Below are 57671 nucleotides of genomic sequence, written 5' to 3' on the forward strand. Positions count from 1 at the left end.
TTTGACAGCAGCAAATAAAGCAATAAACAAACCCGCATCATGGCAACTCTTCAATACAGATTCAATTATCGGTAATTTTGCAAGTTTACTGTCTGTGACTAACAATGGCGATTTCATTCCCAAAGTATGACAGGCATCAACAAGTTCACGAACCCGCCCTGTCCCCACCTTTATTGAGGTGGGATAGTTCCAATTAGCCGTTAATGATAATGTGCTCATCAGTAAATTCCTTTCTAATCGGTCATTCTTACATGAAAAGATTTGGGTCTGGTCAATACATCATACCCTATAGAAGAGAGCGTACAGCCACGCCCAGAGTTTTTAATGCCAGTCCAAGCTAAGGCAGGATCGAGATAATCACAACGATTAATAAAAAATGTTCCTGTGTCAAGTTGCTCACCAATAGAGATCCCTTGATCTATATTTTTGGTAAAAACAGCTGCAGTTAATCCATAGTTACTGTCATTCATTAATGCAATCGCTTCGTCATCGCTGTCAACGGACATAATGCCAACCACTGGCCCAAATGTTTCTTCAGTCATCACCCGCATTTTGTGGTTTACCCCCGTTAAAATCTGGGGAGCCATGTAGGCAGACCCTGGTTGATCCATGACAAAATCTCGACTATCGATATGTGCTATAGCACCCTGCGCCAAGGCCTCTTGAATCTGTATACGAACAAATTCAGCAGAAGATGGGCGAACAAGCGGTCCTAAAGTTGTTTCTGGTTCATCAGGACGTCCGAGTCTATATTGTTTAACAAATGCGACTGCTTTATTGATAAAATGATCATAAACATTCTTATGTACGTAAATACGTTCGATTCCACAACAGGATTGGCCTGAATTAAAGAAGGCTCCATCCATAAGCGAATCAACCGAGTTATCAATATCTGCATCAAAGCGAACATAAGCAGGATCTTTTCCTCCAAGCTCTAATCCTATATTCAAAAAACGTCCAGCCGTTACTCGTTCAATCACCTCTCCACCAGCAACAGAACCTGTAAAAGCAACATGATTTATTGCTGAGTGACCTAAGATTTCTTCCGTATCAGAATGCGTCAGATGTAAATACTGGAAAACTCCTTGTGGAAGATTTGCTTCCCTAAATGCTTGGGCGAACCGTTCGGCGACAAGTGGTGTTTGCGCAGAATGTTTCAGCAAAACTACATTTCCAGCCATGAGGGCTGGGATAATCGCATTCACTGCGGTTAGATAAGGATAATTCCAGGGAGAAATGACTAAAGTGACTCCTAATGGCTCACGTTTTATGTAACGAATAAAACCCGGTTTTTCAGGTAGTCTGAGCGGAGCAAGTGCTGCACTTGCGGCAGTAATCATATAACGAGCCCGTTCTTCAAGGCCGTTAATTTCTCCAGCGGCATAACGAATTGGTCTTCCCATTTGCCAGCAAATTTCGCTGGCAATCTCATCCTTATTAGCAACCAAAGCATCGACTGCAGCAGTGCAATAGTTCGCCCGCTCAGTTAAAGTGGTCGAAGCCCACTGTTTTTTTGCAGCTACTGCCCTATCCAATGCATCTTGAATCTCAAGGTTATTGGCAAAAGCACGCTCCACATAAAGCGAATTATCTATAGGCGAATAAGTCTTCAATGTATCGTTCATATCTATGAAAATCCAGGCTAAATAATTTCAAAATAACGATCCAGTTCCCAATCTGTAATATGACGGCGAAATTCTCGTTCTTCCCATTCGCGAGAAGTCGCAAAATGCTCAACAAATGGATCACCGAATAAAGAGCGAGCTGCATTTGACTCCTTAATACGACTAGCTGCTTCCCACAGTGTACGCGGCAATGCAAGCTCTGCCTCATGAGGTTGTGCGTAGGAATTGCCTTTGATTTCGGGGTATGGCTCCAGTTTATGTTCAATTCCATAAAGGCCAGAGCCTAAAGCTGCTGCCAAAGCCAAATAAGGATTTGAATCAGCAGATCCCAAACGATATTCAACGCGCTGCGATTTATCACTTCCCGGGATAACACGTAGGGCCGTGGTACGGTTTTCTACCCCCCATGTCGCATCAGTTGGAGCCCAGAACCCTGGAATCAGGCGAGAGAAACTGTTCACGGTGGGTGAGACCATTGCCAAAAACTCAGGCATGAGTTTCTGTTGACCTGCCACGAAATGCCGCTGAATTTCACTCATATTATGCTGCATTGAAGGGTCATAAAAGGCATTTTTCATATCATTTTTATAGCGTAAGGAAAGATGAATATGTCCACTTTGTCCAGGATAATGCGGTGACCATTTGGCCATAAACGTTGCCATCATATTATTGCGCTGTGCTAAGATTTTCATGAACGTTTTAAATAACGCAGCCTTATCTCCCGCTTCTATCGCTTTATCTACAGCGATTGCTGCTTCAATTACCCCAGGGCCTGTTTCTGCATGCAACCCTTCAATAGGAAAATCCATAACCTCACTCATATTGAGGATCTGATGATATAAATCCGCATGAACCGTATTGCGGATCATTGAATAACCAAAAAAATCAGGCGTCATAGGTTTTAAATCACGAAAACCTTTAGTACGGATACTGTCAGGAGTCTCGTCAAACATAAAGAACTCATATTCCAGTGCAGCATAAACATCAAATCCCATTGAATCAGCTTTTTGAACAATTCGACGAAGTAAAGCTCTAGGACATAATGCTTCCGCTTCTCCAGCAAATTCAGCCATAAATAACAGTTGATTCTCTTCGAAAACAAGATCACGACACGTTTCTGGGAGGATACGCACTAAAGTATCAGGGTAACCGGTATGCCAACCTGTATATTTTCCATTATCATACAGTTTATTTTTGGAGTCCCATCCCAAGATCACATCACAAAAAGAAAAACCATTCTCCAGAGCCGAGAAGAATTTATTACGGCTCATATATTTTCCAAGCATCACACCATCCACATCAAATAAACCAACCTTGATATGGGTCAGGTTACGCTCCTCGATAATTTGCTTTGCTGCCTCAACAGTCTTAACATCTTTTGGAGTTAACATAGCATTTCCTTTGCCTATTCGTTATCGGTCAATAGATTTCTTTCAAAACATGATGCGCTTAGCGGGGAGACGGGGCACAAAACCGCAGTGTGCGCGTCATTAAGGATTCTAGCACCACATCAACAAAGCTACTATCCACAGCAGTAGAGTTTGGAAAGAAGTTCATTGATAATATCCCAGATTCCATTCTTTAAATCCAGGGTTATTTATTTAAGTAAAAGGGACAAATCCTTTAAAATTAATTGCATAACTATTTGTCTATATGCTAAGGTTTTTTCATGATATACAAGACACATTACTCTAAAATAAAAATTACATCATGCCTGACTACTTTCTTGATGATCTTCCTCAGTCACTCCAGCATTTTCTTCAAAAAAATGATTTGAATTATCGTCAATCTCTTACTTCTATTCCTTTGTTTGATCCGCAAAAGACAAGTGCATGGACCTATGAACAAAGGAAAACTTTTGCGTCCATTTTTTATCATTTAAGAGGACATTTTATTAATTTTGTATGGTTCATTGCTAATTTTACTAGTAATGAATTAACAAAAAAAATAATTCTTGAAAATATTCATGAAGAATTGGGGATAGGAAGTCGATTTTCTCATGAAATGCTCTTTGAACGTTTCGCTAAAGAATGTGATGTGGATATTCATGATGAAATCATTAATGAAACACACTATGTTCCTTTTGCAAAAAATTTCAATAAAACTCACCTACAATGGCTGTCAGAACATGATGAAGAAGAAAGAGTAGCTGCTTTTGCTGCTTACGAGCGTCTTGATAATCTGGATTATACTTATTTGCTTCAAATGGGGGACTCAATCCGTTTATCAAAACACGCAAAAACTTTTTTTAAGGTCCATGCTTACGTAACCCATTTTAATTCCACGCTTGAATTAATTCAGCCTATCTGGGAAAAAAACCCAGATAAAATAGTTCGAGCCTTTCATTTTATCTATACTCACCAACAGCAAATGTGGCGCAATTTATCCCACCACTTATACGCCTTAGCAATCGATCCAGCATAAAACATCTATTTGAAACTGCTTGATTTAATCAATTTTAGGGAATTTCACAATAAAATGAGCAAACTCATTCAATTTACCCTTGCAAAAAATATCGCCTCCTGCATCTTGCATGAGTAATTTACAATAAGCCAATCCCAATCCTGTACCATCTTTGCGATCAGAAAAAAAACTTTCAAAAACTTTTTCAAAATTTTTAGAATACAATCCTCTGGCAGTATCTCTAACATGCAGATAATTAAAGTTGTCTTTCCCAGAGCCAATTTCTAACCAAATTGAAATGATTCCTTTTCCCATTTCCTCGATATATTCAAGACTGTTTTTTAATAAGTTCCAGAGTAAATTCTTAAATGCCAATTCCTCTAACCAAATTGAAAAATTGTTTTCATTACTTACCTGTATAAGCGACTTCTGGGTTTCTTTTAAGGGATAGTCATCCAGAGAACGTTCAATTAAATTTTGGATTGAATAAATAGCAAAATTTCTCGTGTTAAATTTATTATGTTTGATATTGCTCAATTGCATGCTAATCAGACGATTACTTGTTTCTATTCCACGAGTAATTTTATTTAAGCTTTCTTGTAAATCTTTTCGTATCTCAGAGTTTTTAATTTTTTTCAGAATAATTTCCTGTAGCTCAGCCTGCAAATAAATACTTGCTAAAGGTGTACGCAGATCATGAGCGATGCTACTTGCTAACATCCGCATTCCAGAAAGTCGTCCCGCATTAATAATTTCTCTATCTCGAGCAAACAAAGCACCAATCATTATTGCAGCAATAAAAGTAGCAGATAAACTAAACAGGGAGATATTTCCAGGAATATATTCAATCATTTGATGCGATGAAAAATAAGACAACAAAGCCAAGCCACATCCCAAAAAAGTCAGTACTAATGTACCCCGAACACTAGTTACCAATAAAAGGAAAAAAATAGCTGAAACACAATTCATTAACCATAAAGTAGAGCAATGATTAATTAGTGTTAAATAGCAAAAAAAATAAGGCAAACAAAATAATAAGACTGCATACCAGAAGATAGGCAAAAATTTTAACAATGCTTGTGGCCAAAACCGATTTACAGCCAAACTGGCACAGAGCACAGCAGCAACAAGTCTTAAGAAAAACTCCTCACTCATTTGAAAACTCTCCAGTTTCCAAAATACTCCAAAGAGCGGGTAATTAATCATCATCACTATCCCAAACAGCGTAATCTGATGACTTGCATCCTCCGTTTGCTTTACCAAGTATTGGTAAATAATAAATAATCCATCTTTTAGCAACTTCATTGTAACTAAACTCATCAATTTTTAACCGATTAAGAATATCACATCTAAATCATTTTTGATGAATATAAATTGCATCTACTCTAGCTCATGTGATTTTGCTAGAATTGCCGCAATTTCAACCTCAAGAAAATACATCATGACCACTTCCCATACACCGATGATGCAACAGTATCTACGCATTAAATCAGAATACCCTGATATGCTTCTGCTCTATCGTATGGGTGATTTTTACGAATTATTTTTTGATGATGCCAAACGTGCAGCGCAATTATTGGATCTTACTTTGACCCATCGCGGCCAATCTGCTGACAAACCGATTCCCATGGCAGGCGTTCCTTATCATGCGGTGGAAAACTATCTGGCTCGATTAATCAAAAAAGGCGAATCAGTGGCTATTTGTGAACAAATAGGAGACCCCGCAACAAGCAAAGGGCCTGTGGAACGCCAGGTTACTCGCATTATCACTCCAGGAACAGTGACTGATGAAGCGCTTTTGGATGCAAAAAAAGATAATTTATTGCTGGCTATTCACTGCCAAAAACAAAAAATTGGCATTGCTTGGGTTGAACTGAGCAGCGGACATTTTCATTTATTGGAATTAACAGAAGCAAATCAGCTTAGTGCGGAACTTATGAGACTACAGCCCGCTGAATTACTCTTACAAGAAGAATCTTCTTTGGAAGAATACTGCGCGAATTTTCCAATCAAACTGAGACCTGGTTGGGAGTTTTGTTTTGACGGTGCAAAAAAACGTTTATGTGATCAATTTTCGGTCTCCGACCTTTCTGCATTTGGTGAGCACGATCATCCTACTGCTTTGATTGCAGCCGGTGCGTTATTGAGCTACTTACAGACGACACAAAAACAAGCTCTTCCTCATTTAACCACAATAACCCTTGAGCATACCCATGATTACTTGCAATTGGATGCCTCAACGCAGAAGCACTTAGAAATATTTGAAAACATGAACGGTAACCATGAAAACAGCCTATTATCTCTGCTCGATAAAACGGCTTGCTCCATGGGCAGTCGCTTACTTAAACGTTGGCTGGGAAGACCACTCAAACAACATAACCAAATCATAGCGCGACAGCATGCCATAAAGGAAATTATCCATCTCCAATACAATGCATCCATCCATGAACTACTGAGACAAGTATGTGATGTAGAACGAATTGTGTCGCGCATTGCTCTAAAATCAGCACGGCCACGCGATTTAGTTGCTTTAAGTCATACTTTAGCATTACTTCCTGAGCTGAATGTCGTACTTACTCAAAACAAAAGCGAACTTTTAGTGAATTTAAAAAAGCACATTCAGCCATTACCTGCACTGCAGCAGCTGCTTGCATCAGCAATTATAGAAAATCCCCCTGTGTTGATTCGTGATGGTGGCGTCATAGCTCCTGGTTTTGATGAAGAGCTCGATGAGTTCAGACTACTTAGTACGCGAGCCAATGATAAACTCATGCACTTGGAACAAGAAGAAAAACAAAAAACTGGACTGTCTACTCTAAAATTCGGTTTCAATAACGTACAAGGTTATTATATTGAACTTTCTAAAACTCAGGCAGAAAAAGCGCCTCCGCATTACCACAGAAAGCAAACTTTAAAAAATGTAGAACGTTATATCACACCAGAATTGAAACAATTTGAAGAGAGAGTATTATCAGCCCAAGTAAAAGCCTTGGCGCGTGAAAAATGGCTCTATGAAAATTTACTGGTAGAAATTCAGCAAAATATAAATGAATTGACACAATTAGCACAAGCTTTGGCGAAATTAGACGTGTTAACGACTCTTGCGGAGCGAGCTCAAAGTTTTAATTGGTGCTGCCCAAACTTAGTACCTGACTCACAAATTTCCATTGAGGCAGGCCGCCATCCTGTAATTGAACATTTGCTGCAGGAACGCTTTATCGCCAATGACTTACAGCTCAAACCATCGCAAAATATCTTGCTCATTACAGGCCCCAACATGGGTGGTAAATCGACGTATATGCGTCAAACTGCGTTAATTGTCCTTCTAGCTCATATTGGCAGCTTTGTTCCTGCTAAATCGGTAACCTTAGGACCTATTGATAGAATTTTTACTCGTATTGGTGCGAGTGACGATCTAGCTTCTGGACGTTCAACCTTTATGGTAGAAATGACTGAAACAGCACAAATTCTAAGACAGGCAACCCACGAAAGTTTGGTTTTAATTGATGAAATCGGACGCGGTACCAGCACCTATGATGGCATGGCTCTGGCCTATGCGAGCTGTTCTTATCTCGCAACGACCATTAAGGCGTATACTTTGTTTTCTACGCACTATTTTGAATTAACTCATCTTCCAAAACAATGGTCGTGTATTCGGAATGTTCATTTACAAGCATCATTAGATACCGGCCGCATCATCTTTTTATATCGGGTAGAACCAGGACATGCAAATCGAAGTTATGGATTGGAAGTAGCAGAGCTTGCGGGTATACCCGCTGAGGTTTTAAAAATTGCTCATACTCATTTAAATCATATACAAACCACTCCACCAGATTCCCAAATACAATCAGAAGCTCAAGTGCATACCCAATCACCTGTTTTGCATGAACTAGCGAAACTTGATCCGGATAGGCTGACTGCTAGAGAAGCACTTGATTTAATTTATCGATTCAAAAGTATGGTAACAAATTAATGTCTTGATTCAATTGAAACTCTTTGCTGCAGGGGGTACGGAAAATACCATGCGCACCCTCTTCTCCTATGCACACTCAATTAAAAATGACAAGAATGATATCAATGATAACTCTATTTACTGTTCTCTTACCCTAGCCCTTCTACTCGATTAAGTGTATATTCTCAAAATGTTTTCTGATGCATGTGGGGGCATTTTTGGTGGAAAAAGTACTGAGACTATCATGAAAAAACTAATCTATCTGATACTTCTCATTACCTGTTTTGCGCTATTCGCTCAAAATAATGCCCCAGTACCCATTACCATTTATGGAGTTTCTGGAAAAGTCGAGGCCAACGTTGAAAAACGGTTGAGTGAATTACAAAAATTAAAACCTCTTACACAATTCAGCCAGGAAGAATTACAAGACCAAATTATTCAGGCAGTCCAGCCATTCGGCTATTTTAAAGCCGAAGTCACCTTACGCAGACCTAATGCGCGGCAGTTGACAGTCATAATCCATGCTGGTCCACAAATCATGATTTCACAACTTCAAATCGAACTCACAGGTGAAGGATCACACAACCCTATCCTACGTGATGCAATAAAAAATGTACCATTAATGCAAGGTACTCCTCTCTTCACAGAACACTATGAGCGGACCAAATTAAAACTTCTCGATTCGGCAGAAAGTCAAGGCTACATGCGTGCTGGATTTAAGAAAAGTGAAATTTTAATTGATGAAGAAAACTACACAGCAGCAATTACACTGATTCTTGATACAGGGCCTCTTTATTATTTTGGACAAATACAATTTAATCCTACATATCTTGATCCTAAGTTACTGCATCGTTTTGTACCTTTCCAACCAGGACAAATCTACTCCGGGGATAAAATACTCCAGTTAAATAATGATTTATCAAATAGCGGTTACTTTAGCTCTGTACTTGTTAAACCACGGGTTACTGAAAACCCAACTGTTCCAGTGCAAATCGATACTGACCCAACATCCAAATACTCTTACACTCTTGGTGCAGGATACGGAACAGATACAGGAGTTCGTGGCCGAGCTGCATTGCATGTTGTTCCAGTCAATCGCCAAGGACATAAATTCAACCTTACAGCTCAAGGATCGTTTGTTCAAAATGCATTACAAGCCCAATATATTGTTCCCGGTAACAATCCTGTCAATGATCAATACACTCTTACGGGAAATTTTTCGAATTTAAATTACACCGCAGGGTATAGTAATTCATATCTTATCTCCCTGGCCCAACAACATCGAGTAACCAATTATCAGCGGATACTCTCTATAAATACACTTTATGAAGGATTTCATTATTCGCTTCAGGAAAATACAAAGCAATTTCTACTTTATCCCAAAGCAAGTTTAACGTTTAGCAAGACCCAAGATTTACTCTTTTCACCATCGGGGTATAACATTACGGTTAATGGCCTTGCTGCAAGCAAAACCCTTCTGTCTACTATTAATTTTGCTCAAGCTTCATTGGATGTAAAAGCTGCGATAAGAATAGAACCGCTACGTTTGCGCCTTTACGGACATGCAATCCAAGGTATTACTGCAATCAATAATATTAATCAGCAACCCATATCACTTGCATTACTTTTGGGAGGGATGGATAATTTAAAGGCATTTGGATTTAATTCAATAGGCCCGGGCAGAATCCTTAGTTATGCTGGTCTTGAAATTCAAAAAGAAACAAAAAAAAATTGGTATCTGATTGCATTTTATGACGCAGGAGCTGTTTACAACCCAGCCCCTTTAACGGCCTATTATGATGCAGGTGGTGGTTTAATGTGGGTTTCCCCTATAGGTCCAATCAAAGTAGGATTGGCTCAGACAATTAATAGTCGATGGCAACGTGACGGAAATAACCCTCGTTTGGTGATCAGCATGGGGCCCGATCTATGAGGCGAATTCTCCTAAAAACACTGCGCGTGATAGTTAAAACACTTTATATAGGTTCTTTGTTCCTTATTTTACTTGCTGGAATAGTCTTATTTTTATTGGATACAAAATCGGGACTACATACTCTTGTCCAATTCAGCCGTCTCTACCTTCCTGGCACTCTAAAAATTGAGCAAGTTGAAGGAAGCCTACTAAATAACTTTTCTCTGAATGGGGTTGAATACCAAAATAAATCTCTTAGAGTAAAAATTAAACAATTGAAAGTACAATGGAAACCTCATTCTTTGCGAGAAAGCCAATTAGTGACCGCTAAATGGGAAGGCCTGCAATGGAATACAGAAAAAGATAAAATCATAGACAGTGAAAAAGGGACACTCACCGCAGCCGGTATTTTACCAAATATACAAATCAATATACACTCGAAAATAACCGCTGCACCCAAAGATCAGTGGCTAATGGATGCAAAAATTCGCGGAACTTTGCCTTGGAAGTGGACTTTTAATGCCAATTTAACCCAGCCTCAGAATACTTCTGATCAGCATGCTCGTTTGTATACTAATTTATCTACCCATGGCGAGATTACTTCCAAAAATCGAGGTAATTTATTGCTGACCATAGGCCCTGGCGTTTATCATCCCCCAAATAATGCCCCTCTTCCAAGTGTTCAATTCAAAGGCGGGTCTTTAAAGATCATCCTTTCACCAAAACAGCTTAAAGGCTCCGGTATTTTGGCAATTGATGAAAATAAAAATTTAAAACTGCAATTTAATCTGCCCAAATTTACTCTAGATTCAGGCTTAAAGAACGACCAAAAAATAAACAGCGAATTATCATTGGAATTAAGTTCTCTCAGTTTTTTGCAAAAAATTAGTCCTGAAATTGACAAGCTCAAAGGACACTTTATTGCTTCATTAAAAGTAAAGGGTACTTTGCATAAAAGAAAAATAGAAAGTCATTTAATACTTAGTAAAGTAAGTCTTTCTTTACCCAAACTAGGCCTTAATATTGATGGTCTCGAAATGAATGTTCTTGGCACTGAACACTCTTGGGAAGCAACAGGTTCAGCAGCATCAGCGGGTCATCATTTATCACTTACCGGAAAAGGGAGCTTAAATTCTGAATTTATAGGGGACTTCAGTCTTGAGGGCAATGATTTTCCGTTGGTTCAAACCAGTGAATATAAGATTCACATCTCCCCCAAGCTCAATCTACATGTAACACCAAGTCTGCAAACCCTTTCTGGTACTATTTTGATTCCTTATGCTGAAATTAAACCCCGCTCATTCAACAACAGCATCTCTTTACCGGATGATGTAGTTTATAAACGTAAGGAAAAAGCATCTCCTTCATTTACTTTGATCAACAATATGGATATTAATCTTGAAATGGGAAAAGAGGTGGCAGTCAATCTAAAAGGATTAAAGGGGTATTTAGATGGAACACTGAATATCAAACAGCAACAAAGTTCAATTGATGCATATGGCGAATTATCAATTAAAGAGGGTACTTATAAAGCCTATGGACAAAACTTAGCGATACAACAGGGACAATTAATCTTTGGCGGTGCCATGAGTAATCCTGGAATTAACCTTCGTGCAGCAAAAAAAACCAGGAAGACCCCAACAACTGTTGCTACTTCAAGCCAACTTTTGGACTTTAATAGCACGAACCTACAAAATATGAATTATGGAGAAACACTGGTTTTAGGCGTAGAAGTCACAGGTCGGTTGGCTCGCCCTAAAATTCAATTATTTTCAGTGCCTGCAACTTTTTCTCAAGCAGATATCCTTTCCCTGCTTGTCCTTGGTCGCCCGGCAAACCAAGCAGACAAGGCAGGAGGTCAATTGCTTCTTGCGGCTCTCTCTTCTATGAATCTAGGAAGTGACACCAACAGTCTCCGACTTTTAGAGCAACTCAAACAAACTGCAGGTATTGATTTTAATATACAAACCAACACTAACTACAATCAAATAACCAACACCACTAGGGATACTACTTCTTTTATGGTAGGAAAATCTCTTTCAAAACGTCTTTATTTAAGCTATAGCATTGGCTTGTCTCAAACAGACACAAATATGCTAACGCTCAGATATTTACTCAACAAGTTTTTTAGTATTCAAGTAAGTAACAGTGATACGAGTAGTGCTATTGATTTTTTGTACACCTCAAATAAAAAACTCAAAAAGGAAAGCGTTCAAGACAGCCAAGGTAAAAGATAAAGCCCATCTGGTTTGAGGTAGTTATAGAATCTTCGAATTAAAATTCTGCCTTCACTCAAACTACGGGAGTTGTGTTAAAATATCGCAGATTACGATTTAAGCTAGCCCCCCCCTCTGGCCGTACAGTATAAATGACATAACAGGATTATTTTAATGACCGATTACAACATACCATTGAGATTAACTCGCTTAAGAAGTAGTGCCATGTCTCGTGCTCTAGTTAAAGAAACACGCTTACATCCGCAACAATTCATTGCCCCTTTATTTATAAGTGAATTACTGAATGAGCCACAAGAAATAAGTGCAATGCCCGGTCAATTTCAATTAAGTCTCGATTGTATCCCGAATGAAATTGAACTACTTACTTCCTTGGGTATTCCTGCAGTGCTTTTATTTGGTATCCCCAAATATAAAGATGCTTATGGTAGCGAATCATTTAATCATGAAGGAATTATTCAAAAAGCTATAAAAGCAATTCGTGCTGTGAATAAGGACATCCTAATCATCACCGATCTTTGTTTTTGTGAATATACGGATCATGGTCATTGTGGAGTGCTCGCAGGAGAATGCATTGACACTGAGAAGACCTTGGCTTTTCTTGCAAAACAAGCTGTAAGCCATGCACAAGCTGGTGCAGATTGGGTCGCGCCTAGTGGAATGACTGATGGAATGGTGAGTGTCATTCGCAAGGCGCTAGATATCAAAGGATATCAGCATATCCCTATATTAAGCTACAGCGCCAAATACTGTTCCTGCTTATATGGACCTTTTAGAGAAGCAGCTCAAGGAGCACCAAAATTTGGTGATCGTAAAGCCTATCAAATGGATCCTGCCAATAGTGCCGAAGCTTTAAGAGAAACATCTCTCGACATTGATGAAGGAGCTGACATGATCATGGTAAAACCTGCCGGATTTTACCTGGATATTATAGCGAAACTAAAACAACATTTCCCTGAAGTGCCTCTTTGTGCTTATCAAGTAAGCGGTGAATATTCGATGATTAAGATCGCTTCTCAAAACAAGCTTATCAATGAAGAGCAGGCCATAATAGAAAGTTTGCTTGCTATAAAACGTGCAGGGGCAGATTTTATTATTTCTTACTTTGCCAAAGATATTGCACGTTTATTGAGTCAGAAATCATAGGCTTATAAGCGCCTTAACTAAAACACTTACTCTCTCATTAGAAACAAGCACGGATTGAGTTTAATCTCCAGTCTTGAGCTTGTTTTTATTATCTGTGAGGAAATATACCGCTTTCCAAAAAATATTGCTTAAGGCTAATGTAATAGACACTAAGTTATTTTGCGATATACTCTTTGTGCGTTTTAAAGATGTAAAAAATCCGATTGGTTAAGAATAGTTACTTCCTCACTAGTCTTAGTGGACATATTAACTTCTAACGAATCACTTATAATTAAATGGAGAAAAAGATATAATGAATTTAATATTTAAAGGTTTTTCAGCGGTAGCTTTAGGTTTAAGTGCTGTAACAGCTTTTGCAAGTCCCGTTTATTTAATCACTCATAACAATACTTCCGTAGAATCAAATGCATATATTGCTGGGGTCCCTTCTGCATATCCAACTGCCGCTAATTCAACTCAAAAAGTTTATTGGAATCTCGTAAAATTGGCCTGCTATGGACATACAACTGGTAAACAGTGTTCTGCAATAATTAAAATGGCTACTAATACAGCTAATCCCATAGAAGTTGGGGAAGTTTATATGGATCTTGATACGGGTGATATCAATCCAAAGTATTTATCAAAGAACGGATATACCCTTTTTGTTAATGGCCTTGGTGAAGCAACCATTATCAAAAATTAATTATCTTCATCTATATCAGTGAGGAGGCGAGTTTCGCCTCCATCGAACGTTTAAGTTAATCCAGATTGACAAAAATCAAGGCAACCGTTCACCTAATTAATTAGTTGCAATAGGTGCTGAACAGAACAGCAAACGTAGCGTCGCTGCTTATCGCCAGGCTCTATTGACACATGTTTCATTGAATCTTGGTTGAAACATCCAACCTACTTAGATCACGAGGTTCAATCCTTCGTATGGGAAAAAATCCGGTTGCAAGCAAACAGGCTACAATTGCGAAGTACAACAAAGGAACATGAAGACCCATGCCAGTACTCTACCTTGAGTCAGTCTATTTGGCAGTTGGTGCGAACGGGTTATAAACAAAAAGCCACTTCAAGTGGCTTTTATCTCATCATGCTCATTCTAAAATTAACTATTTAGTAGGTACTTCGGGGACTTTATCAATAACCCATGTCAATTGAGCACCCACAAGATCGGCAGCAAAGTGGCCGTCTTTAACATTCACATTGTATACAGACGTTTGTGAAAGAGGCTGGACAGAATTCACATCTGGCTTGCCTCCAGCAAACAAGTGAGTGTACCCTACATCGATACCAATAGTGGGTCGCCATTGATAATGCGCGCCAACAGCAATTGCCCAACGATCAATATCAGGTAAACGAACATTTCTATCTATATCATTTGTTGGAGTCTGATCATAACCACCACCTAGACGAAGCATAAGTTTCGGATTTACATGATAATTGGCCCCAAGAGCAACACGCCAGGAATCATGGTAGTTTTGTGGTACAGCACTATTAATACTGGCTTGAGTCACATTAAAAAGTGGTGGAGAACCAATATGGGGTACCGCAACATTATTTAATTGAATGACTTTAAAAACACCCCAGCCTGTATAAACAACAGATCCTAATAAAGCTAACCGCGGATTGACATCCTGATAAGCACTTAATGTGAGTACATCCGGGAATTCTTGTGGATCACTAAATAATTCATTATTTATACGGGTTGTTGAAGACGGTAATACTGGGAAAATTAGATTAAAATCATTATTCGCCAATACTCCAGTCAAGCGGCTATGTCCATTGAAAACATGTCTTATTCTGGATTGATAATTAATACCTATGCGGGTGTGGTTATCATTAAATATTCCCATCACCCCAACATGGAAGCCGACTCCATAAGATTTTGCTTTGTTGTAACTTAAAGTATCAACGAGTGCAGGATCGTCTCCAAGAATTTGAAATAAAGTGGGCGCACCAATCATTTGATTGAATTTAGCACGAGACCATTGAATATCCAGACCAGCTCCCAATGCAAAATGTTCCGTGAGTCGAGTACCTAATTCTGGCGAAACATTCATAGTTAAAATTTCGGTATATGTCGCTGAATAACGTACAGGAGAATCTTGAGCCCAATCAGTAGACAACCCAAATGGAGCAGTGATACTTAAAGCAAAGGTAGTACGTTCACCTAAAGGACGAGCATAATGAAAAGAGGGAACAAATGCATCGTAGCTTCCATCTACACCGTTTATATCTTGGACGTAATTAACAGAAGTAGGACCGCTACGCGTAGTAAAAGTACTTGTACCATCGAGTTTCATAGTAGGAAATATGCCAACACCACCAAACACTACTTGCTGTTCACGAATTAAGGCTAAACCGGCAGGATTATACCAACCTGTTGATGCATCCGCAGCTTCAGCTGCAGAACCAGCAGCATAGTTACCAACTGTATATCCAGCACCCTCTCCGTATAAAGAGAATCCTGCTGCATGAACTCCACCTGTAGCCAGAACACTAATAACAGCCGCGCTAACTAGTGTCCTTAAAGGTTTGTGCATATTTTTCACTCCTTACTCCTCAAGTATCAAACTTCAAAAAACTGATCAAAGACGTCCGCTAGAGGGCGAGTGTATCCTGTTTTCAAATCATTAAAAACACCTTAAAAACACTTTTTTCCTATTTGTATTCAATGAGTAACAGATATTAGCCCATAATGATTCAATTAAGCTCATCATGGTTAATTAATAAGAATTCAACCCATAAATATTCAATACAAAGCATTTAGACTTGTACACCTACTCCCGTCCATGCTAATGTGTTTTAATTTTGTGCGGAAATGAATCATGCGACAAATAGTAACCAAATTCGGCGGCACCAGCGTTTCAACTCGTAACACTTGGAATAATATTGCTTCCATAACTAAAAAACATATGAGTTCCGGGGTGCAACCCATTATCGTATGCTCCGCACTAACGCAAATTTCTAACAAACTTGAAAAAGCCATTGAGGCAGCATTAATCAATGAACATCAGAGCATCTTTGCTGACATTCGTCATGGACATATTAATCTTGCTGAACAGCTGGAAGTAGATTCTGAATTGGTTGCCAAAGATTTGTTGCAATTAGAACAGTGGCTCACTGGTATTGCCTTATTAAAACAAGCTCCTGCGAAAACGCATGCGGAAATATTAAGTATGGGCGAACTCATGATGACTCGCCTAGGCCATGCATTTCTCGAAAAACAAGGAATCCGTTGCCAATGGTATGATGCAAGGGAACTTTTAACCAGCACACCATTCCCTGATGGAGTGTCTGCAAATTATTTGTCTGCTCGCTGTGAGAGCGAACATGATCCTGAATTAGTTGAAGAATTTATCTCGAGCGGTGCTCAAGCCATTATTACCCAAGGTTTTTTTGCTGCAAACCCTCAAGGCGAAACTGTTTTGTTGGGCCGTGGCGGCTCTGATACTTCGGCTGCTTTACTTGCAGGTAAACTCCAGGCTTCATCTTGTGAAATCTGGACTGATGTTCCTGGAATTTATACTGCGAATCCTCATCAATTGCCACAGGCACGTTTATTGAAAAAACTGAATTATGATGAAGCTCAGGAAATTGCGACAATGGGAGCTAAAGTATTGCATCCCAATTGCATCCCCCCTGTTCGGCGTGGCAATATTCCAATGTCCGTTAAATTTACGCAAATGCCAGAACACTCGGGAACACTCATTACTAAGGATATTGATGAAACGGCACCATTAATTAAATCGATTCAAATCAAAAACAGTATTATATTGATTTCTATAGATACCTTACACATGTGGCAGCAAGTTGGATTTTTATCTGATGTATTTACAGCATTCAAACATCATGGTTTCTCAGTAGACTTACTCTCTTCTTCTGAGTTTAACGTAACATTGTCTCTGGATATCAATAGTAAGATACATGACCGACCAGCAATTAATTCCTTACTTGCTGAATTAAATCAATTTGGCCGCGCCAAGCTCATTGAACCCTGTAGCGCTGTAAGTCTAGTAGGTCATCATATCAGAACTGTATTACCACAGCTTGGGCCAGCTTTAGAGGTTTTTGAAGCCAAACAAGTCTATTTAATGTCACTCGCATCCAATGACTTGAACCTAACTTTTGTTGTTGATGAATCTCAGGCAAATCAATTATGCCAAAAGCTGCATCATTTACTCATAGAAAATAACCCCCAAATTTTCTATTACTCAAAAAGCTGGCATGAGGAGTTCGGTAAACCTACTGTTCGCGATATTCCATGGTGGGAGAAAGAGCGTGATCGTTTATTAACCATTGCCTCACTTAATTCACCTTGTTATGTCTACCATAGCCCAACTCAAGCTGCTCGAGCCAAACAATTGTTGGCTTTAAAATCGATCGATACCTTGTTTTATGCGATTAAAGCCAATCCTCATCCATCAATTTTAAAAACTATGGAAAAAGAAGGTATCGGTTTTGAATGTGTTTCCATTCAAGAATTAGACAGAGTATTGGAACTCTTTCCTGACATAGATCGAAAACGAATTTTGTTTACCCCTAATTTTGCACCAAAAACGGAATACGAATATGCATTAAACCTTGGCTGTCATGTCACTATAGATAGTTTATACCCTTTGGCACATTGGTCTAATTTATTTAAAAATCGCGAGGTCATTATTCGTATTGATCCAGGAACTGGTGCTGGCCACCACAAACATGTTTCAACAGGGGGAAATGAGTCAAAATTCGGTATTACGCAAAATGATATTGACCAGGTTGTAGCGCTAACCAAAAAACATAATATCCAGGTGGTAGGCTTACATGCACATTCAGGTAGTGGCATTCTTACTCCGGAGTTATGGCAGCAAACTGCATTAATGCTTGCCTCTCTAACAGAGGAATTTCCTCATGCCAAATCCATTAATCTGGGTGGCGGCTTGGGTATCGTAGAAAAACCCGGGCAACAACCATTAGATTTTGGAAATATGGATGCCTTGTTAATGGCAGTAAAATCACGTTATCCACAAATTGAAATCTGGCTCGAGCCTGGCCGATTTTTTGTAGCAGAAAGCGGCGTTATTCTTGCCAAAGTTACTCAATGTAAAGAAAAAGGTAAGGTAAAATTTGTGGGCATTGAAACAGGTATGAATTCATTAATTCGACCTTCCTTGTACGGTGCCTACCATGAAATTGTCAACTTAAGTCGATTGCATGAAGAAAAAGCTGGCTTTTCCCATATAGTAGGTCCAATTTGTGAATCAGGAGATACCTTAGGTTATGACCGCTTATTGCCTGTAACCGAAGAAGATGATGTATTATTAATTGCCAATGCTGGAGCCTACGGTCGTTGCATGAGTTCACATTATAATTTACGCCCCCCGGCTCAAGAAATCGTTATAGACTAGCGTTTCATCCTCACAGCATTAAATAAAGGAACTCAATTTTACCCCCTACGTTCTGCGGCCAAGCCGCGGAACTCAGGTAAAAAGTATTTAATAAAACATACAGGGATAAAAACAATGCTAGTCGACAGTGATCAACGAAGCCAAGCCACAAATCCTTCCATATCATTTATCGTACAAGCTCCTGCGGGATCGGGTAAAACTGAAATTCTTACACAGCGTTATTTGCGATTGTTAAGCACCGTAACGGCTCCAGAACAAATTGTCGCATTAACATTCACCCGTAAAGCCGCCAGTGAAATGCGTGAACGTATTGTGTTCGCCTTACAGCAAGCTGCAAGTAATATAAAAGCCAATACGCCCCATCAACAAATGACACTTGATTTTGCTCATGCAGCCCTCCAACGTGATAACCACTTTCAATGGAATTTACTACATCAGCCGAATCGATTAAAAGTCATTACAATTGACTCTTTATGCCAAAGTATCAATCAGGCAATTCCTCTATTGGAAAAACAAATTGCTTATTCACAGATTACTGAAAAAGCGAACAGTCATTATTTAAACGCTGGTCGACGCTGTATTCAGTTTGCGCTAGCAACACCCGAATATCAAAAAGCGATAAAAACACTCTTGTTGCATGTAGATAATCGTCAGGATCGATTACTTGAATTATTTACTGTACTTCTTTCTCAAAGGGATCAATGGTTAACCCCCCTCTTTCAAGCACGCGCCCAAGAAAAATCAACTTTTGAACGTGCACTGCGACTTATAGAGCAACATGAATTAAAAAGGTTCACACAAAGCCTACCCCCGCATTTAGCTCATGATTTGACTCAATGTGCTCGTGAATTGGCAATTATAGAAAATAATCCCGTTTCGCCACGCTATCCGCTAAAAGATTGGTATGATTTTCAACACACCAGTCAAGAGGTTGCAACTGCATTAAGAAAACTCTTACTTACTGGCGATGCGAATTTTCGCAAAAGTTTTGATCATCATGTCGGCTTGCTCAGTAACTCCTGTGCTCCGGATGAATATAAAAGACTTAAAAATGCCAGCAAAGAATTGCTCAGCGAACTCAATGAATATCCTGATTTCCTTGAGGCATTAATTCAAGTCAGTAATTTACCTGAGCCAGAATATGATCCTGAGCAATGGGAGGTTCTGCAAGCACTCTTTTTGTTGCTTCCTCTTCTTGTAGGTCATTTACACGTTTTGTTTAGCGAACTAAATGAAGTTGATTTCACTGCCATATCCCAACAAGCATTGAGTGCATTAGGGGATGTAGAAAATCCTACTGACTTAGCTTTATATTTAGATCATGCGCTTCATCACATTCTGGTTGATGAATTTCAGGATACTTCAATTACCCAGTTTGAATTGTTAACCAAGCTTGTCAGTGGATGGCTGGAAAATGATGGGAAAACTCTTTTTATCGTTGGTGATCCGATGCAATCCATTTACCGTTTTAGGCAAGCAGAGGTAGGATTATTCTTTCGCGCAAAAGAACAAGGCATAGGCCCCGTCAAACTGCAATCGCTGCAGTTGTGCTGCAATTTCCGTTCAACACAAACGATTGTAAATTGGGTAAATAATCAATTCACCAACATCTTCCCCAGGCAAGTTGACATAGAATCTGGTGCAGTTTCATTTCATCCCAGTGTAAATGTCATTCAAGATGAAGAAAATAGTGCCATTCACGCCATACAATTTAAAAATCGGGAACAGGAAGCAAAAAAACTCATAGAAATTATTCAACACGAATTGCAAACCCATCCTGAGCAAACTATGGCTATTCTGGTACGCTCCAGAACGCAACTTGCTGAAATCATTCGCCTGTTACGTCAACATCAAGTTCCCTATCAGGGTACTGATATCACTCTATTAGCCAATCTAAGCCACTTGCGTGATGTTTGGTCATTAACCCAGGCTTTACTTGCTCCAGCAAATCGCCTCTCTTGGCTCGCCGTACTTCATAGTCCCTATTGTGGTTTAGCATTAAATGATATCCATAGCATAGCTCACTTTAACAAGAAAAAATCAATTTACTTTGCCTTATTACATTTAAACAAAATCCAGGAGTTAAGCGAAGAGGGCAGAATTCGCGCTAAATTTTTTATGCACGTCATGCACAAAGCGCTAACTCAAAGGTATGAAAGCAGGCTCTCAGTCTGGGTCATGCAAACTTTAAAAGAATTACACATCGACACTATCCTAAACACAAGTCAACTCAATGATCTCGAACAATTCTGGAACTTACTTGACCGCTATGAACAAAACGGTCGTTTATCGGATATGAAAGAATTTCTCTCCGAACTCAATAAACTCTATTCACAGCAAGCCAATCCTTCTCGTTTACAGGTGATGACCATTCATAAGTCTAAAGGACTTGAATTTGATACTGTATTTTTACCCGGTTTAGGTGCACAACCTAATCGTGGCGATAATCCAATGTTGCGCTGGCTTAATTTACCGACGCAAAAACAGGGCAATTTATTACTCATGTCACCTATCCAATCGGCACATCAAGAGCATTGTGCTTTATATGACTATTTAAGCAAATTAGATGAAGTAAAAAGCCATTATGAAGCGCAACGATTACTGTATGTTGCTGTGACTCGAGCAAAGTCACGTTTGTACTTAATGGATCATTCAGAACGATCGTCCAAGGCTTCATTTAAAAATCTTCTTAAGCATCTGGAATTTTCAGAACATGAACCCTCGACCCTTGTTGAAAAAAAGAACTCGTCTCTGCCTAAACTATTAAGCTTACCTCTTGATTATTACCAAGACAATAAGCCTGAAGTTTTTTATCACAGTATAAAAACAGAGCCTTCTCATTTATCAACAAGTATTCCCCGACTAATTGGTATAGTAACGCACCAATTGTTACAATGGATCTGTGATAATCATCCAAAAACTATAATTGAAATTCCCTGGAACCTCCCTCGTGATGAATTGAGGAGGTTGGGGTTCGATGACAAAACACAACACGAAGCACTATCTAACATGCGGGAACACATTACCCGAATGTTTGAGGATCAAACGGGTTTTTGGATTATTAGCCAACATGATCAGGAGCAAAACGAATACGAATTATTAGTGGAGCAGCAAAATAGACCCATTACTCGTATCATTGATCGTACTTTTGAGGATCAAGGAAAACGCTGGATTATTGATTTCAAAACTGGAAAAGAAGATGAAGCTTCATTGATGAAACACCGACAACAATTACATGAATATGGTTCTTATCTATCAGAGCACACCACCCTTCCTATCTATTGTGGTATTTATTATCTCCCCAGCAATCATTGGGTTAGTTGGCAACATGAGTGTTCTGAACTTACTGTTTGATCACAGCAAACAAATTCTATGAAATAATACTGCTCTGCGCTATCATTCCTCTTTTGTGTTTAAGGCCAATCCATGACCACTGAAAATACTGTAATCCACTTGATGAGCACTCTAACAGATCCAATTCTTGGCCTTACAGGCAAAGAAATGAATTTACAATGCAGTCTTGAAATGACAAATAATCAGTTGATTATCAAACTAACTGCCGGATTTCCCTGCGGCTTGCTTGAAGAACATTATAAGCCCCTATTACTTGCTGCATTACAATCATCGCTCCCAAATCAACAGATAGTAATTCACATAAATCAACAGATAAAACCGCACAGAACTCAACTTGTTGGCAAAGGCTTACGTGGAGTTAAAAACACTATTGCTGTAGCTTCAGGAAAGGGAGGAGTGGGAAAATCTACTGTAACCGTCAACTTAGCGGCTGCATTAGCTCGCTTAGGTGCACAAGTTGGTATTTTAGATGCTGACATCTACGGCCCAAGCATGCCTTTAATGCTGGGAAAAACTGAACCGGTGCAAATCAGTGGTGATCATTATCTTCCTGCAAAAGCGCATGGAATACAAACTATGTCTATTGGCTACCTGACACATGGTGAACAAGCACTTATCTGGCGAGGTCCCATGCTGGCTAAATCACTAATCCAAATGTTAGATATTACCCTTTGGAACGAGCTGGATTATTTGTTTATCGATTTACCACCTGGAACCGGTGATATTCAATTGACGTTAGTACAAAAAATCCCCCTTACTGCTGCTATAGTAGTGACTACTCCACAAAACGTGGCAACTCTTGATGCACAAAAAGCACTTACCATGTTTTCTAAAACAGGAATTGATGTACTGGGCATTATAGAAAATATGTCCACTCATATTTGCAGTCAATGTGGACATCAAGAAGCAATTTTTGGAACTGGTGGAGCAGAAGCACTTTGTGCCGGACACCAAACCACATTACTCGGACAACTTCCCTTAGATGGACGCATAAGACAAAACTGTGATGAAGGTGCTCCTACTGCGACTCAAGCTCGTGATAAGTTAACAGATACAATGCTTAAAACAGCGATGAAGAGCGCTATTGAATTGTCCAAAAAACCAATTAATTATGCAGACAAATTCCCCAAAATTGTTGTTGAGTGAATTCTTTTGAGAGGTATAATCGAGTTAAGGCCATCCCTTATTCAGCTAAAATGCGAGCAAAGGTAAAGTCTATTAAAATAATAACCACAAATAAATTGAGCCATGGAACGATTAATAATAATAACTCTAAGTATCCTATACTCCTGCCTGACTCTAGCCAAGTCTTCCTATCAAATTGATTTAATTATATTTGCCCATCCCAATCAAAACCCGGACATGACTGTTGATGCACCTCTTATTCCAATGGGTGCACATGCCATATTATTGAAATCAGATGCAGAAAAATCAGGAAAACCCTATCTTTTATTATCTCCATCCTCATCCAGTCTACGCGATGAGTATTACCTGCTGACTCGAAAATCGCGCTACAAAGTTTTAGGGCATTACTCGTGGAAACAACCTGCCAATAATCAAAGTAGCGTCGCTCTACCTGTAGTTGAGCATAATGGCTGGCAAATACAGGGCAAATTTAATGTGGTGCAAAGTAATTATTATTCTTTTGATGCAGAGTTACAGGTATCACCACCTAGCAATCCACAATCATCATTCACTGTATCACAAAAACAACGCCTAAAAGATGATGTAGTTTATTATCTCGACAATGCTCTGATTGGCATGTTAGTTAAAATTCATAAATTGGGATAATGATGCATCAATCCATGTAGCCTGGGCTTCACCCAGGCTACAAACTTAAAACCCTCATCTGCACTTTTTTATTTTTTTCCTGGAGGAAAAATCTGATCAAACACAGTTGCGCCTCCCTCCACAACATGGCTCATTGTAGTGTTTACATCGGAGACTCTAGAATTATCCTTGTTTGAAAAAAAGCCCCAAAACCCATTTCTCGATTGTTTGCTTCTGCCTACTTCATGCAATCCAAATAATGCTGCTGCAGTAAGCGTCAGAGATGAGAATGGACCTAGTCTTCCATAAAAAGGGGACATAAATAAATTTCCAAAACTGATTAATGCACCAGTCTTTAGTACTTTGTCAGGATTTATTTGATCTCTAGGCATGCTTCTACTTCCTTGATGGATTATTTAAAAAGATACGTATCATGGACGCTTGCTTTCGCTAGGCATAATTTCGTCAAATATCGCTGCACCGCCAACTGCAATATTTGCCAGAGTATTTTGAACCTCTGTGCTTTTATCACCAGTCATGCCACCAAAAAAAGAATTCATACCATTTATTCCATTTCCGACAGGTCTTCTTTTTTTACCTATCTCATGTGCACCATATAAAAATGCGCCGGTCGCAACAATTGCCGTAGTCAAACCAAGTTTTGCATCAACCCAATACAAGGGGGCTAAAATGGTATTCCCTAGCGCCAGTAATGCGCCAGTCTTGCCTGCATCATCAATATCGATTTTATCTTGAGCCATATCAATTCCTTGTGATAATTAGTTTGAATAATCAGACTATGTGAGCATCAATTAAATTGCAAGCATAAATTTAATAGATCATAATGAACAATATTAAACCAAGCGCAATGTGAATTGAATTTAAACCGCTTGAACATTATACTCTCATATAATGGAATCAACTGTTAAGACCATAATGTCTCCAAAAAGTCGAATTATAAATGCGCTCACTTTATGCCTCCAACAAAAATCCAATAAGGATTTTAAATTAAATAAATCAACAGCCTATACTGGGTTGACTGACTTATATGAACATTATGCTCTGGAGAATAATACGGATCAATTTTTTGAAGCATTTGAACAATTATGCAAGATCACTCATGATTATCAACTTGGAGATAATCCAATTTTAGATAATTTTATCATTCAATTGGAAAAAGTTTTTCATCCCCAAAAGCTGGAAAAAGGAGTTACTCGCCCTACCCCATGGTGGCAAATTAAGAAAGAATCATTGCTTTCCATTGCAGGGACTCATTCACCTTGTTATGTATATAACAGCACAACACAAATAACTCAAGCCAAACAATTACTGAACCTAAAATCAATCGATACTTTGTTTTATGCAATTAAAGCCAACTCACATCCTTCGATTTTAAAAACATTGGAAAAAGAGGGTATTGGTTTTGAATGCGTCTCAATTCAGGAATTAAAACGAATATCAGACCTATTTCCAGATATAGACAAAAAAAGAATTTTGTTTACCCCCAATTTTGCCCCAAAAGCAGAATATGAATTTGCCATGAATTTAGGTTGTTATGTGACAATAGATAATTTGCATCCTTTAATAAGCTGGACTGAGCTGTTTCAAAACCGCGATATCATCATCCGTATCGACCCAGGTGCAGGAGCCGGTCATCACAAACATGTCATAACAGGGGGAAATGAATCAAAGTTTGGCATTGACCAAAAAGATATTGAACACCTTAAAATCCTGACCCAAAAAAATAATGTCCGTGTCATTGGTTTACACTCGCATTCAGGGAGTGGAATTCTTACCCCTGAGCTTTGGGAACAAACTGCATTAATGCTCACATCCCTCATAGAACAATTTCCCAATACTCAATTCATAAACTTAGGCGGCGGCTTAGGAATTGTTGAAAAGCCAGGACAAAAACCTTTGAATCTCCAGAAACTCGATGCACGATTATTGGCTGTAAAATCACATTGCCCTCATTTAAAATTCTGGATGGAGCCTGGTCGCTTTTTTGTTGCAGAAAGCGGCGTCATCCTTGCAAAGGTCACTCAATGCAAAGAAAAAGGTGAAGTAAAATTTATAGGAATTGAAACGGGAATGAATTCATTAATTAGACCTTCTTTGTATGGTGCTTATCACGAGATTGTCAACTTAAGTAGATTGCATGAGGATAACGCTGGTTTTTCACATGTAGTAGGCCCCATTTGCGAATCCGGAGATACTCTGGGATACGACCGTTTATTACCTGCTACATATGAAGGGGATATCATTTTAATTGCTAATACTGGAGCCTATGGGTACTGTATGAGCTCTCATTACAATTTACGATCACCCGCACATGAAATTATTTTGGAAGCATAGCTATAATGTTTTTTTCATATTATGTGCAGCCTCTTTTTGTTTAATATAAATACATCGTGAGTTGAATCAAACTACCTTGACATTTATAATCGCAAAACCAAAAATGAGGGGTTGTTTATGCCAAACCAGGGCAAAATTATTAATGCAGTAAACCGTTGCATAAAGCAAAAAAACAATATCGATTTTGCACTAAATAAAAAAGGAATTTGTGCCGCGCTTGCAGCTTTGTATATCAAATATGCTTTAGAAAATAAAGCACCACTGTTTTTTGACTTGCTTGACCAATTAGCCGCATTACCCAGCACTTATTGTTTCGGTGATAATCATGCCATTGATAATTTTATTATTAAAATTGAAAAAACATTCAATGCGGAGCAATTCAGTAATTATGAAATCTTGCAAACTGATCTCGAAAAACTCCTGGATATTAGGGATAAGCCACTAAGAAATGAATTTAATTTAGGACTCACGACTGCTGAAATATATTGGAAAGAAATATTCGAAAAAATCGGCCGTAATAATCGATCATACTACATTTCCAGTAAAACCCATGCAATCGCTCTAACTTTTCAAAATGGGAAATATAGCTATATAGTTTATGATCCGAACTACAACCGAAGAACAGAAGAGTTTGAAACAGTTGATGAATTAATCAAGGAGATTAAAGAGTGCTTTGATTACAAAACTGACTCTTTTGGCTTGATAATTCGCGCATTTGCCCATCCCAATGTGGATCCAGAACACTACCCTGCTCACGATGAATTACATCAAACTGCATTCAAAGATCAGACAGATATTGACTCAAGTTTCTTTGCTGCTCTAGCAAAAGATATTGATACACTAAAGTACCTATTTAAGCAAAATAAAATTGACTATCACAACTTAGGAAAAGAATATTTTCGGTCTGAATTTAATGATCTTTTACTGCAGCAACCTAAATCACCTATTCTAAAAGATGCTATTTTAAGAGGGATTAAAGCTACCCTCTATGCAGGAAATCACAAAGAAGCAGAAAAGCTGCTTGATCATTATATTCAAACGTACATTACGGCTGAAGAACAAGATGAATTAACAAAAGCCCTGCAAGAATTGCTTACCGAACCGGTGGGCAAACACTTGTTGCTCATGAAAAAAGAGGCTGACCACAGCAAGTTATTGCAGTTGCTCGAGCAATTAAAGCTTTCTCAAGAGCCAAAAAATCAAACCACTTATAATCACCTGCAACTTCTGACCTTTGTTAAGCAGGAAGTAGACTCTGTCACAAGAGACCAATTTTTAATTAAGCTCTCTCCAGAACAAATAATCAAACAAATTCAATACGCCGCCATCGCCAATCAACATCACCTTTTAAATCTATTAATTTCCCAGTTAGCAACTGCTAAAATTGATCCCAGAGCATTTCCTTCTATTTTCACTGAAGAACTTATTGAAGAGATTAATTCAACAACTTTGAAAAGGCTCCTTGAAAGTGGTTTTACTGTAGATACACAAGCTCTAGATTTGCTTCCTCTTTGCATGCAGCGTCATGACAAAACAATTTTTGAAACCTACGTACGTGCATGGGCTGAGCAAACAAACCCAACTCTGTGGGAGCATATTGAGCAATATCAATATGATTTAATCGACCTACGCACCCCTCTTGGTTCAACAACGCTACTCAATGCACTCATTTTCCTTAGGAAAAATAATCATGTGAAAAATGCATGGCGAGATAATATTCCTAAAGAGATGATCAAAAGCGCACTTACCATTGCCATATTGAACGGCAATCAAGAAATGAGTTTGTTTCTTCATGAGCAATTAAAAACTCAAAAAGGTCATCTTGAATCAGATACCATGGAATTTCTCTGCCATAAAGGATTAGAAGAGGAAGACATATCCATTTTATCCGTACTAACCCAATTAAATTTTAATGTACTTTATAACATCCAGGACATACGCCAATTGTTGATGCTGTGTTTTGAGTATGATGACTATTCAATCATTGAAAGGTGTTTTATAAAGGCAAGCCCCAAAATAAAACAACTCCTTTTGGAGTACAGTTTGAACTGGAACATTGGGCCTGTAATAACACTTTGCAAGCAAAAAGAGCCTCAACTTTTTAATGTGTATCTTAACAACTCAACCACAAACCCTGGAAAATTAACTAAACTCAATAGAGCAATTAATACGCCCCCTCTTCTCCCTGATACACTTAAATTGAACCTTGATACCTCAGAACAAAAATTTACAATCAAAAATTGTTTCAAAAACAAACTTCTCAATCTAGCAAAAACATTATGTAGCAAGGTAGCCTGGGAAGAAGATGAGCTCGAAAAATTTCTTGAAGAGTTAATTCTGGACAAAAATGGAACTGGAGTCATATGCTTACTCCAAAATTTCCCAGAGTTGAAGCAAAAACCAAAACTTGTACCCATGCTAGCACAAAATAATTTGTTTCAACCTATAGATTTCTTATTGGCTAAAGATCAAATTGCAATCGAACAAGAATTATCCGAGCAAATTTTTGCTTCTGCTTTAGCCAATAATTATAAAAGCTTAGTTACCCGATTTTTAAAACTAGAAAGAGTAACGCCTGATACTCAATTAAAACAACCTCTTATAGAGATGCTTAAGCAAGCAATAGAAAAAGGTCATGATTCAGTTTTAGAACCATTTATTGAATCCAGCCTTAATTTCGGATTGGATTTCAAAGAATTATTCCTCTTTAGCTGCGCTCAAAAGAAAGAAATAATAGCCAACCTGCTGCTTGCCAAAGAATTTATTCTGAGTCCCACAGAAAAACAAATCGCAATTCAACAATTATTTGGCGATCAATCTGATTCTGCCCTGTTTGATATGGTCTATGCGCAAGGTTATGGCAGGCTTTATCAATTATTATTAAAGACTAATGTACAAAACCCTAGAGCCTCATTTCTAAGCTCAATTAAGAATCGAGACCAAGATCCTTTATTCCAAAATACTGCGCTGTATTTAAATCCTTTAAAACGTGCGATTAAAGAAAAAAATGAGAAGATTTTTAATACCTTGTTTGAGCAAAGTGATCTTCCAAGTGAACCCGATGAAAGCATTTTAACCTTCTTAAAAGACCCAGTTCTTTTTGCAAAAGTTTTCCCTTTATTTGAAAAAAAATATGGTCTAAAGAAATTATTAGATGAATCCTTTAAACAAAAAAAATGGGCCACCCTAGCCAATCTTATTGAGAATAAAGAATTGGCTGATTTGGATATGGATCTCCAACAGAGGGTTCAAGAGCATGGTGTGGGCATCATTGAAGCGTACTTGGAAAATCTCGAAGCCCATTATAATAAAATCGACGTACGCCCACGTCTGTTTCAACTTCTGGCCAAAAAAAATTCGCATATTCTTACTCAATTCGCAGTTCCATATCAGGAAGTAATTCAAAAAACTCTCGAACGTATTGAGTTTAATATGCTTGAAAAACAGCTCGATTTAAACAATCAAATTTATCGCTATACTTTTAACAGTTTATCATTTAAGAAAGCGCTTGAAGAGCTCGGTAAAATATTCGAAGAATGTCATAAGATCATCAGGACTCGAAACATTGATCTCGATCAAATAATTGAAAGTGCAGAAATAGTGAGTTATCTAGCACAAATAAAAAGTCTTATGGGAGGGCAAGATGTTTCTCCGGATTACTTAAGTGAAGAACACACAGAGCTTTTGGAGCGATTGATAGAAAATCCTAGATTTAAAGAAGTGTGTCACCAGGAATTTAAGCTTTATTGTTTACTCAGGCAATTTAAAAAACCGCTTTCAAGACAAAGTGAAGAAACTCAAAAACAATTCAATGCTACAATTGAATTACTTCGTAAAGCCTTAACACAAGCAAACCTACCTGATCATTTTGTTTTACCTGAGATTCGAGGCTATTTCCCACCACGTCCATCCGTGAGTTCACCATCATTACAAGTGAATGAAGAACCCATACCTACTGAATCAGTTGCACAAGCTCATCTAGCGACCTTGAAAAAAAGATGCACTGCAGCATTCGATTATTATCTACAACATCGCGATCAGACTTTAAGCTGGTTTTCTTATTTTTTTGATTATTATCGTGGACAAACTCGTGCCCAACATTACAGAAATTTAATTAAATTGGCGCAAACAGAACAAGAATTGTTTCTTATTGAATATGCAATCTTAGTTAATGATGATGGAACTCAATTACAAAAAGATTTAGTGTCACGACTGGAATTTAAAGATAAATATACTGCAAAAGAAAATCTCCAAAAAGTAATTCGACATTCTTATGCTAAGGAAGCATTACCTCACCTCGATGAATTGATTGATTCAATCAATCAAAAAATTAATGATGATGATACTACAGCTACTCGTACCCTATTCCACGATGAATTAGCCTATTTAAAACAAATAAATAATTCCAAAGGCAGCTTAAGCAATCATTCTTTATTTCATGTTAAAAAGCAAAATCCAGCCCCTGGTTTTTGGCAGTGGATCGCAAACTGGCTTGGTTTTGGCAGTTCTTCTACTGAGGAGAATAGATTGTCTTTAAGAGTATAAATATAATAAAAAAACTATTGGAGCCAGGCTGTGCTGCAGCTAAACGCATATCCAGTCTATTTTTTATTTTTTTCTCTTTGAATAAATTATGCTAGGATGAATCATTCTTTACTCTTTGTTATGACATAATGCAGGATGCACTAAAAAAAATTTTCCAAAAATACCCGCGGAAAGAAGCTCCTTTTATGCATGAGCAACTTTCCGAATGGAGTGCCACACGTCCTCTGACTGGATTACGGGTGCTCCATCATGTTCCTGTAGTGACTAATACTTTATTAAAAATAGCATGCTTACTTGAAGCAGGCGCTGATGTTACAGTCACTAATCCTACAGACTTTTGTTATGCTCATCCACAAGCGGTATCCTCTTTGAATGAAGCCAAAATTCGTTATATAGATGATCCGCACGCACTTGTCGGGGAAACGTTTGACCTTTATTTTGATTGTGGCGCCCAGCTTTATCAATTTTTGGGAAAACCCAAAATTGGTGCAATCGAATTGACTGGCTCTGGCGATCACTTTTATCGACAACAAACACTTAACTTCCCTGTCATTAGTGTTGATCGCACATTGACAAAACAACTCGAAACAGTTTTTGGATGTGCTGAAAGCAGTCATATGGCTCTGACTCAATTAACATCAATCAATCCAAAAGAAACATCATGGATTATATTTGGTTTTGGAAAAATTGGGCGCGGACTCGCCTATTTTTGCAGTCAAAATAAAGTTCCTCTCGTTGTTGTGGATCCTAATAGAAAACAACGAAATTTGGCACAAAATTTGGGTATAAAAGCGATTAGCCCTCGGGATTTCAACGAGATAGAGCTTGCATTAATCGAAGCAAATGTGGTTGTTACTGCAACTGGACAAAAGGCAATTATGAGTGATTATCCTCACTCCTGGTTTAGTGGAAAAATTCTGGCGAATTTAGGTATATATGATGAGTTTGGTCCTCATTTTAGTGATGACGAAGTTTTAAATCATAAAATGCCAGTTAATTTTTTACTCAATGAGCCCACCCCAATAAAATATATCGATCCGGAATTTTATATCCATAATCTTGTCTCATTAATGTTCCTGAAAGAACAACTAACGCCAGGGGTACATGGAATATCACCAGCATTAGATAATACTATTATAGAGCGCTGGTGTAACTACCACTCATTTTCCTTGGATACAATAAATACCTGGTTATATTTGTAGCCAGATGTACAGAGTTGCGCTCCTTCATAAGAACAATAAGTGTACACGTTTTTTGAAATAAATTTACACTTTCTCCATGATGCTATATATTTCGCCTTTTTGTCGAAACAGAATTAATGAATTTATTAACCTCAACACATTCATACAAATCCCAAAGAACCACCATATGGTTAGTCGGCGTATTTTTTCTATTGTTTCAATTTTTCTTACAATTATCTTCGGGAATTGTTATTGGCGCTATAATGCATGAAAAACACCTCACTGCATTCACTGCTGGACTGTTAAGTAGTGCCTTTTATTATATATACACCACAATGCAAATTCCTGTAGGACTTCTTTTTGATCGGTTTAATACACGAACCTTAATGTCCTTAAACGCACTTTTGTGTGCCTTGGGCTGTTTTTTATTTTCTACAGGATATAACTTATTCGTATTATTTCTTGGTCGTCTGATTATTGGCGGCGGCTCCGCTTTTGCATTTGTGGGTATGACGCGAATACTACGCCAACACTATCCACTAAAACAATATGCTTTTATGATTGGACTTACCGAAACTTTAGGATTTACTGTTACTGTATTTAGCATGATTGGAATGGGATCACAGATAAATCACATCAGCTGGCATTATTTTCTTGCGGGATCCGGAGTCATTGGTCTTTTAATTGCCATTTTATGTGCGACTTTTATTCCCAGTAACAAACCTGTAATCAGCAATTATCAACAGTATAAAAACCATTTGGTACTCATGCTAAAAAACAAATTAATATGGTTTAATGGGGTATTTGTTGGATTAGAGTTTTCTGTTATTACTGTTTTTGCTGCAATGTGGGCAGTTCCTTTTCTCCAGTTAAAATTAAATTGCTCTCTTGAATGTGCCAGCATTCTTACTTCAATGATATTATTGGGAGCCGGATTAAGTTGCCCCATTTATGGTTGGCTCTCCATACAACTATCTCGACGCAAACCTCTAATCCATATTTCATGTTTATCAACTGCCATTTTATTTATCCTTGTTCTTTATTTACCAATAGATCACATCCTTCTTGTTGGAGTTTTATTGTTTGCAATTGGACTGTGTTGTGGCGCATATATGCTTGCCTTTACCATTGCAAATGAACTGGCACCTCCAGAATCACTCTCTGCTTGTACAGGGTTCACAAATACCTTAGCGATGGCAACAGCCCCCTTACTCCAGCCGCTTGTAGGTTATTTACTCGACTATTTTAAGGGAAATTCAAACATTCATACTTTAGGGGATTATCAACTTACTCTTTTAATCATTCCAGCGGCATTGGTAATCGCCAGTGTTTTATCACATTTTCTTCCAGAAAAAGAGGTGTAATGACGATATAAATGTTGGTATTTCTCTAAGGATAAATAGACTCGAATTAGCAATTTATGCTCAAAAATTAGATTAAATATTTCTAAAATCTCACTCTTCCTACTTTGATTAATAAAACCTTAATAATTTAACGATAAAATAGACAATTATTGCTCATCATGTAGTTATTTTATATGGCAGAAGCCAAGAGAGATCGCCCTAAAAAAGAAATAACCCACTTTGTCGTATTAGGTGATAGCCTTTCCGACGGTGACAACATGGGTGAAAAATTTGCTTTTCTTGGCCATTTGATCAACAGATTATGGCAAAAAACATTAGGATTAGATAAGTCGCCTAAAGATCGCTTCACCAATGGTTATACTTGGGCAGATGTGCTTAGAGCCACTCTTATCAGCAAATTCCTTAATGATGATAAAATAAAAAAAGATTCTACAAATCGATTTGGGAAATATAACCTAGATAATGCAGATATCAGCGATGATATTATCGCTCAGTCGCCTCATCAGCGTAAAAGATATACTTTGGAAGAAGTTGAAGCCGAATCAAATCAAGTAAAACGTAAAAAACGCTTACAAGATAGAGAAATAGGACATCTATTCACAATAGAAGAAGAAAATACTCCAAACGTCTCGGAAAAACCCAGACATATGGTCGATAGCACCGATATAGCAGATGCGACTATAGCACAGCGATACAAGAATAATGCAAAACGTGCTTTTCTGATGAAAAAAGAGGAACTTCCAAAAACCAAACTTCGAGAATCCTCTGACGATATTTCTGACGAGGTTATAACGGATCCCCGTTATAGAAAAGATATTGAGGAATATTATTCACTCGATAATGGCCGTACCGCCCAATATAATGGGCAAACTTTCTTTGCCAATTATGCCCAAGGTGGTGCGACATCCCATGATTACAGTTGGAGTGGTCTATTTCTTTCCATTCTTTCTCCGTTTACTTCGATAAAGCTTTTTTTCACTCGCTTAATGGTATCCAACTTATCCAAGCAGGTGGATCAATTCTTGGAGGACGTTGAGAAACAAGAAATTTCTGATGAAAAAGAAAAGACTCTGGTTACTGTATTTTCTGGAGCCAATGATTTAATTACAGTTAATGCAGAACCAACAAGAGAAGCGGCTGATCTGGCTATAAAAAGTAACCTCGAAAATATTAAGAGATTAATGGACAAAGGTTATAAAAATATTGTTCTATGTAATTTGCCTGATTTATCATTAACCCCACGGTTTAAGGGTACCGCTAAGGAAAAGCAAGCTCACGAAATAGCAAAATATTATAATGAACAATTACAAGCTAAGCTCCAAGATCTAATAAGAGACGAGTTAGCAAAAAGGCATTCTGATTTTTCCATTGATCTTTTTGATATCAATACCGTATTTAGCGGGATTTATACTGATGTTGAAAAAAATGGTAAGCAATCAAAGTACGCTCAATTTTTTGATGCCACAAAACTAAAAGAAGCTTACAAAGATTCACCGGATTATAAGATAAATCCTGATGGAACGTCTCCAGGATCCAAACATATGTTTTGGGATGATGTTCATCCAACAGCCACCATGCATGCCTTGTTGATGTCTGAATTTTACAAAAGCAAAGAAGCCTTGGGTCAATATGCGCTATCAGCCCCGAAAGAGCAAAGCAAAAAACATTTGTGTGACGTATTTCAACAAAAATATCATGAAAAATTGGACAACACTTGGTTCAAATTTTTGAGTTGGAATAAGGAACTTCCTATTAACTATAATGAACCAGAAAAAGCACTTATCACCATATTACGCTATGCCCTCGATAAACATAACAAGCAAGCAGACTTGGTACGTGAAGCGATGACCGACTTAGGTTGGTGGGTAAATGATGAGCCTAATATGTGTATTCCTGCTCTGGCCGATGCTATGTGGAGTTTTAACCCTAAATTAGCACGGAAGTTAGAAGCACAATTAGATCCTCATTTAGAACAGCCAAAACCTACTTCGCCTAAAATGATGGCAGGCGCATTAGGAGTAGTAGCACCTCATAAAAAAATAGTTCCGCCTGAACTTTCTTTGCCTCCTGAAGTAGAGAAAAAATTAGGAATAATGAAAAAAACTCAAGTACCTCATCGTGATGACATTGCACAGAAAGAAGTAAACTCAACTTTGGGCGGTCAAGATCACGTAACACACGTAATAAGAGATTCTTTGACTTTTAGTTAAGAAATTCATTTAACTTGTAGTCTTTAAGTCGATATGCTCCATAGCTAATTCAATACTCTTTGCAAATGATTGCTGAGTAACAAAACAAAAGTCTCCATGGCTGTCTTTGGAAAACCCTGCAACTGTATTTGAGGATGGATCATTAGCTTTAAGTGTATTAATTAATGTTAAATGAAGTTTAGGCAATCCGATGCTCAGCATGCACTGATCATCTTTCAAAGGCTTTAATGAAACAAATTGAGACATTTTTACTCTATTCCCCAAAGGATCACGCCAACCGGCAACAGCTGCGCTGGTAGCATCCTTTTCTTTAAGATTTGCAGAGAAAAAACCATTATCATCATTTAAACGACAAAAAGTTGTACTGATTTCATGTGCATCTTTCTGATCATTGTTTAATACCAACTTGCCAAACCAGGCTTTATTCCCGGTAACGAATTGTTCTTTATCATCAATACGCAAATGCCCATTAAGCTGGCTTGTCTGTAATACTGCAAGTTTTACTCCAGGACGCAAGACCAAGGTTTCATTGTCCTTGCTTACTTGTTTTAACATGTCTACCTTGAAATTAAATCCTTTTTTGTCCGCTGCTTTAACACCAAAAATCCAGCTGTCATTAATCGGATTAAAACGAATAAAAGAATAACCAACATGCCAATCAAGCGGTGTTGATTGTTCAATCTTTTCTTTACCTTCGTAAAAAAACACCAATTGGTTTGTTTGTCCATCAATTAAAGCGGCTTTAGTTTGGAAGTCGGATCCTTGACGCTGCATTTCAAAAAAATAACCGTATTTATCCCCGCTCTCATTTTTCACCATACCGGAAAAAGTCCAACTCCCTATAGTTGGTTCGATGGATTGTGCCGGTTGCGTCATGGGTTCCATTTCGGATGCGAACAATCCTGTACTTGTGTGGAGTATTATTAAAAATAAAAAACAGCGAATCCAAGCAAACATAATCAGCAATAACCTTTTAACTGTTGATGTAACCACAATGCGTCCCAAAATGCATCATCCAATACAGCGTCCACAGGTAAATAATGCATGGTATCCGAACTAAATGATCGGCACTTCACTGCATCTTTTTCCGTCATAATAATAGGTGATTTGGAATAATTCAAATCATCAGGCTTAAATTGATAATGATCAGGATAAGAACAGCTATCGAATTCTATCCCTAATTGCAACAAAGTGGAATAAAAACGTTGAGGATTACCAATTGCAGCAATTGCTTCCCATTTTCCACCTAATGTATGTGCATCAATCTCCTCATCCGTACTTAATTTTTTAACTTTTCCAGGTTTTAATTTCATGGGATATGCATTACTCCACTTGCCTTCATTGACCACAATAAAATCAACCTGTTCCAGGCGCATAGCAGATTCCCTTAGTGGTCCTGCCGGTAAACAAAGACCGTTGCCTAAACCTCGGGTTCCATCAACAACAGCAATTTCAATAGCTCGTCCCATGCGGTAATGCTGTAATCCATCATCGCTAATAATTATTTGACTTTGATGCTTTTCTAAAAGATAGCGTACAGCTTGGGTTCGTTTGGGTGCAATCACTACGGGGCATTGGGTTTTTTGTGCTAACAGCAAGGGTTCATCACCAACTTTTTGAGCAGAATCATTGGTTTGAACTTCATAGGGAAATTGCTTTATTGCTGCACCATAGCCACGACTCACGATGCCAACCCTTAACCCTTTTTGTTGTATTCTCTTGGCCAACTCAATAACCAAAGGGGTCTTACCTACTCCCCCAACAGTTATATTGCCAACAACAATGAGAGGAACTGGGCAACTTACTTGACTAAACCGCTGCAAAAAATAGCGTCTGACAGAAACAATCGTGGAATAAACCCAAGACAATGGACGCAATATCCATTGTAACGGGTGATGATGACCATACCATAGCTGCTCTAAGAAGGAAAACATCAGGCTAGCGCATCCTCATGAATTATATCTGAATATTGCATGCCCTGAAGCTGTGCGTAGTACCCTTGTAAGTCAAGTAATTCTTGGTGGGTACCTTGTTCGACAATAGATCCGTGTTGCATCACAATAATTTTATCTGCATGTTTAATCGTCGATAAACGGTGCGCAATGACTATAGTTGTTCGATTTTTCATTACTTCTTCTAAAGCAATTTGTATGTATCGTTCTGACTCGCTATCCAACGCAGATGTTGCTTCATCAAGAATTAAAATGGGTGCATTCTTCAAAATGGCACGCGCAATCGCTATCCTTTGCCGCTGACCACCGGAAAGTAACACACCATTTTCTCCAACACGCGTATCATAACCTTCGGGTAAACGACTAATGAATTCATCGGCAAAAGCCATTTTAGCGGCTTGAATAATTTGTTGTCGGCTTATATCTGAGCGGCCATACGCTATGTTATTGGCTAAAGTATCATTAAAAAGGGTCACATTTTGACTTACCAAAGCCATTTGCTCACGCAAACTGGCCAAACTTATTTGGTTGATGGGGGTATTATCCAAGGTAATCGTACCTTGAGTTACTTCATAAAAACGAGGTAATAAACTGGCTATAGTCGTTTTCCCGCTTCCAGAATGACCTACCAATGCAACTGTTTTACCCGATTCAATCGTGAAACTTACATCATGCAGTACTTTATCCCCTTGTCTATAAGCATAAGACACATGTTTAAACTCTATAGAGCCTTTTGATCTTTCCGATAGAACAATTCCTTGGTTTTTTTCTATAGGGAGATCCAACAGATGGAACACACTTTCTGCTCCAGCCAACCCTTTTTGAATTACCGCATTCAAAGTAGTGAGGGTTTTCATCGGTTTAATTAGCTGAATCATTGCCGCGATAATTGCTAAGAAAGACCCTGCGGAAATAATCACTACCGTAGACAATTTAATGGCCGCCGCAATAATTGCTGCAATCCCTATACCAATAACAATTTGCACCCCAGAAACATTGAGTGCTTTGCTTGCTGCAACTTTCATGTCGTTCCGACGTGAATATTCTATAGCTTTAGTAAACTTGTCAGATTCATAAGCAGCGCCTCCAAAAATGCGAACTACCTTATAACTCTCAATTGCCTCACTCGCAATCTCAGTCACCTCGACCATTGTTTTTTGTACTTTATGACTGATGCGTCGCACACGTTTATTGGTGTAGTTTACAATAAGACCAACAAAGGGAATGGTTAACAGAAACATAAGGGATAATTGCCAGCAAATCACCATCATGACAGTGAGAAAGCCTATAATTAAACACGTATTTTGAACAATATCTGTCAAGGCCTCTGCACTAACCTGAGCTACTTGTTCTACATCATAAAGAATTTTAGAAAGCATTTGTCCTGAAGTTGCCTCATCATAAAAATCCGCAGGTAAGTGAAGAATATGATTAAAAACTTTTTCCCTTAATACTTTAACCACAGCGCGCGCAACCCAAGTCATACAATAACTACCCACAGAGCTGACAAGCCCCCTCAAAGTAATCCCTATTAGAATGATGTAAGGAATTTTTTTAATAAAATCCATGTCAACATTAATAAAGCTTTTATCAAAAAAAGGGCGCATCATGTAGGTAAAGCCTGCATCAATCAGTGAGTACAAAATATTTGCAAAAATGCCTAATGCCAGTATGGGCCAAAACGGCTTCACATAAGCTAACAAACGTTTGTATAAAATGCTGGTTTTAACAGAAAGTTTCTTTTTCATGACTCAGTAGTTCAATCGAAACATGGGTTATTGTAACTGTTATTACATGGAAGTGCTAATATTCCTTAAAAGAATAGACCTCATTCCAAGGTCATTTTGATTCGTGTATAAGCGCAATGAAATCCTACTTTTTGCACATTACAATCGGAAACGCTCCCGGGTTCTGTTGTAACCGTTGCCCAAGACACACCTTGCTGTTTTGCTGTATTCAATCGGGCCATTAGTAATTTTTTTTGTAACCCTTTCCCTCGATAAGCAGGTAGAGTACTCGTAACCCCTAAATCACAAAAATCGCCATGCATGGCTAGTGTTGCCCCAGCCACAATGACATCTTTATCATAAACAGCATAGGCGCTGACCCCGTAGGATTGGGCATAACGAAAAAATTGATCCTCGGCTTCAACAGCATCAAAGCCGAGAGCTACCTTTTTGGCCCACTCTCTTGTTTCGCTCGACTTTATTTCTCTAATCGTTAAAGTATCTACCACGCAATCAATCACCTGATATGCTTTTAAATCCAAAATTGAGACATTATTTAACTCACTGATACAATAACCACGCTGACTTAAAAATGCAGAGAGTTCATTTCCTACAAAAGGACATAATTCAATATCTATTCGTTTATGATTTAATGTCCTATAAAAGTGTTCTATGCATTCAATTTCAGACTGAAAATGCTTCAATTTTGTATTAAATCCCCACCCTACAACCTGTGACAAGTAAGAATCAAATCCTGAAAAACAGGCAGCACCCCCATTAATTTCCAATATCTTTCCTTCCGGATACTGCTGAGTTACTTCTATATGAGTTTGCTTGATGCAAGACTCCATTTCAGTTGCCAGAGCTTTAGTAATACATTTCATCTTAAATAGTTCCCATTGAATCCCCTGCGCCCATTTCCCTACGGTTTTATTTTAATCCTTTTGCCAACTCATATACCAACCTTGGTCCCTGGTAAATCAAACCTGTATACACTTGGATTAATGAAGCACCTGCATCTAACTTTGCCTGCGCACTACTGCAATTATCGATGCCTCCGACTCCGATTAAAGTGACATCGTTACCTACGTGTTGTTTTAGCAAGCGCAAACATTGGGTAGATAATTCCCATAAAGGTTTTCCGCTTAGCCCTCCAGTTTCCTCGGCATAGGGTAATTGGGTCACTCCGATTCGGGAACAAGTCGTATTTGTCGCAATAATTCCTTCAATGCCATAAGTCAAAATCACTTCGGTCATTTGTTTTAATGTTTCTGGATCCTCATCTGGTGATACTTTAACCACCAAGGGAACGTGGCGCTGAAATTTATCGGATAAATTAATTTGCTCCGCCTGAATTCGCGATAATAAATTGGCAAAATACTCTTTCTGCTGTAATTGACGTAGATCGGGTGTATTCGGTGAAGAAATATTGATGGTTACATAAGAAGCATATTCATATACTTTTCTCAAACAATGAATGTAATCATCCGCGGCATGCTCTAACGAAGTATCTTTATTTTTACCAATATTAATGCCCAATATTCCTTTATAACGTGCTTTTTTTACATGGAGCACCAAAGCATCTACACCCTGGTTATTAAACCCCATACGATTAATAATCGCATCAGCTCGCGGTAACCGAAATAATCGTGGTTTAGGGTTACCTATTTGTGGTTTTGGTGTGACTGTTCCTAATTCGATAAAGGAAAAACCTAATTTAGCCAATGCATCCAAATGCTCTCCGTTTTTATCCAAACCTGCTGCCAAACCAACAACATGAGGAAATTGTAATCCTAAGGCTTCAGTAGGTTTAGGCTTCGCCTGTTTAAAACAAAACTTAGGGGCATAATGTAAAGCAGATAAACTAAAAATATGTGCCCGTTCAGGCTCCATACCAAAAAGTAAAGGACGTAACATTGAATACATACAAAAAAACCTTTTAACCTTGATGAAGCAAAATATTAGCCTGTGCTTACTAAAAAATTCCTGGGTTACGCTTTCTTCACCCAGGTTATAATTTTAAAGATCACATTTTTGCGCCCAAACACGCAGCATTGCGTTCTCAGACTGATGCAAATGATAATCTACTTCTCTAATTTCTACACCATATCCTTCTTTTTGTAATTCCAGCAAAACTGGACCTAAAAACTCAGAGGTCTTACCTTCCATGTCATTTAAGGGAAAAATTCTTACTTCTTTAGCCACTCGTGCTAACTCACGAATTACATTTACATGAAACTTGACCGTTTGATCCTCCAAATCGGCAAACAGATAATTCGCACTTAATGCAAAATCAAAAGAAAAATCAGAATAAGGTAAATGGTAATCTGCTGCACCATAATATCGACCCTCGGCCTTACCCTGTTCATAATCAGCAAAGAATTTTTTCATGCCATTGCGACGGTTTTCCAGTAATTGCTCTAAACCTCCAGTACGACTGAAATCAAATTGATCTTGTTCTCTGCGCACTTCATCTGCCATTTGTGCAAAAATCATAATCGCCTTAGACGATAATGTATCTTTGTCCAAAACGAACAAAGGATCACAACTTACGGCTTGATGCGCTTCCTGAAACTGTTGGGCGTTTACTGCACTGGGACCACATCCATATTCTAAAATCTTCGAATTCATATCCTCTTGAGACAGATCAAACATCTCACGATACTCATCAACACTATGTCCCCAGAGTACTAATTTACGCATGAATGACTCTCCTAAATAGATAACCTGAAACGCTGAAATTTTGACTCTAACTACCCGTCGGTAGTTTTCCTTGGCTTAAGATTAGGCGATTTTTTAAATCAGGTAAAGGAGCATTAAAAACATTCACCCGGAAAAGTATGAACATCAGGGGCAGAAAGTAACGAGCAACTGCAGTATTTTGAACAAAATTATCACATTAGGAAATGCTGTATAGATAGATCTATAGATAAGTCCTCTCTTAATTTGATAACACATCCGCGTAGAATGAAGGAATCAAGCAATAAATTATATTATTCTTGACAGTTTCCTCTTGCATTAGAATAATGGCAATAATCAATAAGATAAATCTCTTTGAGGAACGTTTTACAAGGTAGTAAAATGAAAATTCTAGTTACAGGTGGCGCGGGCTTTATTGGTTCTGCAGTGGTTCGATATCTTATTGAGAACACTAGGGATACCGTGATCAACGTTGATAAACTGACTTATGCTGGAAGTTTAGATTCGCTTAATCCCCTTATCAACAATCCACGCCATATTTTTCAACAAGTGGATATTTGTTCCCACGATCAAATAAATTATATATTTGCTACCTTTCAGCCAGATGCAGTCATGCATTTAGCGGCAGAAAGCCATGTCGATCGCTCTATTGATGGTCCGGCTGAGTTTATACAAACCAATATTATTGGTACTTATAACTTACTTGAAGCCGCACGCGTTTATTGGCAATCATTGCCAACAATACAACGCCAATCATTTCGTTTTCATCATATCTCTACTGATGAAATTTTTGGAGATCTTGAAAATAAAAACGAATTTTTTACTGAGACCACTCCCTATGCACCAAGCTCTCCATATTCAGCAAGTAAGGCAAGTTCCAATCATTTAGTCAGGGCATGGCATCGGACTTATGGGTTACCAACAATAATAACGAATTGCTCTAATAATTATGGCCCTTATCAATATCCTGAAAAATTGATTCCCGTTATAATTCTCAATGCCCTTGCTGGAAAAAATTTACCTATATATGGCAATGGAGCCCAAATTCGAGATTGGTTGTATGTCAATGATCACGTTAATGCTCTTTATATGGTTTTAAAAAAAGGGATAATAGGTTCTACCTATAATATTGGCGGGCATAATGAGAAACAAAATATTGAAGTAGTTCATACAGTATGTGATCTACTAGAAGAGTTAGTTCCGCAAAAACCACCTCATATTTCATTTTACAAAGAATTAATTACGTATGTTAAAGACCGCTCAGGTCATGATCTGCGCTATGCCATTGATACAACAAAAATTCAACGGGAATTAGGATGGAAACCCCTGGAAACTTTTGAAACAGGAATACGGAAGACAGTGGAGTGGTATTTAAATCATCAAAATTGGTGCCAAAGTGTCCTAAACAAAGTGCCACAATATAAACAATTAAGGGTTACTAAAAAGGAATTTGCAATATGAAAGGAATTGTGCTGGCTGGAGGTTCTGGTACTCGTCTTTACCCTATAACCCAAGGCATCTCAAAACAATTACTTCCTATTTATGATAAGCCCATGATTTATTATCCTTTATCAGTTCTGATGTTGGCGGGTATTCGTGAAGTTCTTGTAATAACTACTCCAGAAGATTGCCCGGCATATCAACGCATATTAGGAAATGGGGAACAATTTGGCATAAAATTACACTATGCGGTACAACCAAGTCCAGATGGCTTAGTCCAGGCCTTTATTATTGGTGAAGAGTTTATAGGGGAAGATAATGTGTGTTTGGTATTAGGTGACAATATATTTTATGGCCTTGGCTTTACAAAAAAATTACAAGAAATTGCTGCACGTCAGACAGGAGCTACTATTTTTGCTTATCCAGTAAAAGACCCTGAGCACTTTGGCGTTGTCTCTTTTGACGAGGAAATGAAAGCAATATCAATCGAAGAAAAGCCAACAAATCCTAAATCAAATTATGCTATAACTGGACTTTACTTTTATGATAATCAAGTGATAAACATTGCTAAACAAGTACGCCCATCTTATCGAGGTGAATTGGAAATATCTTGTATTAATCAGTTCTATCTTGAATGCGGGGATCTCCAAGTAGAACTACTTGGACGTGGATTTGCCTGGCTAGATACTGGCACCCCTGAAAGTCTTTTAGCTGCAAGTTCTTTTGTACAAACCATTGAACACCGTCAAGGATTGAAAATCGCTTGTTTAGAAGAAATTGCATATAAAAACAATTGGATAAGTGCAGAAATGCTTAAAGAAATTGGTCTTAAACTAAGTAAAAATAGTTATGGGAATTATTTACTTCAGCTAATGGAGCAAAAATAATAAAAGACAAATTTGGTGTGGGTAGTTAGGAGTACGTCTAAGTCATCTGCTTGCAGTAAAAATCTAAATAGGCTGCTGGCAAGTGATTCTTTATGAGATGTTATGTTCTATGAAATGCTCCACTACTTCCGGCAAATAATCCTTCCAACTCTGACATTGAATACTTAATATTTGTTCGATTTTTGTTGTATCTAAAACTGAATTTTTTGGCCTTACTGCTTTAGTTACATACTCTTCCGATTTTATGGGCTTTAAATGGACAAGCGCCAAGCTCATTCCCTTCTTCTTGGCAAGATCAATAAAAAAACGTGAAAATTCATACCAGTTAGTTACACCCGTTCCAGCATAATGGTAAACTCCCCACTCATTGAAAGTCGGCGTACTTATTTTCGCTACAATTGCTTGTAGTACTCTGGCGATATCTTGCGCTGCAGTTGGCCTACCCCATTGATCAGAAACAACGCTCAGCTCCTCTGTAGATGAGGCCAATTTTAAAATTGTTTTTACAAAATTAGCCCCATAAATCCCGAACACCCAACTTACTCGTAAAATAATATGCTCTTTGAGTAGTGATATAATGGCTTGCTCACCTGCTAACTTGGATTGAGCGTAAGCGCCTTGGGGACCGGTGCTATCTGTTTCGCAATAAGCACTTTTTTTAGTACCATCAAAAACATAATCCGTGGACAAATGAATTAAAGCTATTTTCTTTTGTGCACAATACAAGGCTAACTGCTGTACAAACTCTGCGTTAATCACATGAGCCAATATCACTTCATCTTCAGCTTTATCTACAGCCGTATATGCAGATGCATTAATAATCAGTTCAGGTTGAAGCGAAGAAAGAGTTGCGTTCACTTCACTGACATGAACGCAATCAAATTCACTTCTAGTCAATGTAAGTATTTGATGTTCTGTTGACATAAACAGACGAATAATTTCTGAACCAACTTGACCATTAGCCCCTATAACTAATATTCTCATTGAAATCTCGGCAAAAATTGGTGATCAACAGACTCTAAAAAACTTGCTTGGACATCTTTTGCAGAGAGCTGCACATCATCAGTCAGAGGCCAATCGATAGCTAATTTAGGATCTCGATAATTAATCGACAACTCACTTTCGGGATGATAAAAGTCCGTACATTTATAAAAAAAATCAGCTGTAGGGCTTAATACATAAAAGCCATGGGCAAAACCTTTGGGAATCCAAAGCTGGCGCTTATTTTGTCCAGAAAGAATTACCCCCACCCACAATCCAAAAGTAGGTGAGCCTAACCTGATATCAACAGCCACATCAAAGACTTCTCCAGCCAAAACAGAAACCAATTTTCCCTGTGTATGCTGATATTGGTAATGTAATCCTCGCAAAACCCCTTTACACGACCTCGATAAGTTATCCTGAACAAAAGTATCTCGTATGCCAAGTAATGCTGTATATCGTGCAGCTTGAAATGATTCATAAAAAAAACCACGCTCATCTCCATAAACACGAGGTTCAATAATTTTCACTTCAGATATTTTTGTATCTAATATATTCATTAATTATCGCTATGTTGCTGTATCGAAAAATTTACGTCTATTGATTTACTTTGTATTGGAGGCTTATGGCGATCTTTGTGGGAAACCATCACTTCTTACATTAAATTGAGCCATCAATTGCCCTGTTTTTTCCCAAAGCTTCATGATGTCTTGTTGATACCATCCAGGAAATATATTTTCGTTATTTTTTGCAAATTTATACAAGGTATCAAACATATAGCACAGCACACCGGGGGTCATCTCTAATCCCGAATGCTGCATTGAGATTCGTCGAAGTTCTTCTATGCGTTTAAACGACCCCAGAGAAGTTTTAGTCGCAGCATATTCTCGGCTTGCAGACAAAACAGCATCAACAGCTTGAGGCTCACCCAATGCTGAAAGCCGCATCCACAAATCAGAATCCATTCCATACTCTAATTCTGTATTAAGATAACCTATTTGTTCTAAACAATGACGGTTCATGAACGTTGAAGGCTGTAAAATATAGTTCAAACCCATAACTAATGCCTGACGGTCGAAAGTCAAACTATTTTTGGGAAAAAAATGAGCCAATACTTCCCCCGCTTCCGAAACTCGAAATCCATCCCCGAAAAAAAATGGAGCGTGTGGATTTATTTGATAAGCATTGATTACTTTTAAAAATGCGCCTGGAAAATAGTAATCATCGGAATTGATCCAGGCAACCAACTCTCCCGATGCTTTCATGAATCCTTTATTTATTGCATCGCTTTGCCCTTTATCTGGCTCACTTACCCAATAAGCAAAATGGGGCTCAAATTCATGAATAATTGATAGTGAATCATCATGGGATCCACCATCAATAACAATATATTCTAAGTTCGGATAATTTTGCGAGAGTACAGACTCGATACATTGCCGAAGAAAAGGGCCTTGGTTAAATGAGGGCGTCACAATAGAAATTTTTGGCAGATTATTCTCCTGCTTCATTTTTAATTCCCTTAGAAAATTGTATTCTAGTAAAAAGGTTATTCCATATGTTGATAACCTTAAGAGCAATTTTTATCAGCGGCAAGGAGAGCAAATTCTGTGCGTCGGTAAGCTGGGCTGTCAATGAGTGAACTTGGGCATCCACATTTGCTTTATACTCTTCATAAACTTTTACTTCGTTACGGGCTTCAATAAGCCATGTAGTCAATGATTGGATTTGAGCATCCGCATTTTTTTTATACTCTTCAAGGACTCCCACTTCTTGGCGAGCACTGTTGAGCCATGTGGTCAATGAGTGGATTTGGGCATCAGCATTTGTTTTATATTCTTCAAGAACTTTTACTTCTTGGCGGGCATCATTAAGCCATGTGGACAATGAGTTAATTTGGGCATCCGCATTTGTTTTATACTCTTGAAGAACCTCTACTTCTTGACGGGCATCATTAAGCCATGTGGTCAATAATTGAATGTGTTTCCCGCGTTCAGCACGATCAGCTTCTACTTCAGTTAATGAATTCTGGCACTTCAAAAAATCAGAACGAAGATCTAATAATGCTAAGGTCATTCTTCCACTTGCAGTTGCAAGAAGGCTCTTTTGAATCTCATCTTGAGAATGAGGATTTAAAGGTTGGCGACTAACAACCAGGAACATATCATAGTGAGCAAATATTGCCGGCTCAAATGCAATATAATTTGCTCCTAATTTAGAAAACAATCGCTGGATTGATGTTTCACTGAATAAATAAAGATGCTCATCATGTTTTAACTGTTGTAAAAAAGGCGATTTAGTAGCTTCCAAATCTTCATATACATCATTTTCTTGGAATTGAGGCGTTTGAATGATTAAGCACCCCCCAGGCTTAAGTAACTGAAGGCAATGCCGCATTGTTTGTTCCGGGTCAGGTAAATGCTCAAGCACATCCATTAATGCAATGACATCAAAACTTGCCGGCTCAAGGTTTGCTTGTTCAACAGGCCCTAGCAATATAGGAATATCAAAAACATGTTGACCAAATTCAATAACCCAAGGACTGAGTTCCAATCCACACGCTGTATAACCTGCTTGTTTCATCAACGCAACAAAGCTGCCGTGGCAACAACCTATTTCCAGCACTTTGGCAGGAGGACTTTGATATTTGAGTAAGGTCTCCATCCAATGTAAGTTTCTTTCAATTAAATCACCCCGGGAGCGAGTAAAGATATCTGCTTGTTCTAGATCTTGGGTCTGGTGATCAATCCAATATTTTTTTCCATAAAAATCTGTTTCATCATCCTTAACGAGTAACGCCTCATCATCAAGTCCGCTTTGAGAAACCAGAGTCTGGCATTCTGGACAGAATCCATAATCTGGTCCAAATTCATTTAATTTGTTTGTAGTCCCACACCAACATGTTCTCATTTCAATTCCTTTATTTTTGTGCAGTGCCTTTATTAGTATTCTTGCAAACTAATTGTCCTTGATGGTAAGCAAGGCGCTAGGGAAAGTTTCGATAAAAGGCGCCCTAATCAACCCATCCTGCAATTTGATATGCAAATACATTATGTCAAGAAAATTTTTTTAGAAGAAATACAGAACCACTACAATCTTGCCTATCTGTTTCTAGCTCTAGGAATGCTTCAATAATTTTTCTAAATGCGTCCGGAAATTTTGGATTTGTAGAAAGAAATGGATAAATAATATCCCCTATTTCCCCACCAGAATTTTCCCTTGTATGCCAGATATTATCAATAAATAAAAAAAGGCTACTATTGAATCGAGGTAAAATAGGCACATGCTCTTGAATGCTGAAACCATTGTTAGTAAATTTTTCTCTCCATGTGTTAACAGTAAACGGATTAACGACATGATGAAAATCAACAAACCTATCCCTTATGGAGCGAGCCGCATCAGAAAAACTTGCTTTTTCTAAGAAATCAGGTAATAAACACCATTCAATGAAACGATTAGTAACCACACTACACAATAAAGTACCTTCAGGTTTTAAACAGCGAAAGAGTTCGGCTAAAACATCATCTATATAATCCATATGTTCTAAAGAACAATTAGCAAAAACATGATCAAAGGTTTCATTTTCTTCGGGAATATGATGAGCGGCTGTTGTATGAACCTGCTTATAAACGCCACTATTTCTTGCTAATTCAGCCACTTCCTCATTAATATCAATGCCGACAACATGTGTAGCATGTGGCCAGAGAAGTCGGAAATAAGCACCATCTCCACACCCAATATCAAGTATACGCCCTGAAAGGTCATATTTCTGATAAGCTGCATATTCCCAGGAACGCCAATGGCTAAGAGAAGGAATGAATGGATATAAAATACTCACTTTATCATAACCACTAATGATTTCTTCCGGTGATAAAATTATCGTTTGCATCAATTTTCCTCCTTGTAGCAAAATTTTTTCATTAAACAGTAGATATCTGAACTTGTTGAGCTAACGATAATTTTTCATCGCATTCTGCAAAAGCAAACATAAATTTTCCAGGCAAATCAGCAATTCCATGGTGAGTTAATTGAGAGCCAACACGGTCGCCAGTACGCATCCCTATACTCAGAATGCCAACATCAGATAAATGGCAAATTCGAATAATCTGATTGAATAGCTCATCATGGTTTAAAAAAGACTTATCTTTATAGCTTTTAGAGTTGATGCTAGCCAAACCTATGTCAAAGCTGTATTCACCGGGTTGTAATTGTAAGGTGACCATTTGCTGACAACGAATCAGCGTTCCTGCTTTGAACTGTTCGGAAGAAACATCAACATCGTATTCTAAAGAACCCTTACCATGAACAATGATGCCCTTATCATTTCGAATGACAATGCCCCCTAGCGGGATAGGAATCGACTGTAATAAAAGAAATTCATAATAAAAAACTGCTACATCGCCTTGAGAAAATCGGGTACACGGATTACCCGAACTGTCGCATAGAACATAACGTGTGCATTTGGCATTATGATTGGTCACTTGATGTAGTCGTGACGCATCTAAAAATATGGAATTGTCATCCCAAATATCTGCTTTATTCGTATTGATCTTCTTTTGTGTGCGCTGCTCTGAACTAAGTTGATTTGTTGTAAATTGTTTTGTTTCTTTACCACTAGGTTGGTGCAATAAATAGTAGTGTTTTGTAGCGTCAATAGCACTACCAAGAAAAAATGGTAAACCATTTTCCAATAAAATTGCTCGTTCGCAGTGCTGTTCTATTTCATTCATAGAATGGGACACTAATAATATGACGGTACCGGATTCTTTCAATTTTTCTAAATGGGTATAACATTTTTGACGGAAAAATATATCGCCTACAGCGAGTGCTTCGTCAATAATAACGATATCCGCATTAACATGTGCTTGAACTGCAAAAGCAAGTCGCACAAACATTCCGCTCGAATAGGTTTTTACAGGTTGATTAATGAAGTCACCAATATCAGCAAACTCGACAATCTGCTCATATCGTTGCTGAATTTCTGTTTGATTGAGGCCTAATATATATCCATTAAGAAAAATATTCTCTTTGCCTGTAAATTCTGGATTAAAGCCACTACCTAACTCCAAGAGTGCCGCTAGCCGCCCCTTAGCGGTAACGCTTCCGCTTGTTGGGGTTAAAATTCCCGCAATAATTTGCAGTAATGTGCTTTTTCCGCTGCCATTACGGCCAATGATTCCAAAGGTCTCTCCTCTACGAACTTGAACCGATACATTTTGTAATGCCCAGAACTCACGGAAATAAATTGGCTTTTTATTTTTGGCAATTCCTAAAGATGCGCCTGTTTGGTATAGGCGTGGCATTATAACCTGCTTCAATCTGTCTTGAGGTTTTGAGTAAGACTCATAGCGTTTGCTAACGTTAACAACATCAATAACAATTTCAGAAGTCACGGGTATGTTCTCAATATATTTTGATATCTTATTATTTGAGGATCGTGACAATTATCTTTAATGGTTACAAAGTAATAAATCATTTAAAGTACATCCGCAAATCCTTTCTCCACTTTTAAAACCCAATACACCTCAGGTTTCAACCACTTTTTAAGATAATATAAAGTTCATTAAGAATCAATAAAATCAAAGGGTAATCATAATTAAGACTCACAGAAAGATTGACTTCTTAAATTCAATAAGAGACTCTATTGCGGCTTTACAAATAAACTGTGCAAAAAACAAGACAAAAGTTTTTAATGGGATGCTAAAATAGTTTAAGTAGGTGAGGTCTTTATGCGACGTGCTTTGATCACAGGGATTAATGGCCAAGATGGTTTTTTTCTCAAAGAGTTGTTGTTAAAGAAAGGGTACCAAGTATTTGGTTTTGCTCGTAAAACATCTCAGTCTAGTATCCGAGAGAGCTCAGAACCACTGGGCAATGTGCAGATGCTCTATGGGGATATCGCCAATGAAGCGGATATTTCTGCTGCAGTTGACCTTTCAAGACCCGATGAAATCTACCATCTCGCATCGCAATCACGCCCTGGCCAATCTTGGACACAAGTACATCAGACATTGAATGCGAATGGCATGGGAACGATTCATCTCTTAGAAGCTTTGCGTCGGTTATGCCCTGAATCACGATGCTACCATGCGTCATCTTCAGAAATGTTTGGACACACTACAATGTCCCCTCAAAATGAAGAAACGCCTTTTAATCCAAGCAATCCTTACGCTGCTTCTAAAGTATTTAGCCATCAGATGATGCGTATCTACCGCGAGAGCTATGGGTTATTTATTGTTAATGGTATTTTGTTCAATCACGAAAGCGAGCGTCGCCCCCTTCATTTTCTTACTCAAAAGATAGCTTATGGCGCGGCCTGTGCTAAGCTCGGCATTAATAACTCACCCGAGGTTAACGAAAGAGGTCTTGCACTTGTTTCGCAAGGTAAATTAGCACTAGGTAATTTAAATGTTGCACGTGACTGGGGTTATGCACCAGATTTTGTGCACGCGATGTGGCTCATGCTGCAACATGACAAACCCGAGGACTTTGTGATTGGTACAGGAAGGTTGCACACCCTGGCTGAAATTTGTGCTATCGCATACCAACATGTGGACAAAGACTGGCAAGAACATGTAATCAGTGATCCGGCCCTGATTCGCCCTTTAGAAACCTCACCGACTGTTGCGGATACTTCCAAAGCACGTCGACTTTTGAATTGGTGGCCATCGGTAAATTTTGAAGACATGATAAAAAAAATGGTTGATGTCCAAGTCACGCGGCTTTCAAGCGCGTTTATTTAAGACATTGCTTTTTTAATCACATTAGACCAATAGACAGATGCGTCTGAAATTTAATTTTTAATTTTAGGTTGTTTGGTGGTAAGGGAGACTTCTCCCTTGCCCCGACAGAGAATGAATTGGTTTTTAAATGAGGAAGTAGAATGTTATTTAATTCATTTGTTTTTATCCTTATGTATCTTCCTATTGTTTTCCTCGGTACGTTTTTTTGCCAAATATAATAATAGATTGGCTGAATTTTGGTTAGTGTTAGCTAATTTAGTATTTTATTCAATGTGGAATGTTAAATTTTTAACATTACTATTAATGTCAGTAATTTTTAACTATATGACAAGTTACTTAATTGCAAGAACTGTAATATATAAAAAAACGGCATTAATTTTGCCATTTCAATCGATATCATAATATTAATATATTACAAGTATGTTAATTTTTTATGAGTGTTTCCAATGGCTTTTTTGGAACTGATTTTACTGACTTAAACATCATTTTACCGATTGGAGTTTCTTTTTTACATTTACACAAATTGCTTTTTTAGTGGATGTATATAAAAGGATTACAAAAGAACATAATTTCATACATCACTTACTTTTATAACGTATTTTCCTCATCTAATCGCCGGTCCAATCTTACACCACAAACAAATGATGTCGCGGTTTGCAAACAATGTTTTTAAAAATAATACGCAAAATATTTCTGTCGGACTTACTTTTTTTGTATTTGGGCTAGCTAAAAAAATTGTTTTAGCAGACTCCTTTGCTGTTTATGCTAATACTGTATTTTCTGCCGCAAATAATAGCCAATCTTTAACCTTTGGAAACAGTTGGTGTGGTGTTTTAGCATATTCATTGCAGCTATTTTTTGATTTTTCAGGTATTCGGATATGGCCATTGGTTTATCGCTTTTATTTAATATCAGACTTCCTCTAAATTTTTATTCTCCCTATAAATCCACCAATATTATCGAATTTAGCGCAGATGGCATTTGACCTTATCTAAATTTCTAAGAGATTATTTATACATTCCCCTGGGCGGCGATCGTCGTGGTTTATCTAGACGGTATCTTAACCTGATGACAACTAGGCTATTGGGTGGTATGTGGCATGGTGCTGAGCGGACTTTTATTATTTGGGGTGAATTACATGGAATTTATTTAGTATCTAATCATTTTGTGTTTAACCTTAAAGCCTTATATTAGCTTCTGGAAATCTGGTCACATCACAAAGGGAGTTGCTATGTTTATTATCTTATTAGCTGTTATAGATAAAATAAAATACATTATCAACATCTCTCCTTCTTCCAGTTCTTTTAATCTAACCATGCCTTATGTACTTTTTTAATTAGGAACAGCAAAATACAACGAAAAATATCATCCCGAAAAAATTCAAAAGCGATTACTTGCATTTGACGACAAAAACATTCTTAAGGAATTTACCCTTTAAAATTGACAGCAACTGTAAATACTCGGAGAAAATATGAATTTTTTGAGGCTACCTTTTCCTTTGCTATTCGGTGCTCATTTATTTGTAGTGCATTGTTTTTACTATTTTATCCTAAAAAATTAAATAATCGCATTACCACTCCTTGGAGTAATTTTTAAATTAAAAATGGCATAAGCAGCAATTCTGGAATCAGCTTCACCTAAACGAGTTGCTTCCCCATTTGTCATAATGATAACTTTCGTTAACAATGCAGGAGGGATATCAAGTATTTTATCATAGACCGCCCTCTTTCCGTTTGTAGGATGGTCAATAATAATTTTATGCTTAATACCCTTTCCTTTCAAATAAACAATTAATTGTTGTGCACCATGAAGATCGTACTCAAAATATAATCTTGTATTTTTCATATCTAAAAATATATCCAGAGGATTTAATTGGAAGATAATTTTATCCTTAACCCAATACCACCAATTTTCCTCACTCTTTTCCTGAGGATATGCATTAAGAACGTTAATAATTTTTAGCTCGGCTATAGGGGGTATGGAATGAGGCTGAACCTCGGAATTTAATCGTTCCAACAAAGTATCTACAAACCCATACCCGAAATGATTAATATTGTAATCCACCATTTGTAATACAATTAAATCGCTCTTCATCACATCGTATAAGATATCCCCCTGGATCTGTTTTGCGGTCAATGATGGAAAATCGTTAAAAGAGAAAGTGATGCGTTCAGGTTTATGAACTGTTCGGGTTTGGAAGTAACGTGAGGAAACTAAGTCTTTATAAGCGTTCGAACGATCCAGTGCATATATAATCTGATCCATAAAACTATCGCCTACAAGAAGGATTTTAGGTTGGTAATTAGCAGAAAATCGTGCTGTTGGTTGAGGGTATGGGCTGGGTTTTGCTAAATTGACACTGGAAAATGCATTCAACAGCCATATGCCATCCAAATCAACCAGTTCTGGATTTTTGTAAATTGGTTCGCCGCATTCAAGCTTAGGAATATCTATTAATGTCTTCTTGGCATTAGAAAATAGCTGCTCAGCAACCATGCATCCTGCATAATAGTTCCAATGAAACCCTGTATTAGCATGGGTTTCAATAGCCTTTTTATGATAAAGTTTACGCAAAAACGGTCCAGAATCAACGACATTCACTCCTTGCTTTTTCAACGCATGACCAAGACTCGCTATTTTTCGAAATAGATTTTTATCGGTAGAAACCAATAACTTTTTGCCTAGCCCTTGGGGATGGACATAAGCTTTGGAGCTACTAATCACAACAACAAAATGTTTACCATTAGCTGCAAGCAATTGCTGAAGTACCTGAAGTTTTTTGGCAAATTCATCATAAGACCTTATTAAATTCTTGCGATTAGTATATTCATAATTTAATTGGTCAATCGACATTTTGCTGTATAGGCCATGCTCTTTGGTCGAATAAAGATTTAGGCGCGGCATCTCTGAAAAAAGACGAAAAGATAACTCATTAAAACCGCGAATGAGAGTGGTCCTAAATCCTAATTTTTCATTAAACAGGTTTTCCCAATATTTTTGCCATTTTCTATTAAACCAATTCCCTGCTAAACCATGGGGTTTATCCAAATTTTTTTCCACATAACCATACAACGGTTTTTCATAGAATACATGAAAAGCTGATTGAAGGAGAGGCAGACACAACAACAATACGATGATAATTGAAAATATTCGGGTAAATACCTTTTCTTTGCTCTTCATGATCTAAAACCTGAAATAAAGAAAAGGAGTATAATCTGAACTAAACATCCCCATAGTTGCCAATACTAACAAAACCAAAGTCGCAGCAAATAGAAATGATTGCTCTCTAATACCTTGTAACACCATAGTATCGCTCCAAGCACTATGCCACCATGTTGGTAAACGTAATGTAGTTCCAGGAACTTTAAAAAATGCGATAATGGAACCAAGAAATAATAAAAATAGATCACGATTACCAATTAATAAACCCCAAGGGTGAGGATTAAATTTCAACGAAGTAATGCCCAACATCACCTTTATAAAACCAAGGGCATATGTCAATGTAGGAGCTCTAAAAAGTACCCAGCCAAATAAAACAATGGCCATGGTCATAATAAAGCGTAGTAAATCAGGAAAATAAGCCTTTAGATTGGGATAGAGCTCGGAACAATATTTTTCCAAGCAAAGGAAAAAACCATAATAGGCCCCCCATGTTATAAAAGTCCAATTCGCACCGTGCCAGAGACCAGAAATTAGAAAAACAATCCATAGATTAATAAAGGCTCTAAATTTAGAGGTTCGATTTCCCCCAAGAGGAATGTACAAATACAAACGCATCCAGCTAGATAAACTTATATGCCATCGTCGCCAAAATTCACTAATACTTTTTGATAAATAAGGTTGATTAAAATTTTCGGGAAAACGAAAACCCATCATAGCACCTAAACCAATAGCCATATCAGAGTACCCAGAAAAATCAAAATAAATTTGCAGCATATAAGAAAATGCTCCTCCCCATGCCACACCTAAAGACAATTCATGCATAGGGAGAGAAAAAACACGATCAGCAACGAAGCCTAACTGATCAGCAATTAATATTTTTTTTGAAAATCCGACACAAAAACGAAAAAATCCTACTAAAAACAATGAACTATGATATGTTCTTTTTTGAATTTGGTTACCAATATCATGATATCTGATAATTGGCCCTGCAATCAGTTGAGGGAATAAAAAAATATACAGCGCACAATCGTAAAAATTTCTCGGAGGTGTAGCCCTACCCTTGTAACTATCTACCAAATAACTGATCTTATGGAAGGTGATAAAAGAAATTCCTAATAATAAAGGCCCTGTGCCTTGAGGCAGATCGCCATGGTATAATTTCAATGGATACAAAATATCATTGAGTATAAATGCAGTATATTTGAATACAATCAATAGGCTTACATTAAGAACGATACCCAAACATAGAAGTATTTTTTTTCTCGCCAATGATAGAGATGATGCTTCAGATATCGCTTTTGATATAATATAATCAAAATAAACAAAAGCCAGCAAAAAAAGCACATACACAGGTTCCCCCCAAGAAAAAAAGGCAATACTTCCCATCAGGGCAAATAAGTTGCGCCATTCACCGTGAGCTGGACATAGATAATATAGGGAGATAAAAATCGGTAGAAAGAAAAATAAAAATATTGGGGTGGTAAACAACATGATAACATCCCTTTAATAGTCAATAAAATGATGTAAAATAAGCTTTCCACCTGCGAGCCGCATATACTGTGACTAATATTTTTTTCTAGCAAGCGCTTTCAAAAGGCAACAAGTACATGGGGATCACTCCTTATTTCCACCGAATCAACACAAGTTTCTTCCAACGCAATATCTCGCTCTTAGTGCAATATATAAAAAAGATTTTAAAGAAAGACAAATAGTAAAAAAACTTCCTGGCTTTTTTGTCTTGGATGACATAGTTTCCCTTATTTTGACTCGAATTGTGCAACGAGTTAAGTTTATTTAAGTCCCTCTAACTTATGGTTGCAAATTCTAATGTACTTGATTCTTTTGTGCAATTTAAAATTTTTAAAAAAGAAACGTCCCTTGATCCATCGACAATTTAGTAAAATTAAATTACATTAACGAGCAGGCTAAATGTACCATTTAGTAAAAAACAAAGGCATGTAATCAAAATACAGGGGAAGTTTTATGCAGTTAATACCGATAATTCTTTGTGGTGGTGCGGGTTCGCGCCTTTGGCCAGTCTCTCGAGAATTACATCCAAAACCTTTTATCCGAATACATGATGGACAGAGCTTATTACAAAAAGCGTTTTTACGTGCATCCCTCTTACCCGAAGTAAAAGAGGTAATGACAGTAACCCATCGTGAGTTATTTTTTAAAATTGAAGACGAATATCGGGCGATTAATAAAAATGCCGTTTCAACTTCTTTTATTTTAGAACCTTTTGGTCGGAACACAGCGGCCGCCATTGCTATTGCAGCTCTGCAAATTAACAAAATATACGGTGAAAATATTTTGATGCTGGTATTGGCAGCAGATCATTTAATTCATGATCAAGATGCTTTTCAAAACGCGGTAGCACAAGCCAGTGAATTGGCAATGCAAGGTCAATTAGTCACTTTTGGAATTCAACCCGATGCACCGAGTACTGCTTATGGTTATATCGAAGCAGAAGGTTCACAAGTACTCCGTTTCATTGAAAAACCTTCATTCGAGAAAGCGCAAACTTATTTGGAAACGAATCGTTTCCTGTGGAATTCCGGCATGTTTCTTTTTACTGTGGAGAGCGTGCTCCAGTTAATGGAAAAATATTGCCCTACTATTTTATCTTCAGCCAAACATTGCATTGATCAATCCA

40 protein-coding genes and 2 pseudogenes (1 of these 42 running past the window's edge) are annotated in these 57671 nt (G+C 37.9%); 21 read left to right on the top strand and 21 right to left on the bottom strand.

Translation table 11 applies throughout. The features are described 5' to 3' along the window. From Lpar_RS14925 to Lpar_RS14935, 3 genes and pseudogenes are all read right to left on the bottom strand, one after another. Positions 1–219: pseudogene (locus tag Lpar_RS14925) on the bottom strand (iron-containing alcohol dehydrogenase); the annotation flags it as partial. A 14-nt stretch (positions 220–233) separates the two neighbouring features. After that, positions 234–1625 (bottom strand): aldehyde dehydrogenase family protein, encoded by a 1392-nt coding sequence (locus Lpar_RS14930; protein ID WP_058518670.1) that lies wholly within the window; start codon positions 1623–1625, stop codon positions 234–236. 17 nt (positions 1626–1642) lie between these two features. After that, the gene (locus Lpar_RS14935; protein WP_058518671.1) at positions 1643–3016 is read right to left on the bottom strand and encodes a glutamine synthetase family protein; all 1374 of its coding nucleotides are present in this window, start codon (positions 3014–3016) and stop codon (positions 1643–1645) included. A gap of 319 nt (positions 3017–3335) precedes the next feature. On the opposite strand from Lpar_RS14935, the gene Lpar_RS14940 reads away from it, so the two are divergent. Next, the gene (locus Lpar_RS14940; RefSeq protein ID WP_058518672.1) at positions 3336–4049 is read left to right on the top strand and encodes an iron-containing redox enzyme family protein; all 714 of its coding nucleotides are present in this window, start codon (positions 3336–3338) and stop codon (positions 4047–4049) included. Positions 4050–4073: 24 nt separating this feature from the next. On the opposite strand, the gene Lpar_RS14945 is transcribed toward Lpar_RS14940, so the two are convergent. Then, positions 4074–5333, bottom strand: coding sequence for a sensor histidine kinase (locus Lpar_RS14945; RefSeq protein WP_058518673.1), 1260 nt, complete (start codon positions 5331–5333; stop codon positions 4074–4076). Between the two features lie 136 nt (positions 5334–5469). Here Lpar_RS14945 and mutS point away from each other — a divergent pair, with 136 nt between their 5' ends. The 5 genes from mutS (at position 5470) to Lpar_RS14970 (ending at position 13954) form a co-directional block, all read left to right on the top strand. Next, on the top strand, positions 5470–8001 hold the full coding sequence (gene mutS / locus Lpar_RS14950) for a DNA mismatch repair protein MutS (protein WP_058518674.1): 2532 nt from the start codon (positions 5470–5472) through the stop codon (positions 7999–8001). 223 nt (positions 8002–8224) lie between these two features. Continuing rightward, on the top strand, positions 8225–9913 hold the full coding sequence (locus tag Lpar_RS14955; RefSeq protein ID WP_058519294.1) for an autotransporter assembly complex protein TamA: 1689 nt from the start codon (positions 8225–8227) through the stop codon (positions 9911–9913). Beyond that, positions 9910–12129, top strand: coding sequence for a translocation/assembly module TamB domain-containing protein (locus Lpar_RS14960; RefSeq protein ID WP_058518675.1), 2220 nt, complete (start codon positions 9910–9912; stop codon positions 12127–12129). Before Lpar_RS14955 ends, Lpar_RS14960 begins: the two co-directional genes overlap by 4 nt. Before the next feature lie 153 nt (positions 12130–12282). Beyond that, entirely contained in the window at positions 12283–13272 is a 990-nt protein-coding gene (gene hemB, locus Lpar_RS14965; RefSeq protein WP_058518676.1) for a porphobilinogen synthase, read from the top strand. 292 nt (positions 13273–13564) lie between these two features. Then, on the top strand, positions 13565–13954 hold the full coding sequence (locus tag Lpar_RS14970; RefSeq protein ID WP_058518677.1) for a hypothetical protein: 390 nt from the start codon (positions 13565–13567) through the stop codon (positions 13952–13954). A gap of 412 nt (positions 13955–14366) precedes the next feature. On the opposite strand, the gene Lpar_RS14975 is transcribed toward Lpar_RS14970, so the two are convergent. Next, positions 14367–15809, bottom strand: coding sequence for an OmpP1/FadL family transporter (locus Lpar_RS14975; RefSeq protein ID WP_058518678.1), 1443 nt, complete (start codon positions 15807–15809; stop codon positions 14367–14369). 276 nt (positions 15810–16085) lie between these two features. Here Lpar_RS14975 and Lpar_RS14980 point away from each other — a divergent pair, with 276 nt between their 5' ends. From Lpar_RS14980 to Lpar_RS14995, 4 genes are all read left to right on the top strand, one after another. Then, on the top strand, positions 16086–18647 hold the full coding sequence (locus Lpar_RS14980; protein WP_058518679.1) for a bifunctional aspartate kinase/diaminopimelate decarboxylase: 2562 nt from the start codon (positions 16086–16088) through the stop codon (positions 18645–18647). Positions 18648–18761: 114 nt separating this feature from the next. Beyond that, on the top strand, positions 18762–22001 hold the full coding sequence (locus tag Lpar_RS14985) for a UvrD-helicase domain-containing protein (protein WP_058518680.1): 3240 nt from the start codon (positions 18762–18764) through the stop codon (positions 21999–22001). A 72-nt stretch (positions 22002–22073) separates the two neighbouring features. After that, positions 22074–23147 carry an iron-sulfur cluster carrier protein ApbC gene (gene apbC / locus Lpar_RS14990; RefSeq protein ID WP_058518681.1) on the top strand — a complete coding sequence of 358 codons (1074 nt, stop codon included), beginning with the start codon at positions 22074–22076 and terminating at the stop codon, positions 23145–23147. A gap of 102 nt (positions 23148–23249) precedes the next feature. Further along, the gene (locus Lpar_RS14995; protein ID WP_058518682.1) at positions 23250–23792 is read left to right on the top strand and encodes a CsiV family protein; all 543 of its coding nucleotides are present in this window, start codon (positions 23250–23252) and stop codon (positions 23790–23792) included. A gap of 68 nt (positions 23793–23860) precedes the next feature. Here the strand turns inward: Lpar_RS14995 and Lpar_RS15000 are convergent, their stop codons facing one another. Next, positions 23861–24163, bottom strand: a complete 303-nt coding sequence (locus tag Lpar_RS15000) for a hypothetical protein (RefSeq protein WP_058518683.1) — start codon at positions 24161–24163, stop codon at positions 23861–23863. A 39-nt stretch (positions 24164–24202) separates the two neighbouring features. Then, positions 24203–24532, bottom strand: coding sequence for a hypothetical protein (locus Lpar_RS15005; RefSeq protein ID WP_058518684.1), 330 nt, complete (start codon positions 24530–24532; stop codon positions 24203–24205). 448 nt (positions 24533–24980) lie between these two features. Between Lpar_RS15005 and lysA the strand changes: the two are divergent. The 5 genes and pseudogenes from lysA to Lpar_RS15030 form a co-directional block, all read left to right on the top strand. Further along, positions 24981–26126 (top strand): annotated as a pseudogene (lysA, locus tag Lpar_RS15010) (diaminopimelate decarboxylase); the annotation flags it as partial. Positions 26127–26243: 117 nt separating this feature from the next. Next, entirely contained in the window at positions 26244–30671 is a 4428-nt protein-coding gene (locus Lpar_RS15015; protein WP_058518685.1) for a hypothetical protein, read from the top strand. A gap of 128 nt (positions 30672–30799) precedes the next feature. Beyond that, complete coding sequence (locus Lpar_RS15020) at positions 30800–31873, top strand: Rossmann-fold NAD(P)-binding domain-containing protein (protein WP_058518686.1); 1074 nt, start codon at positions 30800–30802, stop codon at positions 31871–31873. 116 nt (positions 31874–31989) lie between these two features. Beyond that, positions 31990–33216, top strand: coding sequence for an MFS transporter (locus Lpar_RS15025; RefSeq protein WP_082650398.1), 1227 nt, complete (start codon positions 31990–31992; stop codon positions 33214–33216). A 173-nt stretch (positions 33217–33389) separates the two neighbouring features. After that, positions 33390–35426, top strand: a complete 2037-nt coding sequence (locus tag Lpar_RS15030; protein WP_058518687.1) for an SGNH/GDSL hydrolase family protein — start codon at positions 33390–33392, stop codon at positions 35424–35426. Between the two features lie 9 nt (positions 35427–35435). Here the strand turns inward: Lpar_RS15030 and Lpar_RS15035 are convergent, their stop codons facing one another. The 6 genes from Lpar_RS15035 to Lpar_RS15060 all read right to left on the bottom strand — a co-directional run bounded on the left by Lpar_RS15035 (position 35436) and on the right by Lpar_RS15060 (position 41808). Next, a complete protein-coding gene (locus Lpar_RS15035; RefSeq protein WP_058518688.1) occupies positions 35436–36383 on the bottom strand; it encodes a hypothetical protein in 948 nt (315 codons plus the stop codon). 2 nt (positions 36384–36385) lie between these two features. After that, positions 36386–37360, bottom strand: coding sequence for a tetraacyldisaccharide 4'-kinase (gene lpxK, locus Lpar_RS15040; RefSeq protein WP_058518689.1), 975 nt, complete (start codon positions 37358–37360; stop codon positions 36386–36388). Beyond that, a complete protein-coding gene (gene msbA / locus Lpar_RS15045) occupies positions 37360–39126 on the bottom strand; it encodes a lipid A export permease/ATP-binding protein MsbA (RefSeq protein ID WP_058518690.1) in 1767 nt (588 codons plus the stop codon). Before msbA ends, lpxK begins: the two co-directional genes overlap by 1 nt. Positions 39127–39206: 80 nt before the next feature. Next, entirely contained in the window at positions 39207–39989 is a 783-nt protein-coding gene (locus Lpar_RS15050; protein ID WP_058518691.1) for a GNAT family N-acetyltransferase, read from the bottom strand. Positions 39990–40035: 46 nt separating this feature from the next. After that, positions 40036–41031 carry a quinone-dependent dihydroorotate dehydrogenase gene (locus tag Lpar_RS15055; protein WP_058518692.1) on the bottom strand — a complete coding sequence of 332 codons (996 nt, stop codon included), beginning with the start codon at positions 41029–41031 and terminating at the stop codon, positions 40036–40038. Between the two features lie 93 nt (positions 41032–41124). Continuing rightward, positions 41125–41808 carry a hypothetical protein gene (locus Lpar_RS15060; RefSeq protein ID WP_058518693.1) on the bottom strand — a complete coding sequence of 228 codons (684 nt, stop codon included), beginning with the start codon at positions 41806–41808 and terminating at the stop codon, positions 41125–41127. Between the two features lie 378 nt (positions 41809–42186). Between Lpar_RS15060 and rfbB the strand changes: the two genes are divergently transcribed. Together rfbB and rfbA are read left to right on the top strand one after the other, a co-directional pair. Further along, positions 42187–43266 carry a dTDP-glucose 4,6-dehydratase gene (gene rfbB / locus Lpar_RS15065; RefSeq protein ID WP_058518694.1) on the top strand — a complete coding sequence of 360 codons (1080 nt, stop codon included), beginning with the start codon at positions 42187–42189 and terminating at the stop codon, positions 43264–43266. Next, positions 43263–44132 carry a glucose-1-phosphate thymidylyltransferase RfbA gene (rfbA, locus tag Lpar_RS15070; protein WP_058518695.1) on the top strand — a complete coding sequence of 290 codons (870 nt, stop codon included), beginning with the start codon at positions 43263–43265 and terminating at the stop codon, positions 44130–44132. The genes rfbB and rfbA overlap by 4 nt, the downstream gene beginning before the upstream one ends. Positions 44133–44222: 90 nt before the next feature. Here the strand turns inward: rfbA and rfbD are convergent, their stop codons facing one another. The 6 genes from rfbD to Lpar_RS15100 all read right to left on the bottom strand — a co-directional run bounded on the left by rfbD (position 44223) and on the right by Lpar_RS15100 (position 50503). After that, positions 44223–45116, bottom strand: a complete 894-nt coding sequence (gene rfbD, locus Lpar_RS15075; protein ID WP_058518696.1) for a dTDP-4-dehydrorhamnose reductase — start codon at positions 45114–45116, stop codon at positions 44223–44225. Further along, positions 45113–45673 (bottom strand): dTDP-4-dehydrorhamnose 3,5-epimerase, encoded by a 561-nt coding sequence (gene rfbC, locus Lpar_RS15080; protein WP_058518697.1) that lies wholly within the window; start codon positions 45671–45673, stop codon positions 45113–45115. The genes rfbD and rfbC overlap by 4 nt, the downstream gene beginning before the upstream one ends. 63 nt (positions 45674–45736) lie before the next feature. After that, the gene (locus Lpar_RS19450) at positions 45737–46621 is read right to left on the bottom strand and encodes a glycosyltransferase family 2 protein (protein WP_058518698.1); all 885 of its coding nucleotides are present in this window, start codon (positions 46619–46621) and stop codon (positions 45737–45739) included. Further along, entirely contained in the window at positions 46605–48020 is a 1416-nt protein-coding gene (locus Lpar_RS15090) for a class I SAM-dependent methyltransferase (protein WP_058518699.1), read from the bottom strand. Before Lpar_RS15090 ends, Lpar_RS19450 begins: the two co-directional genes overlap by 17 nt. A 145-nt stretch (positions 48021–48165) precedes the next feature. Beyond that, positions 48166–48999, bottom strand: coding sequence for a class I SAM-dependent methyltransferase (locus Lpar_RS15095; protein WP_058518700.1), 834 nt, complete (start codon positions 48997–48999; stop codon positions 48166–48168). Between the two features lie 31 nt (positions 49000–49030). Next, positions 49031–50503 carry an ABC transporter ATP-binding protein gene (locus Lpar_RS15100; protein ID WP_065236081.1) on the bottom strand — a complete coding sequence of 491 codons (1473 nt, stop codon included), beginning with the start codon at positions 50501–50503 and terminating at the stop codon, positions 49031–49033. A gap of 336 nt (positions 50504–50839) precedes the next feature. Between Lpar_RS15100 and Lpar_RS15105 the strand changes: the two genes are divergently transcribed. From Lpar_RS15105 to Lpar_RS19710, 3 genes are all read left to right on the top strand, one after another. Further along, the gene (locus Lpar_RS15105; protein ID WP_058518701.1) at positions 50840–51853 is read left to right on the top strand and encodes a GDP-mannose 4,6-dehydratase; all 1014 of its coding nucleotides are present in this window, start codon (positions 50840–50842) and stop codon (positions 51851–51853) included. Between the two features lie 590 nt (positions 51854–52443). Further along, complete coding sequence (locus tag Lpar_RS19705; protein ID WP_082650399.1) at positions 52444–52779, top strand: MBOAT family O-acyltransferase; 336 nt, start codon at positions 52444–52446, stop codon at positions 52777–52779. A 55-nt stretch (positions 52780–52834) separates the two neighbouring features. After that, on the top strand, positions 52835–53047 hold the full coding sequence (locus tag Lpar_RS19710) for an MBOAT family O-acyltransferase (protein ID WP_082650400.1): 213 nt from the start codon (positions 52835–52837) through the stop codon (positions 53045–53047). A gap of 363 nt (positions 53048–53410) precedes the next feature. On the opposite strand, the gene Lpar_RS15120 is transcribed toward Lpar_RS19710, so the two are convergent. Both Lpar_RS15120 and Lpar_RS15125 read right to left on the bottom strand, forming a co-directional pair. Beyond that, entirely contained in the window at positions 53411–55033 is a 1623-nt protein-coding gene (locus tag Lpar_RS15120) for an alginate O-acetyltransferase AlgX-related protein (RefSeq protein ID WP_058518704.1), read from the bottom strand. A 3-nt stretch (positions 55034–55036) separates the two neighbouring features. After that, the gene (locus Lpar_RS15125) at positions 55037–56506 is read right to left on the bottom strand and encodes an MBOAT family O-acyltransferase (RefSeq protein WP_058518705.1); all 1470 of its coding nucleotides are present in this window, start codon (positions 56504–56506) and stop codon (positions 55037–55039) included. Positions 56507–56998: 492 nt separating this feature from the next. On the opposite strand from Lpar_RS15125, the gene Lpar_RS15130 reads away from it, so the two are divergent. Next, positions 56999–57671, top strand: the 5' portion of a protein-coding gene (locus Lpar_RS15130) for a mannose-1-phosphate guanylyltransferase/mannose-6-phosphate isomerase (RefSeq protein ID WP_058518706.1). The gene runs 743 nt beyond the window's last position; 673 of the gene's 1416 nt are visible here — the first part of the coding sequence; it begins with the start codon at positions 56999–57001; its stop codon lies beyond the right edge, outside the window.

Source organism: Legionella parisiensis (assembly GCF_001467945.1).
GTDB lineage: Bacteria > Pseudomonadota > Gammaproteobacteria > Legionellales > Legionellaceae > Legionella > Legionella parisiensis.

Excerpts from the sequence above, each read along its gene's own strand:
- Lpar_RS15120 (WP_058518704.1), bottom strand. The coding sequence starts at position 55,033 with ATGAAGAGCAAAGAAAAGGTATTTACCCGAATATTTTCAATTATCATC.
- rfbB (WP_058518694.1), top strand. The coding sequence starts at position 42,187 with ATGAAAATTCTAGTTACAGGTGGCGCGGGCTTTATTGGTTCTGCAGTG.
- Lpar_RS14960 (WP_058518675.1), top strand. The coding sequence starts at position 9,910 with ATGAGGCGAATTCTCCTAAAAACACTGCGCGTGATAGTTAAAACACTT.
- rfbD (WP_058518696.1), bottom strand. The coding sequence starts at position 45,116 with ATGAGAATATTAGTTATAGGGGCTAATGGTCAAGTTGGTTCAGAAATT.
- Lpar_RS15005 (WP_058518684.1), bottom strand. The coding sequence starts at position 24,532 with ATGGCTCAAGATAAAATCGATATTGATGATGCAGGCAAGACTGGCGCA.
- apbC (WP_058518681.1), top strand. The coding sequence starts at position 22,074 with ATGACCACTGAAAATACTGTAATCCACTTGATGAGCACTCTAACAGAT.
- msbA (WP_058518690.1), bottom strand. The coding sequence starts at position 39,126 with ATGAAAAAGAAACTTTCTGTTAAAACCAGCATTTTATACAAACGTTTG.
- Lpar_RS15000 (WP_058518683.1), bottom strand. The coding sequence starts at position 24,163 with ATGCCTAGAGATCAAATAAATCCTGACAAAGTACTAAAGACTGGTGCA.
- Lpar_RS15060 (WP_058518693.1), bottom strand. The coding sequence starts at position 41,808 with ATGCGTAAATTAGTACTCTGGGGACATAGTGTTGATGAGTATCGTGAG.
- hemB (WP_058518676.1), top strand. The coding sequence starts at position 12,283 with ATGACCGATTACAACATACCATTGAGATTAACTCGCTTAAGAAGTAGT.
- Lpar_RS15030 (WP_058518687.1), top strand. The coding sequence starts at position 33,390 with ATGGCAGAAGCCAAGAGAGATCGCCCTAAAAAAGAAATAACCCACTTT.
- Lpar_RS14970 (WP_058518677.1), top strand. The coding sequence starts at position 13,565 with ATGAATTTAATATTTAAAGGTTTTTCAGCGGTAGCTTTAGGTTTAAGT.
- Lpar_RS14940 (WP_058518672.1), top strand. The coding sequence starts at position 3,336 with ATGCCTGACTACTTTCTTGATGATCTTCCTCAGTCACTCCAGCATTTT.
- rfbA (WP_058518695.1), top strand. The coding sequence starts at position 43,263 with ATGAAAGGAATTGTGCTGGCTGGAGGTTCTGGTACTCGTCTTTACCCT.
- Lpar_RS14995 (WP_058518682.1), top strand. The coding sequence starts at position 23,250 with ATGGAACGATTAATAATAATAACTCTAAGTATCCTATACTCCTGCCTG.
- Lpar_RS15090 (WP_058518699.1), bottom strand. The coding sequence starts at position 48,020 with ATGAGAACATGTTGGTGTGGGACTACAAACAAATTAAATGAATTTGGA.
- Lpar_RS15025 (WP_082650398.1), top strand. The coding sequence starts at position 31,990 with ATGAATTTATTAACCTCAACACATTCATACAAATCCCAAAGAACCACC.
- Lpar_RS15105 (WP_058518701.1), top strand. The coding sequence starts at position 50,840 with ATGCGACGTGCTTTGATCACAGGGATTAATGGCCAAGATGGTTTTTTT.
- Lpar_RS15035 (WP_058518688.1), bottom strand. The coding sequence starts at position 36,383 with ATGTTTGCTTGGATTCGCTGTTTTTTATTTTTAATAATACTCCACACA.
- lpxK (WP_058518689.1), bottom strand. The coding sequence starts at position 37,360 with ATGTTTTCCTTCTTAGAGCAGCTATGGTATGGTCATCATCACCCGTTA.
- Lpar_RS15020 (WP_058518686.1), top strand. The coding sequence starts at position 30,800 with ATGCAGGATGCACTAAAAAAAATTTTCCAAAAATACCCGCGGAAAGAA.
- Lpar_RS14945 (WP_058518673.1), bottom strand. The coding sequence starts at position 5,333 with ATGAAGTTGCTAAAAGATGGATTATTTATTATTTACCAATACTTGGTA.
- Lpar_RS14935 (WP_058518671.1), bottom strand. The coding sequence starts at position 3,016 with ATGTTAACTCCAAAAGATGTTAAGACTGTTGAGGCAGCAAAGCAAATT.
- Lpar_RS14985 (WP_058518680.1), top strand. The coding sequence starts at position 18,762 with ATGCTAGTCGACAGTGATCAACGAAGCCAAGCCACAAATCCTTCCATA.
- Lpar_RS15050 (WP_058518691.1), bottom strand. The coding sequence starts at position 39,989 with ATGAAATGTATTACTAAAGCTCTGGCAACTGAAATGGAGTCTTGCATC.
- Lpar_RS15015 (WP_058518685.1), top strand. The coding sequence starts at position 26,244 with ATGCCAAACCAGGGCAAAATTATTAATGCAGTAAACCGTTGCATAAAG.
- Lpar_RS19450 (WP_058518698.1), bottom strand. The coding sequence starts at position 46,621 with ATGAAGCAGGAGAATAATCTGCCAAAAATTTCTATTGTGACGCCCTCA.
- Lpar_RS15095 (WP_058518700.1), bottom strand. The coding sequence starts at position 48,999 with ATGCAAACGATAATTTTATCACCGGAAGAAATCATTAGTGGTTATGAT.
- mutS (WP_058518674.1), top strand. The coding sequence starts at position 5,470 with ATGACCACTTCCCATACACCGATGATGCAACAGTATCTACGCATTAAA.
- Lpar_RS14980 (WP_058518679.1), top strand. The coding sequence starts at position 16,086 with ATGCGACAAATAGTAACCAAATTCGGCGGCACCAGCGTTTCAACTCGT.
- Lpar_RS14930 (WP_058518670.1), bottom strand. The coding sequence starts at position 1,625 with ATGAACGATACATTGAAGACTTATTCGCCTATAGATAATTCGCTTTAT.
- Lpar_RS14955 (WP_058519294.1), top strand. The coding sequence starts at position 8,225 with ATGAAAAAACTAATCTATCTGATACTTCTCATTACCTGTTTTGCGCTA.
- rfbC (WP_058518697.1), bottom strand. The coding sequence starts at position 45,673 with ATGAATATATTAGATACAAAAATATCTGAAGTGAAAATTATTGAACCT.
- Lpar_RS15125 (WP_058518705.1), bottom strand. The coding sequence starts at position 56,506 with ATGTTGTTTACCACCCCAATATTTTTATTTTTCTTTCTACCGATTTTT.
- Lpar_RS15055 (WP_058518692.1), bottom strand. The coding sequence starts at position 41,031 with ATGTATTCAATGTTACGTCCTTTACTTTTTGGTATGGAGCCTGAACGG.